At 59.9% G+C, this 57671-nt stretch carries 44 protein-coding genes (2 of these 44 cut by a window edge); 22 read left to right on the forward strand and 22 right to left on the reverse strand.

What is annotated here, in order from left to right; all coding sequences use genetic code 11:
* Positions 1–946, forward strand: the 3' portion of a protein-coding gene (locus tag ACP3RB_RS08370; RefSeq protein WP_426699024.1) for an MFS transporter. It extends 347 nt beyond the left edge of the window; 946 of the gene's 1293 nt are visible here — the last part of the coding sequence; the start codon falls outside the window, past its left edge; its stop codon occupies positions 944–946.
* A 96-nt stretch (positions 947–1042) separates the two neighbouring features.
* On the opposite strand, the gene ACP3RB_RS08375 is transcribed toward ACP3RB_RS08370, so the two are convergent.
* On the reverse strand, positions 1043–1957 hold the full coding sequence (locus ACP3RB_RS08375; protein WP_426699025.1) for a shikimate dehydrogenase: 915 nt from the start codon (positions 1955–1957) through the stop codon (positions 1043–1045).
* Between the two features lie 240 nt (positions 1958–2197).
* Here ACP3RB_RS08375 and ACP3RB_RS08380 point away from each other — a divergent pair, with 240 nt between their 5' ends.
* The 4 genes from ACP3RB_RS08380 to ACP3RB_RS08395 all read left to right on the forward strand — a co-directional run bounded on the left by ACP3RB_RS08380 (position 2198) and on the right by ACP3RB_RS08395 (position 11772).
* The gene (locus ACP3RB_RS08380) at positions 2198–7087 is read left to right on the forward strand and encodes an NAD-glutamate dehydrogenase (protein ID WP_426699026.1); all 4890 of its coding nucleotides are present in this window, start codon (positions 2198–2200) and stop codon (positions 7085–7087) included.
* Between the two features lie 394 nt (positions 7088–7481).
* Positions 7482–8837: a hypothetical protein gene (locus tag ACP3RB_RS08385; protein ID WP_426699027.1), complete on the forward strand. Its 1356-nt coding sequence runs from the start codon at positions 7482–7484 to the stop codon at positions 8835–8837.
* A 33-nt stretch (positions 8838–8870) separates the two neighbouring features.
* The gene (gene pelF / locus ACP3RB_RS08390) at positions 8871–10586 is read left to right on the forward strand and encodes a GT4 family glycosyltransferase PelF (protein ID WP_426699028.1); all 1716 of its coding nucleotides are present in this window, start codon (positions 8871–8873) and stop codon (positions 10584–10586) included.
* Positions 10576–11772: a putative glycoside hydrolase family 15 protein gene (locus ACP3RB_RS08395; RefSeq protein WP_424826990.1), complete on the forward strand. Its 1197-nt coding sequence runs from the start codon at positions 10576–10578 to the stop codon at positions 11770–11772. The genes pelF and ACP3RB_RS08395 overlap by 11 nt, the downstream gene beginning before the upstream one ends.
* 147 nt (positions 11773–11919) lie before the next feature.
* Here ACP3RB_RS08395 and ACP3RB_RS08400 read toward each other — a convergent pair whose 3' ends face one another.
* Positions 11920–13356: a glyceraldehyde-3-phosphate dehydrogenase gene (locus tag ACP3RB_RS08400; protein WP_044149993.1), complete on the reverse strand. Its 1437-nt coding sequence runs from the start codon at positions 13354–13356 to the stop codon at positions 11920–11922.
* Between the two features lie 288 nt (positions 13357–13644).
* Between ACP3RB_RS08400 and ACP3RB_RS08405 the strand changes: the two genes are divergently transcribed.
* The 3 genes from ACP3RB_RS08405 to ACP3RB_RS08415 all read left to right on the forward strand — a co-directional run bounded on the left by ACP3RB_RS08405 (position 13645) and on the right by ACP3RB_RS08415 (position 16123).
* Positions 13645–14580 (forward strand): carbohydrate kinase family protein, encoded by a 936-nt coding sequence (locus tag ACP3RB_RS08405; protein ID WP_426699029.1) that lies wholly within the window; start codon positions 13645–13647, stop codon positions 14578–14580.
* An 83-nt stretch (positions 14581–14663) separates the two neighbouring features.
* Positions 14664–15209, forward strand: coding sequence for a YbhB/YbcL family Raf kinase inhibitor-like protein (locus tag ACP3RB_RS08410; protein WP_426699030.1), 546 nt, complete (start codon positions 14664–14666; stop codon positions 15207–15209).
* A 101-nt stretch (positions 15210–15310) separates the two neighbouring features.
* The gene (locus ACP3RB_RS08415; RefSeq protein WP_426699031.1) at positions 15311–16123 is read left to right on the forward strand and encodes an HAD-IIB family hydrolase; all 813 of its coding nucleotides are present in this window, start codon (positions 15311–15313) and stop codon (positions 16121–16123) included.
* A gap of 298 nt (positions 16124–16421) precedes the next feature.
* Here ACP3RB_RS08415 and ACP3RB_RS08420 read toward each other — a convergent pair whose 3' ends face one another.
* The 5 genes from ACP3RB_RS08420 to ACP3RB_RS08440 all read right to left on the reverse strand — a co-directional run bounded on the left by ACP3RB_RS08420 (position 16422) and on the right by ACP3RB_RS08440 (position 22928).
* Positions 16422–17756 (reverse strand): uracil-xanthine permease family protein, encoded by a 1335-nt coding sequence (locus ACP3RB_RS08420; protein WP_294629845.1) that lies wholly within the window; start codon positions 17754–17756, stop codon positions 16422–16424.
* Between the two features lie 257 nt (positions 17757–18013).
* A complete protein-coding gene (locus ACP3RB_RS08425) occupies positions 18014–19099 on the reverse strand; it encodes an acyl-CoA dehydrogenase family protein (protein WP_426699032.1) in 1086 nt (361 codons plus the stop codon).
* 30 nt (positions 19100–19129) lie between these two features.
* Positions 19130–19654 (reverse strand): DUF4242 domain-containing protein, encoded by a 525-nt coding sequence (locus tag ACP3RB_RS08430; RefSeq protein WP_311473699.1) that lies wholly within the window; start codon positions 19652–19654, stop codon positions 19130–19132.
* Between the two features lie 247 nt (positions 19655–19901).
* Positions 19902–21092, reverse strand: a complete 1191-nt coding sequence (locus ACP3RB_RS08435; RefSeq protein ID WP_426699033.1) for a Fic family protein — start codon at positions 21090–21092, stop codon at positions 19902–19904.
* 375 nt (positions 21093–21467) lie between these two features.
* On the reverse strand, positions 21468–22928 hold the full coding sequence (locus ACP3RB_RS08440; protein ID WP_314935307.1) for a peptide MFS transporter: 1461 nt from the start codon (positions 22926–22928) through the stop codon (positions 21468–21470).
* A gap of 307 nt (positions 22929–23235) precedes the next feature.
* Between ACP3RB_RS08440 and ACP3RB_RS08445 the strand changes: the two genes are divergently transcribed.
* The 6 genes from ACP3RB_RS08445 to ACP3RB_RS08470 all read left to right on the forward strand — a co-directional run bounded on the left by ACP3RB_RS08445 (position 23236) and on the right by ACP3RB_RS08470 (position 28679).
* The gene (locus ACP3RB_RS08445; protein ID WP_279754440.1) at positions 23236–23568 is read left to right on the forward strand and encodes a rhodanese-like domain-containing protein; all 333 of its coding nucleotides are present in this window, start codon (positions 23236–23238) and stop codon (positions 23566–23568) included.
* A 27-nt stretch (positions 23569–23595) separates the two neighbouring features.
* Positions 23596–25188, forward strand: coding sequence for an anthranilate synthase component I family protein (locus tag ACP3RB_RS08450; protein WP_426699034.1), 1593 nt, complete (start codon positions 23596–23598; stop codon positions 25186–25188).
* A gap of 65 nt (positions 25189–25253) precedes the next feature.
* Positions 25254–25835: an orotate phosphoribosyltransferase gene (pyrE, locus tag ACP3RB_RS08455; protein WP_314390475.1), complete on the forward strand. Its 582-nt coding sequence runs from the start codon at positions 25254–25256 to the stop codon at positions 25833–25835.
* 123 nt (positions 25836–25958) lie between these two features.
* Positions 25959–26705 (forward strand): TrmH family RNA methyltransferase, encoded by a 747-nt coding sequence (locus ACP3RB_RS08460; RefSeq protein ID WP_246827934.1) that lies wholly within the window; start codon positions 25959–25961, stop codon positions 26703–26705.
* 266 nt (positions 26706–26971) lie between these two features.
* A complete protein-coding gene (locus ACP3RB_RS08465) occupies positions 26972–27778 on the forward strand; it encodes a hypothetical protein (protein ID WP_314362094.1) in 807 nt (268 codons plus the stop codon).
* 88 nt (positions 27779–27866) lie between these two features.
* On the forward strand, positions 27867–28679 hold the full coding sequence (locus tag ACP3RB_RS08470) for a hypothetical protein (protein ID WP_314362095.1): 813 nt from the start codon (positions 27867–27869) through the stop codon (positions 28677–28679).
* 219 nt (positions 28680–28898) lie between these two features.
* Here the strand turns inward: ACP3RB_RS08470 and ACP3RB_RS08475 are convergent, their stop codons facing one another.
* The 3 genes from ACP3RB_RS08475 to ACP3RB_RS08485 all read right to left on the reverse strand — a co-directional run bounded on the left by ACP3RB_RS08475 (position 28899) and on the right by ACP3RB_RS08485 (position 32535).
* Positions 28899–29951: an ornithine cyclodeaminase gene (locus ACP3RB_RS08475; protein ID WP_049326800.1), complete on the reverse strand. Its 1053-nt coding sequence runs from the start codon at positions 29949–29951 to the stop codon at positions 28899–28901.
* A gap of 295 nt (positions 29952–30246) precedes the next feature.
* A complete protein-coding gene (locus ACP3RB_RS08480; RefSeq protein WP_426699035.1) occupies positions 30247–31842 on the reverse strand; it encodes an amino acid permease in 1596 nt (531 codons plus the stop codon).
* A 306-nt stretch (positions 31843–32148) separates the two neighbouring features.
* Entirely contained in the window at positions 32149–32535 is a 387-nt protein-coding gene (locus tag ACP3RB_RS08485; protein ID WP_049342000.1) for a hypothetical protein, read from the reverse strand.
* Between the two features lie 264 nt (positions 32536–32799).
* Here ACP3RB_RS08485 and fbaA point away from each other — a divergent pair, with 264 nt between their 5' ends.
* On the forward strand, positions 32800–33825 hold the full coding sequence (fbaA, locus tag ACP3RB_RS08490) for a class II fructose-bisphosphate aldolase (RefSeq protein WP_012902702.1): 1026 nt from the start codon (positions 32800–32802) through the stop codon (positions 33823–33825).
* A 174-nt stretch (positions 33826–33999) separates the two neighbouring features.
* Here fbaA and ACP3RB_RS08495 read toward each other — a convergent pair whose 3' ends face one another.
* Complete coding sequence (locus ACP3RB_RS08495; protein WP_294629870.1) at positions 34000–34587, reverse strand: arsenic metallochaperone ArsD family protein; 588 nt, start codon at positions 34585–34587, stop codon at positions 34000–34002.
* Between the two features lie 336 nt (positions 34588–34923).
* Between ACP3RB_RS08495 and ACP3RB_RS08500 the strand changes: the two genes are divergently transcribed.
* From ACP3RB_RS08500 to ACP3RB_RS08510, 3 genes are all read left to right on the forward strand, one after another.
* Positions 34924–35436, forward strand: coding sequence for a PTS sugar transporter subunit IIA (locus ACP3RB_RS08500; protein ID WP_060824171.1), 513 nt, complete (start codon positions 34924–34926; stop codon positions 35434–35436).
* A 388-nt stretch (positions 35437–35824) separates the two neighbouring features.
* Entirely contained in the window at positions 35825–37429 is a 1605-nt protein-coding gene (locus tag ACP3RB_RS08505; protein ID WP_426699036.1) for a glycerophosphodiester phosphodiesterase, read from the forward strand.
* Positions 37430–37758: 329 nt separating this feature from the next.
* Positions 37759–39432 (forward strand): NAD-dependent succinate-semialdehyde dehydrogenase, encoded by a 1674-nt coding sequence (locus ACP3RB_RS08510; RefSeq protein WP_426699037.1) that lies wholly within the window; start codon positions 37759–37761, stop codon positions 39430–39432.
* Positions 39433–39620: 188 nt separating this feature from the next.
* Here ACP3RB_RS08510 and ACP3RB_RS08515 read toward each other — a convergent pair whose 3' ends face one another.
* The 3 genes from ACP3RB_RS08515 to ACP3RB_RS08525 all read right to left on the reverse strand — a co-directional run bounded on the left by ACP3RB_RS08515 (position 39621) and on the right by ACP3RB_RS08525 (position 42592).
* Positions 39621–40730, reverse strand: a complete 1110-nt coding sequence (locus ACP3RB_RS08515) for a sucrase ferredoxin (protein ID WP_426699038.1) — start codon at positions 40728–40730, stop codon at positions 39621–39623.
* A 112-nt stretch (positions 40731–40842) separates the two neighbouring features.
* Entirely contained in the window at positions 40843–41466 is a 624-nt protein-coding gene (locus tag ACP3RB_RS08520) for a TetR/AcrR family transcriptional regulator (protein WP_426699039.1), read from the reverse strand.
* 211 nt (positions 41467–41677) lie between these two features.
* On the reverse strand, positions 41678–42592 hold the full coding sequence (locus tag ACP3RB_RS08525; RefSeq protein WP_311452000.1) for a UDP pyrophosphate synthase: 915 nt from the start codon (positions 42590–42592) through the stop codon (positions 41678–41680).
* A 325-nt stretch (positions 42593–42917) separates the two neighbouring features.
* On the opposite strand from ACP3RB_RS08525, the gene ACP3RB_RS08530 reads away from it, so the two are divergent.
* The 3 genes from ACP3RB_RS08530 to ACP3RB_RS08540 all read left to right on the forward strand — a co-directional run bounded on the left by ACP3RB_RS08530 (position 42918) and on the right by ACP3RB_RS08540 (position 45601).
* Positions 42918–43310: an RNA-binding S4 domain-containing protein gene (locus ACP3RB_RS08530; protein WP_060824177.1), complete on the forward strand. Its 393-nt coding sequence runs from the start codon at positions 42918–42920 to the stop codon at positions 43308–43310.
* Positions 43311–43382: 72 nt separating this feature from the next.
* Positions 43383–44819, forward strand: a complete 1437-nt coding sequence (locus tag ACP3RB_RS08535; protein WP_426699040.1) for an MATE family efflux transporter — start codon at positions 43383–43385, stop codon at positions 44817–44819.
* Positions 44820–44944: 125 nt separating this feature from the next.
* Positions 44945–45601 (forward strand): NAD(P)H-dependent oxidoreductase, encoded by a 657-nt coding sequence (locus ACP3RB_RS08540; protein ID WP_426699041.1) that lies wholly within the window; start codon positions 44945–44947, stop codon positions 45599–45601.
* Positions 45602–45847: 246 nt separating this feature from the next.
* Here the strand turns inward: ACP3RB_RS08540 and ACP3RB_RS08545 are convergent, their stop codons facing one another.
* The 7 genes from ACP3RB_RS08545 to ACP3RB_RS08575 form a co-directional block, all read right to left on the reverse strand.
* Positions 45848–48238 carry a heavy metal translocating P-type ATPase gene (locus tag ACP3RB_RS08545; RefSeq protein ID WP_426699042.1) on the reverse strand — a complete coding sequence of 797 codons (2391 nt, stop codon included), beginning with the start codon at positions 48236–48238 and terminating at the stop codon, positions 45848–45850.
* Positions 48239–48562: 324 nt separating this feature from the next.
* The gene (locus ACP3RB_RS08550; RefSeq protein WP_314608681.1) at positions 48563–48949 is read right to left on the reverse strand and encodes a chorismate mutase; all 387 of its coding nucleotides are present in this window, start codon (positions 48947–48949) and stop codon (positions 48563–48565) included.
* A 29-nt stretch (positions 48950–48978) separates the two neighbouring features.
* Positions 48979–49194 carry a heavy-metal-associated domain-containing protein gene (locus ACP3RB_RS08555; protein WP_044150011.1) on the reverse strand — a complete coding sequence of 72 codons (216 nt, stop codon included), beginning with the start codon at positions 49192–49194 and terminating at the stop codon, positions 48979–48981.
* A 63-nt stretch (positions 49195–49257) separates the two neighbouring features.
* On the reverse strand, positions 49258–49695 hold the full coding sequence (locus ACP3RB_RS08560) for a metal-sensitive transcriptional regulator (RefSeq protein WP_426699043.1): 438 nt from the start codon (positions 49693–49695) through the stop codon (positions 49258–49260).
* Between the two features lie 448 nt (positions 49696–50143).
* Complete coding sequence (locus ACP3RB_RS08565) at positions 50144–50806, reverse strand: hypothetical protein (RefSeq protein WP_426699044.1); 663 nt, start codon at positions 50804–50806, stop codon at positions 50144–50146.
* Positions 50807–51342: 536 nt separating this feature from the next.
* Positions 51343–52074, reverse strand: coding sequence for a DUF6318 family protein (locus ACP3RB_RS08570; protein WP_304191699.1), 732 nt, complete (start codon positions 52072–52074; stop codon positions 51343–51345).
* A gap of 425 nt (positions 52075–52499) precedes the next feature.
* Positions 52500–55730, reverse strand: a complete 3231-nt coding sequence (locus ACP3RB_RS08575) for a DUF3427 domain-containing protein (protein WP_426699045.1) — start codon at positions 55728–55730, stop codon at positions 52500–52502.
* A 322-nt stretch (positions 55731–56052) separates the two neighbouring features.
* Here ACP3RB_RS08575 and ACP3RB_RS08580 point away from each other — a divergent pair, with 322 nt between their 5' ends.
* On the forward strand, positions 56053–56490 hold the full coding sequence (locus ACP3RB_RS08580) for a hypothetical protein (protein ID WP_426699046.1): 438 nt from the start codon (positions 56053–56055) through the stop codon (positions 56488–56490).
* 146 nt (positions 56491–56636) lie between these two features.
* On the opposite strand, the gene pta is transcribed toward ACP3RB_RS08580, so the two are convergent.
* A protein-coding gene (gene pta, locus ACP3RB_RS08585; protein WP_426699047.1) for a phosphate acetyltransferase crosses the window boundary here: on the reverse strand, positions 56637–57671 show its 3' end. It continues 1056 nt past the right edge of the window; 1035 of the gene's 2091 nt are visible here — the last part of the coding sequence; the start codon falls outside the window, past its right edge; the stop codon is at positions 56637–56639.

The following is a 57671-nucleotide window of genomic DNA, read 5'->3' on the forward strand; positions in this document are numbered from 1 at the left end:
CCCGATTCTGCTGGTTGCCTGCCGTATGCTTCAGGGCCTCTCCGCCGCCGGTGAGCAGGCAAGCTCCATCTCCATCTCCCTGGAGCACGCCAACGAGCATCAGCGCGCCTTCACCACCAGCTGGACCCTGCAAGGCACCCAGTTCGGCTCGCTGCTGGCAACCGCCGTGTTCATTCCCTTCGCCGCCCTGCCGGACGAGCACCTGCTCACCTGGGGCTGGCGCGTACCCTTCTGGCTCTCCGCCTTCGTGGTCGTGACCGCCTGGCTGATTCGCCGCACCCTCTCCGAGCCGCCCGCCTACCTGCAGCGCGAAAAGCTCACCGAATCCCCGCTCATGCTGGTCTTCAAGCACCACAAGCGCGCCGTGCTCACCATCGCCGTGTGCGCCATGGTCAACACCGTGAACATGGTCTTCACGACCTTTGCACTGTCCTTCGCCACCAAGGGTTACGGCCTTGACCGCAGCACCATGCTGCTGGTGCCGGTCGCCTCCAACACTCTCGGTCTGATTGCGATTCCGCTCGCCGCCATGCTCGCCGACCGGATTGGTCGTAAGCCCGTGTTCATTACCGGTGCGGTTGCTTCTTCCCTGGTGATGTTCCCGTACCTCGGCGCGATTGCCGAGGGTAACTGGGTGGGTATCTTCGCCTACGGTGTGCTCATGCACGGTGCGCTCTACTCCATGGCGAACGGCGTGTGGCCCGCCTTCTATGCGGAGATGTTCCCGACCCGCGTGCGCGTGACCGGTCTGGCGCTGGGTACCCAGATTGGCTTCGCAATTTCTGGAGGCGTTGCCCCCGCCGTAGCGACCAGCCTCGCCGGTGCCGACCTGCACAATGCGGTGCTGCCCGCCGTGTTCACGGTCGCCATGTGCGTGCTCGTGGCGTTGGGTGCACTGACGGCTCGTGAGGGGTACAAGAAGCCTCTTGCGGAGCTGGACGCGTAGCCCGCACAATATATTCCGTATACAGAATAAATACAGGTGGGGCTGGATAGATAACTATCCAGCCCCACCTGTATTTAGTTCTCTGCGTTTAGTTCTCTAAACCCCCTGCTGTGCCGCAATCAGCGCCTCAAAATGCGCCGCCATGCGCTCGGCATTCGGCTCCAGCCCGGTGAAGAGGCGGAACGCATCCACCGCCTGACCCACCGCCATATAGCCACCCGTCAGCACCTCGCACCCGGCGGCACGCGCCGCGCGCACCAGCTGCGTCTCTTGCGGCAGATAGATGACATCCGCAACCCACAGACCCTCACGCAACACCCCGGCGCTCAGCACCGACTCACTCAACGGCATACCCGGATGCACGTGCATACCCGCCGGGGTTGCGTTCACCAAACCCCGAGCTTCCAGTAGAGCTTCAACGAGACGCTCATCGCCGCTTAGCACCTCGACCCGGGTCTGCGGGAAGAGCCCACCCAGCTGCTCCGCAAGCCCCTGCGCCTTCGCCGCGTCACGCTCGAAGAGGCTCAGACGGCGCACCCCCAGACGGCACAGCGCGTACGCCGTGGCGCTACCGGCACCGCCAGCACCCAACTGCACCACGTGCTCCAGGCGCGCCGGATCCTCCGCCACCTGCGGCAGGCCGCGCTTCAGACCCGCAATGAACCCCGAATAGTCCGTGTTGTCGCCGTAGAAGCTGCCGTCCTCGCCAATCACCACGCAATTGACCGCGCCCAGGGCGCGCGCCGCCTCCGAAAGCTCGTGCAGGTGCTCCATGACCGACTGCTTGCACGGGTGCGTGATGTTGAACGCGTTAAAGCCGAGCAGTGCCGCCGCATCCAGCAGCGCCGGGGCGGAGGCGCCGTCCAGGTTCAGGGCATCCAGATCGACGGGGCGGTACAGGTAGCGTACCCCGTGCGCGTCCGCCTCCGCCTCGTGCATGGGAGGGGTCAGTGAGGAGGTGATGCCGTCACCAATGAGGCCCACCAGGAAAGATTCAGTACGCAAACTCATAGTTTCACTGTACGTGTCCGCCCCCTAAGATGCACCTACTTTCTTGAACCCGTACCAAATGCGCACTGGATTTGGGAAGAAGATAAAAATAATTTCTACCTCCACAAGAGCGATATGTCTGACAGAAACATCTCAAAGGTATAAGCTTGGTATAAGTGCTCGCGCGCCACGGCGCGCACATGAGACCACACAGACACCGTCACAGTGAAGTGATACCGATATTCGGAGGATAGATTGTCAATGACTGACAAGGCTATGGCACACTTCGCTGGCGCCGATGCATGGGTCGAGCAGTATTTCCTGAACAGCCCCGAAGATGAGCGTGAAGAGTTCACCCCGGCAGAGTTAGAGGATTTGGCTCGCACCCACCGTGCGCTGGCTCGAATCCGCCTGCCCAAAACCCCTGTCGTTGCCGTACGCAACGACGAGTACAACACCACCCTGTACGTCGCGACTGACGACATGCCGCACATTGTCAGCTCCCTGACTGCATGCCTTGCCGCGCACTTTGGTGGGTTCGTCACCATTCTTCACCCCACTTTCCTCGCCGAACGCGGCCCGGACGGCACCCTTCTGAGCCTGCGCGGCACCGGCATGCGCGGCAACCTCGCCAGCGGTGATACCGCCACTCTTGGCGTGCCCTCCCTCAAGCTCAGCGAGAACGCCCCCGAGGGCACCACGGTCGCTATTGAGTCCTGGATTGCGATTCGCCTGACCCGCTACCTCACTGAGAAAGAGCAGCGCCACTGCGAGAAGGAAGTTGAGCGCGTCCTCGCTGACGTTCGCGCCTGCCACACCGACCTGGACGCCATGGTCACCCGCGTTTTCGACCTGGCGCAGTCCATGTACGATCTGCGCGGCGCCACCCTGGGTCACGGCGAGGAATCCTACGCCGCTAACCCGCGCGGTGTGGAGCCTGCCTCCCGTGTGGAGGTGGCACAGGACTTCCTGCGCTGGCTGACCCGCGGCAACTTCGTGTTCATGGGCGTTAAAGAGCGCGTGCTGGATGGCACCTCCGGCGCTATTTCCCTGGTGGACCGCCCCGGTTCGGCGCTCGGTATTCTGCGCACCACGGAGGGCAAGAGCCGCATCCCTCTTTCGGGTGAGACTCTGGAACGCGCCCTGTTCCCGCGCCCTCTGTACATCACGAAGGCGAACTCCCGCTCCACGGTCGCACGCAACGACTACCTGGACTACATTGGTGTGCGCCGCTTCGACCTGAACGGCCGCGTGATTGGTGAGTACGTCATTTTGGGTCTGTTTACCCGCCAGGCGTACGCGCTGCCCGCTATTGAGACTCCGCTGGTGCGTGAGCGTATCGCGATGGTGCGCCGCCGCCTCGGCTATCACCCCGGTTCTTACTCCGACAAGGCGCTTCTGGGTGCCCTGGAGGATTACCCCCGCCTGGAACTGCTGCACGCTTCCGCTAATGATCTGACCGAGACCTTCGGCGGCATCATGGGCCTGGAGGAGCGCCGCAAGACCCGCCTGTTCCTGCGCGCCGACCGGTTCAATCGGTTTATTTCCGCCGTGGTGTACCTGCCTCGGGATCGCTACAACACGAACGTGTGTGCGCGAATTCAGCGGGTGTTCCAACAGGAATTTGATCTTAGCGCCATCGACCATGAGGTGTACCTGTCCTCCTCATCGTTGGCGCGCCTATTTTTCCGCATTCGACTCACCAACCCCAACGATGTGCCGAAGACGGATCATCAAGCTCTCGAAAAGCGACTGCAAGAAGCCGCCCGCTCCTGGGTGGAAGCAACCGCAGCTGCTATTGAGGCATGGAAACCCGGAGCGGAAGGCCGCCGACTCGCATCAGCCTGGGCAGATGCGACGAGCGCAGCCTACCGAGCCGATTACACAGTAGAACAAGCAATCGAGGATATCGTGATTCTTGAATCTCTCTCGGGCCAGAAGCCCGCCGCAATCAAGGTTGAAGCCGGCGAAGCCAACACCACCCGACTGAAGACCTACCTGTCCGCACCTCACACCCTCACCGAGCTTCTGCCGGTTATGCAGAATATGGGCCTGGTCGTTGTTGATCAGAAGCCCTACGAGTTCAAGCCTGAGGACGGCGAAGACTACGGCTACCTCTACGACTTTGGGGTCCAGTTCCCCGAGGGCGTGGACGCAAACGCTGTGGCTTCCCTGTACGAGGATGCCCTGAACGCCTACCTGCTCGGTGAGCGCGAGTCCGATACCCTGGACCGCCTGATCCTGGCTGAGGGCCTGACCTGGCAGGAAGTACGTCTGTTCCGTGCTCTGAACCACTACCTGATTCAGCTGGGCCTGGGCTACACTCCGTCCTTCATGTCGAACACCCTGCTCGCTAACCCGACCATCACCAAGCACCTGGTCGAGTTCTTCGAGGTCAGCTTCGACCCGAACAACGGTCTCAACGATGAGCAGCGCAACGCACGCCGTGAGGAAATCGAAGCAGCCCTGGTTGAGGAACTGAACCAGATCCCCACCCTGGACGCTGACCGCTACCTGCGCTCCCTCGGCAAGGTAATTCGCGCTATCCTGCGCACCAACGCATACCTGGCTGACCGCCCCGCACTCGCATTCAAGGTGGCACCGCAGGAGATTGACTTCGCACCCCTGCCCCGCCCCAAGTTCGAGATTTTCGTCTACTCCCCGCGCGTTGAGGGCGTTCACCTGCGCTTCGGTAGCGTCGCACGTGGTGGCCTGCGCTGGTCGGACCGCCGTGACGACTTCCGCACCGAGGTTCTGGGCCTGGTCAAGGCACAGATGGTGAAGAACGCTGTCATTATCCCCACCGGCGCGAAGGGTGGCTTCTACCCCAAGCAGCTGCCCGACCCCGCAGTGGACCGCGACGCATGGATCACCGAGGGCCGCGAGTCCTACAAGGTCTTCATCGGCTCCCTGCTGGACGTCACCGACAACCTCTCCGTTGGTGCTGACGGCTCCGAGACCGTTGTCCGCCCCGAGGGTGTTGTGGCACGCGACGCTGACGACTACTACCTGGTGGTTGCAGCGGATAAGGGCACCGCAGCATTCTCTGATACCGCAAACGCAATCAGCCTGGAGCGCGGCTTCTGGCTGGGCGACGCCTTCGCATCCGGCGGCTCCGTCGGCTACGACCACAAGGCAATGGGCATCACCGCACGCGGTGCGTGGGAGTCCGTCAAGCGTCACTTCGCTGAGCTCGGCCACGACGCTCAGACCGAAGAGTTCACCGCAGTCGGCATCGGCGATATGTCCGGTGACGTGTTCGGTAACGGTCTGCTCCGCTCCAAGGCAACCCGCCTGGTCGCAGCATTCGACCACCGCGACATCTTCCTGGACCCGAACCCCAACGCGGCTGTCTCCTTCGACGAGCGTCAGCGCCTGTACGACCTGCCCCGTTCCTCCTGGCAGGACTACAACCGCGACCTGATTTCCGCAGGTGGTGGCGTGTACTCTCGCGGCCTGAAGTCCATCGAGATCACCCCCGAGGTGCGCGAGGTTCTGGGCCTGGACGAGTCCGTCACCGAGCTGGCACCGACCGAGCTGATTTCTGCCATCCTCAAGGCACCGGTCGACCTGATTTACAACGGTGGTATCGGTACCTACGTGAAGGCTTCCACCGAGACCAACGCACAGGTGGGCGACAAGGCTAACGATGCACTGCGTGTCAACGGCAAGGACCTGCGCGCCAAGATTGTTGGCGAGGGTGGTAACCTCGGCTTCACCCAGTTGGGTCGTATTGAGGCTGCGCGCAACGGCGTCATCCTCAACACTGACGCAATCGACAACTCCGCAGGTGTGGAAACCAGTGACCGCGAGGTCAACATCAAGATTCTGGTGGACCGCCTCGTGGCACACGGCGAACTGCCTGTTGAAGAGCGTGCTGCCTTCATCGAGTCCCTGCAGGACGAGGTGGGCGGCAAGGTGCTCGGCACCAACGTCGAGCAGAACGTTCTGCTGCAGGGTGAGTTCCACGGTTCCTTCCTGGGCACCAACCTGTACAAGCGCCTCATGCACGACCTGGAGGAGCACGCCGGCCTGAACCGCGCCGTCGAGTTCCTGCCCACCGACGAGGAGCTGGATATTCGCCTGGAGACCACCGGCGACCGTCTGACCCGCCCCGAGCTGTCCGTCCTGGCTGCGTACGTGAAGATTTACCTCACCCACGCACTGGAGCAGACCGACTTCGCGGACGACCCCTACCTGGAAGGCGTTCTGCGCAGCTACTTCCCGGCAGCACTGGTCGAGCGCTTCGGTCAGCACCTGGATTCGCACCCGCTGCGTAAGGAAATCATCTGCACCCGCGTCGCTAACGAGCTGGTCAACATCGGCGGTATCACCTTCGCATACCGCGTGATGGAGGAGTTCAACGTCGGTATCGATTCCGTCGCACGCGCCTTCATCGTCGCTCGCGAGCTCTTCGAGCTGGGCACCGCAGCTAAGCTGCACCGCGAACTGCCCCCGAAGACCCCGCTGGATGCATGGTTCACCGTCCTGCGTGACAACCAGCGCGTTCTGGATCGTGCAGTCCGCTGGTTCATCACCGAGCGTGGGGTAGTTGCAGGCACCAGCATCTCCGAGCTGCTGGAGACCTTCGGCCCCGTCGTCGAGATGCGCCACAACCTGCCCGAGTACCTCTCCGGTACTTCCCGCGAGCGTGTTCGTGCAAAGCGTGACGCAGGCGAGGCATGGGGTCTGCCCGAGGAACTCATCGTCATCTGGATTCGCGGCTTCGAGGGCTACGCCCTGCTGGACGTCATCCGTTCCGCACGCGACCACGACTTCGAGGCAACCTCGCTGGCACCGGTCTACTTCGCAACCTACGACCGCTTCAAGGTGGACGAACTGCTCGGCCTCATCTCTGAGCTGCCCCGTAGCGACCGTTGGGAGATTCTGGCACGTCAGGCACTGCGCGGTAGCCTCTACGAGACCGCAGCAGAGCTGGCACTGTCCGTGGCTGAGGGCGCGAAGGGCGACTTCTCCACTGTTGACGGCGCCCAGAAGGCACTGGCTGAGTGGATTGAGAGCCACCCGACCCGCGTGGGCAACATTGACCGCATCCTGAAGGAGATCCGCGAAGCTGCTCCGGACGTCACCGGTCACCCGCGCCTGGCTGTAGTGTCTGTGGCACTGCGTACTCTCTCGAGCGCATCCTAAAAAGCTAAGGCCCGTTAGGGTTGCTTAGAGCATCCCGGTTCTCTCCAATCGGAGGGGCCGGGATGCTTTTGCACAGGGGGAGTTTGTACAGGGGGAGGGATACCGCAAAATCTATGCAGAAAAACCCTTCTGACAAGGAACGATACGTTTTTACACTAAATGTAGTGTGGAAATGTGTCCTAAATCCCTTCAAATATCAAGTAGAGGGTTAAGGAAACCAAAGGTTTTAGTTGATATATGCCGTATATTGATTCACGGCGGCATCAGCGCAAGCCATGGGGACCCGGCACTTCTCGGCATGACGAATCCCCACTCTGCGGCACGTGAGGCGGTGCTACCAACCAAAAACACACTGCCCCTAATCTTTACGATTATCGACTGAAAGTCTGCAAGATTGTCCACCAACCACGGTACTGAGGAAAAAAGCAACAGCGTATGGCGCCTCCTCATTAACTTTCTGCTTTACGTCTCTCCGGTCGCACTGCTGACCACCGTCTTCCCCATCGTCACCCCGACCATTAACCGGTACAACCTCGATGGTGTCCCCCTGATCCAGGTGATCCTGGCAGCGTCCATTACCGTTCCTTGGCTCAGCCAGGCGGCCTGCCTGCCCCTGTACCGTGCTATCCAGATGGAGCACAAGAAGATTGCGGACGCCCGCGAAGGCCTGCGCATTCACGCTGAAACCCTTGAGCACCAGCTCAAGCGCGCCGAAGCGCGAGCCGTACGCGCACGCATGTCCGAACCGCAGTTCCAGGACATTACCGACCTGACCGCGTTCACCCGCAACTGGCTTTACCTCTTCTTTATGACCATGCCGCTGGTACTGATCTTCGCCGTACCGGTCGCCCTCGTACTGCACTGGACCCCGACTGCATTCGGCGCGTTCTTCGTCCTGGGCGTTCTCAACATCGCGTTCGCGCAGCTGCTGGTCATCCCGAACCTCGCGAAGAACCGCATCATCTGGTTCATCGCGTGGCTTGGCTACACTCTTGCCCTGCTCTTCTTCCCGAAAGAATGGTTCCTGCCGCCGCTGGTTGGTTCGCTCATCCTGCTGGTGAGCCTCGGCAAGGACCTGGTGCACCTGCTGCACTTCGCGCGCATCCCGCTCAAGGACATTGCGCTCGACGCCCTGCGCGGCTTCTTCACCGGCTCCATCATCTGGGCTGATAAGTACATGCTCTTCCTGGTCACCGGCGGCGAAATCAACGTCGTGGCGATCTACCTGAGCCTAATCCCCTGCGTTATCGCCTACAACTACTTCTTCGTGGTGGAGGCAGACCGCGTCAACGCAAGCATTCAGCACCTGTGGACCATCTTCGACCGCCTGACCTACAAGGGTGTTCAGGAGGAGTCCTCCAAGGCTCTGGGTGCTTCTAACCGCGCGATCCGCAACTCCCTGCTGATTTACATCGCCAGCGCCATTGTTACCGGCATCCTGATGTACATCTTCCTGCCGCAGTCCTACCCGCTGGCGCTCTCCGGTCTGGTCGTCGCGTTCCTCTTCGTTGCAGTGGCACTGCTGATCTACCAGATTGAGTACATGACCATGTACGTCACCGTGCAGCTGCTCTCCGCAGCGCACCTGGTGCTGCTCTTCATCTCCTTCATGATTCTGCCCAACGAGACCGGCTACCTGCCCATCATCGTGGGCGAGGCAGTGCTCACCTTCGCGTGCTACCGCGTCTACCGTCAGGCGTGGGCAGCACCCGAGTACTCCCTCTTCTGGCGTCGAGCCCTCGCCTGGTAAGAACCGCACGGTCCGCGAAAGATACATACGACAATGACTGAACAGATGTACCGAAACCACTACGCGCCGCTGCAGCTTCCGGCTCCCAGCCCCCACTACAGCGACCCCGAATACCCGGATGTTGACGTCGCCATCATCATGGAATCCACCTACCCCTACCTCAAGGGTGGTGTGTCCGCGGTGGTGCACGATATCGTCTGCGAAAACCCGGATCTGACCTACGGTATTATTCACATCGCCTGGGATAAGAACTCCCCCCACGAAGACCTCTACGGCATGCCCGAGAACGTCAAGTGGGTCAAGGTGCTGTACCTGAGCCTGGACGTCAACCGTGACGCCTTCGCGGAAGCCTGCGACCCCTCCGCACTGCGCATGAGCTTTGCGGAGCGTCAGGCGCTCACCCAGCGCCTCATGGACGGCTTCAGCGCCCTCATCGCTGGCGACGTGAACCCCCTCTGGAAGCTCTACGACGAGGGTATCAACCCCGCAACCCGCAGCTACAACCTCTTCGGCCTCTTCGGAACCCGCGAGTTCATGCAGGCGATTGCGGGCCTGGGCTTCTTGTCCGAGGTGCCCTTCGGTGAGCTCTTCTGGAAGGTGCGCGACTTCGTCTCCATCCTCTTTGCGCTCCTGCACGAGCGGATGCCGTACGCCCGCGTCTACCACGCCCACACCACCGGCTACGCGGCACTCATCGCCGCCGCAGCCGCACGTGACCACGGCACCAGCTTCCTGCTGACCGAGCACAACCTCTACATTCGCGACACCGTGAACACCAAGCTCGAACGCAACATGGCGAAGCCCGTCACCACCGACTACGCCTTCCTCAACGAGGAACGTGAGCACCCCGGCCTGGGCCCGGTCACCCTCGACGAGCGTGCCTGGTCCGTCTGGTTCGTCGAAATGGGACGCTTCTGCTACCCCAGCGCCGACATGGCAACCTACCTGTACCCCAAGGCTCTGGAAGAGGCACGCGGTATTGGTGCGCCCATCGACCAGATGAACGAGGGCGAGAAAGACCGCGCGATCATTCTGCCCAACGGTATGCTCATCGAGTCCGTGGCGGAAGCCTACTACGCCCGCCAGGCGGCGCGTGCCCGCATCCTCGCTGAGGGTCGCGGCCACGTGTGGCGCTTCGTGTTCATCGCTCGCGTGGTGCCCATTAAGGGCCTGACCGACCTGATTCGCTCCCTCGCGGTGCTGCGCGATCAGGGCCTGGTGAACTTCCACCTGGACGTGCTCGGCCCCAAGGACCACCTGCCCGAGTACTACGAGCTGTGCCTGCGCACCATCGAAGAGCTCAATATGGGCGAGTACATCACCTTCCACGGCACCGTGAACGTGCGTGCGATGCTCGACCGCTTCGACCTGCTGCTCATGCCCAGCTACAATGAGGGTCAGCCGATTGTGGCGCTCGAGGCGATGGCTGCGTCCATCCCGCTGGTCAGCACCGACGTGGGCGGTATGTCCCAGCTCATCGACGATGTGCTGGTCGCCCCCGACGGCCACGAAATCGGTAACTGCGGTATCTTGACCATCCCCGGCGATATTCACGGCTTCGCGGCGGCGCTGCGCACCCTCATGGAGGAGCCCAGCATCTACGAACGCTACTGTGTGAACGCCTATGACCGTATCGTCAGCTTCTTCCAGCTGCGACTGGTCATGGACCGCTACAACACGATCTACCGCGAGCTGGGCAAGCTGCCCCCTCGCGCCCCCGAATTCGACCCGGAGTACGATGGCGAATAAACTCACCCGTTTAGGCGGACCCGGCAAGTTTGGTGCCTGGGTCCGCTACGGCGGTAAGCCCATTACCCAGAAGCAGCTCGATTTTGCGGTCAAGAACTACTCTGTCGCAATCCTGCAGCCCTGGGAACTGGACGCGGCACGCTACCTGAAGAAGCGTGCACCTCAAATGGTGGTGCTGGCGTATAAGTGTCTGTCTTCCACCCGCTCCTACGAGCCCGGCCCGATTTATTCCTCGGGTGTGTCTTATCCGCTGGCGCAGTCGATGGCGAACTCCGGTAAGGATTTCTTCGCCCACCGCCTCAACGGTGACCGTATCGAGTGGAAGGGGTACCCCAAGCACTTCCAGATGCAGGTGTGGAACGCTGACTACCGTTGGCACTGGGTGGACGCTGTGGTGCGCGAAATGCGCAACTCACCCTTCGACGGGGTCATGGCGGATAACGACGTGGAGAACGACTACTACGGTCTGGACCTGCCCATTCAGGGCGTGGAGTCCATGACGAAGATCCGTGAGCACCTGGATTTTCTGGTTGCCTACGCCGGTATTGAGCTGAATAAAATCGGCAAGATTCTGGTGCCCAATATCGCTGAGTCGCGTCTGCGTTACGGCAAGTGGGAGCGTCACAGCGCCTACGGTGGCGGCTTTGAGGAGGTGTGGCTCGGCTGGGGTCCGAACGACTACCTGTCTTCGCCGTACGCCGTGATGCAGGGCCGTGAGATTGCGAACGGCTCGGCGGGCGAGGTGAACCTGGGTGCTACTTTTGCGGGCCTGGGTGGCCGTAGTGCCGCCTCGCAGAAGAAGGTGACGATTCTGCGTACCCCGCTGAGCGACCGCAAGGCTGCGATTACCGGCACGGATGAAAATTTCCTCTACGGATTGGCGGGCTTCTGGGTGTTCGGTGGAGGCGCCTTCACCGGCATCAGCGCAACCCACCACGACGCTTACGACGAGATCCCGCACGCACCTGAGCTCTCCTATGACCTGGGGGATCCGGTCGGCGGTATTATCGCTCAGCAGACCGCTCAGACTCGTGCCTTTACGGGCGGTTGGGCTGCTCTGAACACCGGCTCGAAGGATGTGACCGTGAAGGCTCCCTCCGGTCTGGTGGATGCGGCAGACCGCCCGGTGCCCTCGAGCTTCACGCTGCGGGCGCATCAGGGTGTGGTGTACCGCCGTAAGGCGTAATTGGCCGCTTGCGCAGCTTTTCTGAGCTTCTGTGCGGCACTGCGTGCCAGCGTTTATAACCTCATCAACAAACCCACCGGCAATATAGCCAAATGGCTATATGCACCGGTGGGTTCGTTATATGTGTGCTAGATGAGCTGGGGTAGCCTACTTAGCGGGGTAGGAGGGGACGTCGTAGCCGCCCATACGCTCCAGAACGCGAATCACCTGGCAGGAGTAACCGAACTCGTTGTCGTACCAGACGTAGACAATTGCGGAGTCATCGGTCACCACGGTAGCCAGCGAGTCCACAACACCCGCGGTGCGGGAACCCACGAAGTCGGTGGAAACAGCCTCGGGGGAATCCGAGTAGCCCACCTGGCGGCGCAGCTCGCCGTCGATGGACTCGCGGCGGAACAGCTCGTTCAGCTCCTCAGCGGAACCTGCGGGCTTGGTCAGCTTCACGTTCAGGATTGCCATGGAGACGTCCGGGGTGGGAACGCGGATAGCGTTACCGGTCAGCTTGCCTTCCAGCTGCGGCAGAGCCTTCGAAACAGCCTTCGCAGCACCGGTCTCGGTGATGACCATGTTCAGCACAGCGGAGCGGCCGCGGCGGTCACCCTTGTGGAAGTTGTCAATCAGGTTCTGATCGTTGGTGAACGCGTGGACGGTCTCAACGTGGCCGCGCTCAACACCGTATGCGTCATCCAGAACCTTCAGTGCCGGAGTGATCGCGTTGGTGGTGCAGGATGCTGCGGAGAGGATCTTGTCCTCATCGGTGATGACGTTGTCGTTCACGCCGAACACGATGTTCTTCATGTCGCCCTTACCGGGAGCGGTCAGCAGAACACGAGAAATGCCGGGGCGGTTCAGGTGCTGCTCAAGGCCCGGAACGTCGCGCCAGCGGCCGGTGTTGTCCACCAGCAGAGCGTCGTTGATGCCGTACTCGGTGTAGTCAACGGTGTTCGGGTCAGAGGAGTAAATGAAGCGAACCGGCACGCCGTTAGCGATGATGGTGCTGTTCTCTTCGTCTACCTCAATAACGCCCTTGAAGGGGCCGTGAACCGAGTCGCGCTCCAGCAGGGATGCACGCTTGACCAGGTCCTGATCGCCGTTCTTACGAACCACAACAGCGCGCAGGTTCAGGCCAGAACCCAGCGGCGAGGAGGAGCGCTCCAGCAGAATACGAGCCAGCAGGCGACCAATACGACCGAAGCCGTACAGCACAACGTCCTGCTCCTTGGGCTGGTCGCCCTGGTGGTTCACGGAGGAACCCAGCTGCTCGGGCAGCCACATGGACAGCTCAGGGGAGCCAGCCTCACGGTGTGCCTTGTGCAGAGCAGCAATGTTAATCGAGCACGCGCCCAGGTTCAGCTCAGCCAGGGCACGAACCAGCTCGAGGGAGTGCGCGGGGTTCAGGGGCGCACCATCGATGTGGGATACGAAATCGTGCAGCTTCAGCAGCTCAATGACAGACTTGTTGACCAGGCTGCGGCCGTGAATGCTCAGCACCACGCCGTTCTCGCGGTGCAGCTTACCGATGAGGGGGATCAGCTCCTCTGCGGTAGCCTCACGGTTAACCCAGGTAGCGGTTGCAGTCGTCACGTATGACCTTCTTCCTAACTTCGTCGTTGGAGGGTGGCGCGACGATGCTGTCGCGTCAATACCGTGCCGGGCGTTCAAAGACCCGGCGTCGGTTTAAGTCTAACCCGTGTGAACCCTTCCAGACCCTCAAAAATAGCGATATTGAAGCTAAAAGTCAGAAGAGACAGAAGGTAGTTTGGGAACCCACACGGTAAGCCAACACAAGCCCTCAAAAGGGAAAGTAAAACCACTTTAAATACCCACAAAAACGCACGTCATGACCCGGAAAACATGAGTAGAATTGAAACCATGTTGACTGTAATCGGTGAAGCACTCGTAGACGTCGTCCACCAGCACGACGGAGAAACCCGCGCCTACCCCGGCGGATCGCCCATGAACGTAGCCGTCGGCGCACGCCGCCTCGGCCACCCCACCAACTTCGTCGGCCACTACGGCCCCGACGCCTACGGCAAGAGCATTGACGAGCACCTGGAAGCATCCCAGGTGACCCTGCCCTTCGAGCACAGTGCTGAGCGCACCTCCGTCGCCCAGGCAACCATCGGTGCCGACGGCGCAGCAGAGTACGAATTCGACATCACCTGGTCCCTCGACTCCGTCGCCGAGAAGCTCACCGAACTGGCACGCACCTCCGATGCAGTACACACCGGCTCCATCGCCGCCATGCTCGAACCCGGCGCGCACGTGGTCGCCGCAGCCTTCGAAGCAGCCCGTGACAGTGCCCTGCTCAGCTACGACCCGAACTGCCGCCCCACCCTCATCCACAATGTTGATGAGGCCCGTGCCTGGGCTGAAAAGTTCGTGTCCCTCTCCACCGTCGTGAAGGCATCCGACGAGGACCTGCAGTGGCTCTACCCCGACCGCTCCCTCGACGACACCGCACGCGCATGGCTTGACCTCGGCGCCGAGCTGATGGTCATCACCCGCGGCGAGGACGGCCCCATCGCCTTCACCAAGAAGTACCCCGAGGGCATCAGCCAGCCCGCACACCGCGTTGAGGTTGCGGACACCGTCGGTGCCGGCGACTCCCTCATGGCGGCACTCATTGCGGGTCTGCTCGATCGCGGTATCGCCGGCGCTGAGGCGCGCACCAAGGTCGCCGCACTGACCGCCGAAGACATCGCCGACCTGCTGCGTTTCTCTGCAACCGCAGCCGGCATCACTGTCTCCCGCGCGGGCGCTAACCCGCCCACCCGCGAAGAACTCGACGCCGTACTCAACGGCTAAATAATCTACGCCTCGCCGGCGGATAGCTCACTCTGTCCGCCGGCGTCGCCATATCCACCCGCACCCCAACGCTGAGGAGCATCATGACCAACATCGGCACCGCACCCCTGCCCCGCGAACCCTACGCGGGCCTGCCCGAACTTCCCGAATTCACCCTGACCTCCACCGACGTTCAGGACGGCGGCACCGCCCCCGAATGGATGCGCTCCGCCCTCTTCGGCGTGGCAGGCGGCCAGGACCGCTCCCCGCAGCTGTCCTGGAGCGGCTTCCCCGAGGGCACCAAGTCCTTCGTGCTGACCTGCTTCGACCCGGATGCGCCGGTCCCCAGCGGCTTCTGGCACTGGACCGTCTCCAATATTCCCGCCAGCGTGACCAGCATTGACACTGGTGCGGATGCACCCGCCGGCGCCCTGACGCACCGCAACGACGCCGGTGTGGCGGGCTTCCTGGGTGCTGCCCCTCCGGCTGGTCACGGCCCGCACCGCTACATTTTCTGCGTCACCGCTGTGGATGTGGAGAAGCTCGATATTGACGAGAACGCCAGCCCCGCCGTTGTGAACTTTAACCTGCTCGGCCACGGTCTGGGTCGCGCGTTCCTGACCGTCACCTACGCGGAACCGGCGGCATAGCGGCGCACCGACATAGAGGCACACCGACATAGCGGCGCAGTCTCGCCAGTCCCGCGCTTTATCCAGCACCGATACACCCCACCACTGAAGGCAAACACTGCATGATTAAACTCATCGCCAGCGACCTGGACGGCACCCTCATCGGGCATGACTTCCGGTTCCGTCCGCGGACCCTGCGCGCCCTTGAGGCCGCCCGCGCCGCCGGAATCGATATCGTCTTCGTCACCGGACGCCCGAGCCGCTGGCTCACGCCCCTGCGTGAGCAGACCGACTTCGACTCCTACGCCATCTGCTCCAACGGTGCCGTGGTGTACCACCTGGGCGCGAACGAGGTGGAAGAAGTCAACGGCGCTGACCCGGCGGTGATTGCCCGTACTCACGAGCTGCTGGAACCCATGTTCCCCGACGCCACCTACACCCTCGAAACCGTGGACACCGTCTATATTCAGGGCCCGCACGAGGGCGGTGAGGTGCTTGAGGGTGCCCGCGTGGTGGAGGCGAAAATCACCGAGGCGCTCGAGCATATCGGCTCAACCCCGGTCATTAAGTACCTGATTCGGGTGCCCGGCATGGACCCGGATATTCTGCAGGCGCGCGTGCATCAGGCGGTGGGTTCGCTGGTGTCGGTGACCCGCGGTGTGGTTGGTGAGCCGCTCGTGGAGATGGGCTCGAAGACCGTGAATAAGGGGCGGATCTTGGAGAAGTTCGCGGCACGCCACGGCATTGAGGCGCACGAGGTGATGGCCTTTGGTGACATGCCGAATGACGCGGAGATGCTCTGCTGGGCGGGGGAGGGCTTCGCCATGGCCTCGGGCCAGCCGGCGCTTATTGCGAAGGTGGGTCGTACCTGCCCGTCCTTCCACGAGGACGGTGTGGCGCAGACGATTGAGGCGATGCTCGCCGAACGGTCCTAGCCGCCCAGCACTAGCTATTCAGCATGAGCGGTTGGGTGAGCCTCCGCAGACATAACAGACATAACTCAGACATAAACTTTTATGTCTACACATAAAAAATTTGAGTCTAGACATAAAAATTTATGTCTAGACTCAAATTTTTGTGTCTGATTTACATCTGATTTGTGTCTAAGCAGGGTGGCAGTTGTGTGTAATACCCAGAAGATGTAAAAGCGGCCCGGATGGAAACCAATCCATCCGGGCCGCTTTTCTTACAGCCTACGCCTCAGGAGAATCACTCCAGCGGGCGGTCGGGCGCCTAGTGCACCTCAGTGCTCTTCTCAGGGTCGAAGGGCTCCAGCGGGTCGCCAGCAGCCTTCGTGTACTTCGCGATGAAGGTCATCAGGTGGAAGATAATCAGGGTCGCAGCGGTACCCAGAGCAATACCGGCGAAGGACAGCTCACCGAAGGTCCAGGTGTAGTCCGCAATACCCACAATCAGCGCCACAGCGGCGGTGGTCAGGTTAATCTGGTTCGAGAAGTTCACGCGGTTCTCGCTCCAAATACGGGCACCGAGCATACCGATCATGCCGTACAGCACGGTTGCGGCACCGCCCAGAACACCCGCGGGAACGGTCGCAATTGCAGCACCGAATGCGGGGAACATGGACAGCGCAATCGCGAAGATAGCAGCCACCCAGTACGCCGCGGTGGAGTACACCTTGGTCGCAGCCATCACGCCGATGTTCTCAGCGTAGGTGGTGGTACCGGAACCGCCACCCATACCGGCAATCGTGGTTGCCAGGCCGTCCGCCATGAGGGCGCGGCCGGAGTAGTCGTCCAGGTTCTTGCCGCTCATCAGAGCAACAGACTTCACGTGGCCGATGTTCTCAGCCACGAGCACCAGAATCACGGGGATGAACAGGCCGGCGAGCTCCCAGTGGAACTCGGGGGTCTGGAAGTGCGGCAGACCGATGATGCCCTGAGTCTGCACAGCCGTATCAATCTTAGAGAAGTCGACCTCGCCGCGAATCACAGCGGTAATGTAGCCGATGCCCACACCCAGCAGGATGGACAGGCGGCCAATAATGCCCTTGAAAAGCACCGAAATCAGGATGATGGAGCACAGGGTCACCAATGCGGTCACCGGTGCCACCATGAAGTTGTCCTTAGCGCTCTTTGCCAGGTTGAAACCAATCAGCGCCACAATCGAACCGGTGACGACCGGGGGCATGAGCTTGGTGAGCCAGCCGGTGCCAGCGAACTGAACAATCAGACCGACCAGGAACAGCGCGATACCCGCCATGACGATACCGCCGAGGGCACCAGCGGGGCCGTGCGAGTTCATGGCAGCCGCCAGGGGCGCAATGAACGCAAACGAAGAACCCAGGTAGGAGGGGACGCGGCCGCGGGTAATCAGCAGGAACAGGACCGTGCCGATACCCGAGAAGAACAGGGTAGTTGCCGGAGGGAAGCCGGTAATAATCGGCACGAGGAAGGTTGCACCGAACATTGCGACCACGTGCTGCGCGCCGATGCCGATGGTAATCGGCCAGGCGAGGCGCTCGTTCGGGGCGACGAAGGAACCAGGCTTAATGCTTCGGCCATCGCCGTGAACCGACCAGTCAAAGCCGAGAAGTTTAGAGATGCTCAAAGGGGAGCTCCTGAGGTGAATGTGGTGGTGTATAAAATTCCACATAATTCTACGCGTATACAGGCGTAGGCCACAGCTAAACGGCTATAAATATGAGCAGGGATACGTTAATTTAGGGCGTATATTCCTTTATTGTGGGCACGGTATCCCGTATATAGCCCAGAATGCATCAATACCCCGTATATGCGGTTTAAGGCATATACGGGGTATTGATGCAAAGAGCGAATAAAAACACTCGCTACACACAGCTCATGAGCTTAGAGAGCGTCACGCAGGTTATCCAGGTGATCGTAACGTGCCAGCTCGTAACGCAGATGACCCTCGGTCGGCGACTGAACCGGCAGGAACGACGCCTCACGCAGGCGACGAGCAGTCGGGGACTCAGCCACGTAACCGGCGCCTCCAACAACCTGCAGCTCAAAGTGAGTAGCAATGGTCGCAAAGTGCGAAACACCCAGACGCAGGCTCAGCAGGTCACGACGCTCAGCACGCTCCGGCTCAGACGCCAGGCGAACCAGTTCCTCACGCAGGCTCTGGTACTCCGTCAGAATCAGCGGGAACTCCGGACGGAACACACCCTGGGAGACGTCCAGGTGCTTAGCAGCCTCCTGCAGGGCACCAGCGGCAAGACCCAGGCAGAACGAGGACTGAACCAGCAGGAACGGCGCGGTCACATCGCGCAGGAACGCCTCAATGTTGTCGCTGAGAATGTCCTCGCTCGGAACGAAAACGTCCTCGAACTTCAGGGTGCCGGACTCGGTACCGTTCAACGCCAGCAGGTTGCGGTGGTAGGCAATGCTCAGGCCCTCAACGTCCTGGCGGACCGTCACGATGTAGCGGTCCGGGTGACCCTCGGGGGCGTTCTGAACAGCCACCGGAAGAACGATCACGCCGCCCGGGTACAGGTTCGACGCCCACGACACGGAGCCGTTCAGCTTCAGGCCGCCCTCAACGAGGGTGCCCTCCACCTTGATTGGTGCCAGGCCCGAAGCTTCCTTGTACGCTGCCGCCATGGCGGTAGTGCCGCTGACGGTCGCATCCGCCAGGCCGGCGGGTAGCTCGCGACCCGTCGCGTCAAAGAACGCGATGGTCGAGCGGTGAGCCCACAGGGAGAACGCCGTGGAGGCGTCCTCGGTAGCAAGGTCGAAAGCCACCGAAACCTGGGGGACCAGGGAACCGCCGTCGCGACCCAGGGTAATCAGGCCGTCCTTAGCGATTTCGCGCAGGTTTTCGAAGGGGGAACGCTCGCCGCGGTCGACAGCATCTGCGTGGGTTCGGGCGAGGGCGAGCACCTGCTCGCGCTGGGGGTAGTCGTAGAGGGGTTCGAGGGTGAACTCGGACATGGGGTTTCTCCTAAGCGGGGAGCATCGCGTCTATGCGTGCAGCTTGAACAGTCGGTCGATGGGGGTGCTGACGGCCTTACGGGCGCGAACAACAGCTTCTTCGTCGGGTGCGTCGTAGAAGCAGAGGCACTTTGCGGTGTCTTCGCGAACGTAGGTGCGCAGGAAGGAAACCTCGGGTACTTCAGCGTACTTGGGGGCGTTTGCCTTCTTGCGGGTCAGGTACTGTTCCATGGTGATTTCTGCGGGGATGTCCCACTCAACCAGGTAGTCTGCGTCCTTCTTGAGCTTCTTGATGTCTTCGAGCTCTGCACCGACCAGGCGGACTGCGTCGGGGCCTGCGACGGTTGCGCGTTCACCGATTGCTGCGGTGAGGTCGGGACCGAATGCGGTGTTCTCAGCTTCGACGATGACGAAGACGATCTTGTGGTCTGCGGAGACCTGGGTTTCGATGAGCTCGGCGCCGTTGGTCAGGGACGAGTTGACGGTCTCGATGAGTGCGGTTGCTTCGTCCTTGGACGGCTGTGCGGGGGTCAGTTCTACCAGATAAAGTGCCATGATTTTCTCCTCGGCTAAGGGTTGGTGGGTCGTGTCGGAAGGGGTTTTCCGGCTCGTTCTGAATTCACCTTAGACCTGTGGTTGAAGACTGTCTAATAGATTTCTGTTCGTGGCTTAATGCGTCCTTTTTGACCCCGTGTTTCGTCATGTGTGTTCACGCGGAGACATAAATCGTCACAGTTCCGTGCAATGGAACCCGCCTGCGGCCGCGGAATTTTCGTGCGGGTTATCGAGCCCGCAGGTGCTTCTATCCGCGTCGTCCTGCTCGTGCCGCAAAGTCGTCGAGGGCACGGTTGAGGGCGGGGACAGTCCACACTTTTTGCCCCTGAATTTTGACGCGTTCTTCACGCAAGATCTGCAACTCCACCATGCGGTTGAGGAGGCGATACACACTAGCTCGGGATCCCTGCGTGTGCTCCTCCACCATGTGTGCGGTGAAGGCGGGCTCGGTGCAGCACAGATCGGTGAGGGAACGCAGGAGAGGGGTTTTACGCTGGGCAATGGACAGCACCTCATCGCGCAGGATTTCAATGTCTTGCGCCAGGATTTCTGCGTTGGTGATTGCCTTCTGCGTGGCGTCAATGAAGAGCTCGATGATGGGCTCGGCATCGCCTGCACGGTAGTCGGTGAGCGCCTGAATGTACCCTTCGGTATCGTGCAACAGCCCGGAGGAGACGGGCAGAATCACGTGGCGGGTGACGCCGCGGGCGAGCAGGAGCGCGGAGATGAGGGCGCGCCCGGTTCGGCCGTTGCCGTCGGTGAAGGGGTGGATCGTTTCAAATTGGGCGTGCGCGATAGCCGCCTGCGCGAGGGGGTCAATATCGCGGCGGTTCATGAAGGCTACAAGGTCTTCGAGGGCGGCAGGAACCCTCTCGTGATGCGGCGCTACGTAGTCGGCAGTTACCGGCGAATCACCCTTAATCCACACCCACTGGGTGCGGAGCATACCGGAGTCTTGCTGCAGGCCGCGGGTCAGCTCGCGGTGCATCGCGAGGATGTTATCGACGCTAATGTTTTCAGCAGTGTTCAGGGCTGCACGCATGGCGTGAACGTTGCGTGCCACCAGCTCAGCGTTAACGCCGACCTTCGACCCGCTTGCACCCAGGACAGCCAGTGAGAGCCTGCGTGCACTAACGGTGAGGTTTTCAATCTGCGAGCTGGAGGCGGATTCGCCGCGCAGAAGAACAGCGGAGAAGGGGATGCTGCCGATGTGGTGGAGCCGCTCATCGAAGCGGGTCATTGCGGTGGCGTTCTCCTGGAGGCGCGCTCGCAGTGCGGGGCTGAGTTCGACGTTGAGTTCGGCAATGGAGGCGGGTACGGCGCTGGAGAAGGTGCCGGAGTTGCGGCGCGTTGCGCGTCGGGAGGCGAGGGCGTCTCGGTGAACCCAGGGGTCTTGCGGCTCCCAATCAAGGGCGGGCCAGGTGATGGCTGAGGGCATGCTTCCTCCTCCTGAGTGTCGTCTTGCTGGTCGTGCGGGGGGGGGGGGGGTCTTAAGCAGGGTCTTAATAAGACAATACACTTCAATTTTCTTATTAAGGCGCTTAATAAGAAAATCCGCGCGGATTGTCTCATTAAGGAACATGCCCCGAACGCCCCTCCTGAACCTTCCCTCAGCATTCCGGGCTCCAGCGCTCCAGCCGCCGGGGCATACACCAGAGCATGCGCCGGGAACTTACGCCAGGGCATACAGCAAGGGCCCCGAACCCTTGGTAATTCAAGGATTCGGGGCCCTATTTACGCTAAGCCTATATGCGCCCGCCTACACGCTCACGCTGCCCGAAGCAGCGAGTCAGCAGTGCAGGCAACTTTGCGGTTACTTCACGCCGCGCATGAGCTTCTGGACCGGCTTGTGCACCAGGAACAGCAGCACACCGGTCGCGATGGTGATAATACCCATCCAGGTGAAGTAGGGAACCTCAGTTTCCATGCTGTAGAACTGAGCCAGCCAACCCGACAACACAGTACCCATTGCCACGGAGGTGAAGTACAGCGCCATCATGTTCACGCGGTGCGCCTTCGGCGCGAGCTTGGTCGCCAGCGAAATACCCACCGGGGAAATAATCAGCTCAGCGATGGTGCAGACGAACAGAATCAGCACAATCCAGCCGACGTTCACGCTCTGAACGCCCGCCTGAGCGAGGAAGATCCAGAACGCCAGGCCAATAATGATCAGCGCTGCGGAGAACTTCACGGTGGTCACCGGCTGACGCTCACCCCACTTGGTCCACAGGGCGGAGAACATCATGCCGAAGATAATGATGAAAATCGGGTTGATGGAGTTGACCAGGTTCGGGCTCAGCTCCATGCCCAGGATGTTCCAGTTGAGGCGCTCATCCGAGTACACCGCCATGACGGTGAATTGCTGCTGGTACAGTGCCCAGAACACGGCGTTTGCAATCCATAGAGGAATGAATGCGGTGACGCGGGAACGCTCATCAGCGGTGACGTCCTTAGCGCTCAGCAGCTGAGCGAACAGGGCGATAGCACCGATGAAGATGAAGCCCATGACCCAGTTCTTGAGGTTGTCTGCGGTCATCAGGCCGGTCGCCAGCAGAATACCGAGAATAACCACGATACCGACCAATGCCAGGAAGAAGTTACGCTTCTGAGCGGCGGTGAAGGGGGTGCCCACGTGGTGTACGGAGGCGGGCAGGTTCTTGCGGGTCAGCGAGTACTGGATCAGGCCAGCAGCCATACCGATAGCAGCCAGACCGAAGCCGAGGTGGAAACCGCCGGTGCTCCAGCCCCAACCGGTCAGGATCGGGCCAAGCAGTGCACCGGTGTTCACACCGATGTAGAAGATGGTGAAGCCTGCGTCGCGGCGGTGGTCGTTATCTGCGTAGAGGGAGCCGACGAGCACGGAGGCGTTACTCTTCAGACCGCCGGAGCCGATAGCGACCAGCAGCAGACCAATCACCACGCCGGGGATGCCGGGGATGAGGGAGAGGGAGATGTGACCCGCCATGATGCCGATGGCGGAGTAGAAGAGGGTACGCTCGGGGCCGAGGATGCGGTCACCGAGGATACCGCCAAGGATTGCCATGAGGTACACGACTGCACCGTACGCACCGATAACGCCGGTGGCGAGGGTCTGGTCGAGACCCAGGCCGCCCTTGTCGGCGGTGTAGTACAGGTAGTAGATCATGATGCCCTGCATGCCGTAGAAGGAGAAACGCTCCCACATTTCTACGGTGAACAGGTTCGCGAGCATGCGCGGGTGGCCGAAGAAGGTCTTGGTTTCCTTGGGTTCGGCACCTGTGATGGTGTGAGACATGGTGGAAATCTTTTCTGTCGAGCCCGGAATTCTATGTGACCCGGGCAATATGTATTTAAGTCTATACCCTTATGGGTGCATATGTATACATGAATGTGCTTGTATTACGGATGGTTACTTTATATGTAGTGCATGAAAAACCATTTCGATTTTTTCGTATGCATCATTTCCGAATCTCACAAACCCCCAAATACCGGGCTAGATGCGCCGCACACCCCCAACGCGATAGAGTGGAACCACAACTATGCCCACCCGGCACCCCGTCGTGCCGATCGGCTCATTTTTAATCATTTCAAAGGAGAACCCCATGACCGCTGTACCCCAGGTCGACCCCCGCGACGTTCCCGCAGGCGCAACCATCATCGACGTGCGTGAAGACTACGAGTGGGAGGGTGGCCACGCGACCGGCGCTAAGCACATCACCCTCGGCACCCTCACCGAGCGTCTGGCTGAGCTGCCCGCACCCGGTGAAGACTTCTACGTCATCTGCCACGGTGGCGGCCGTTCGAACCGCGCGGCAACCTTCCTGCGCGAGCACGGCTACGCCGCACACAACATTGCTGGCGGCACCAGCGCATGGTTCGCTGCCGGTTTGCCGATGACCAGCGAAAACGGCGAAGCACCCGCTGTCGTTCACTAAACCGCCAGTTCGTCTGCACGCCATACAATGGAGTCCGTGACTGAAACTTCCGCGGACCGTATTTTTTCTACCCCGAACGCTCCCGCTTCTGCGTCCCTTCATGCCCTGCCGAGTATTCTGCAGGGCATCCCGTGGGATGCGCAGACGCGGGAGCTTATCGTGCGCCCGCTTCCTTTCGCGGTGAACTGCGAGGACGCGTACCCGCTGCTGACCGGTGGCGCCAAGTATTCCTTCTGGCTGGATTCGGCGCGTGAAGAGTCGCCCATGTCGGTTGCCTCGTATGTGGGTGTGGTTCCGGCGCAGCTGTCGCCTCTGCGCGTGGATTCGGCGCGTGCGGCGGCTGAATCTGGCGCGGAAGACCCCTTCGCCCAGCTGGAGGCGGCGCTCGCCTGCGCACCGCGCGTGCACCCGGATGTCGCGGCGGCGACCGGTCTGCCCGCGGGTTTGCGTGGTGGTTACGTGGGCTATTTCGGCTATGAGGCGCGTGCCGCCATGGGCTTGGAGCACGGCCACCCGGTGCCGGGCTACCTGCCGGCGCATGAGGCGCCGACCCCGGATTCCCTGTGGTTGCCGGCGGTCCGCTACCTGGTGCATGAGCATGCCCGCCCGGGTGGTGCGGCGCGTAGCTGGCTGGTGGGCGACGAGCCGTGGTGTGAGGCGGCGGAGCGGCTGCTGAGCGCGGCGCTGACTGCGGCGGGGGAGTGCGCCTCCGAAAATACCCCGGTAAATACCCCCGTCAATAATCCCGTCAACGCCCCCGAGCTTACTGAGCCTCTGCTCTTCCCGGCGCCCGCCGCGGAAGCCTACATGGACGCCGTTCGCGCTAGCCAGCACGAAATCTACGAGGGTAACAGCTATGAGGTGTGCCTGACCGCGCAAACGAACGCGCGCATCCAGAATCCGAGCCCGGAGCTTTTCTTTGAGCTGTACCGCCGCCAGCGCGCCCACAATGCGGCGCCGTATGCGGCGTATCTGCGGTGCGGTGATTTTTCGGTGCTTTCTTCCTCGCCGGAGCGTTTTTTGAGTGTGGATGAGCAGCGCAACGCCCAGACGAAGCCGATTAAGGGCACGGTGCCGCGCGGCGCCACCCCGGAAGAAGATGCCGCGGCGGCGGCATGGTTGCGTACCGATGAGAAGACCCGCGCCGAGAACCTCATGATTGTGGATCTGCTGCGTAACGACCTGTCCACGGTGTCTGACCCGGCGTCCGTGCGCGTGCCCGTGCTTATGGGTGTGGAGAGCTATTCGACGGTGCATCAGCTGGTGTCTACGGTCAGTTCGCGTCTGCGTGAGGGAATTTCTGCGGTGACCGCCGCGCGGGCGTGCTTCCCGGGCGGTTCGATGACGGGTGCTCCGAAGCCTTCGACCATGCAGATTATTGAGGGTCTGGAGGGGCGCGCTCGCGGCGTGTATTCGGGTGCTCTGGGTTTTGTGTCGGCGGATGGTTCGGCGAACCTGTCGATTGTGATTCGCACGCTCGTGGCGCACGATGAGGGCACGGTGACTCTTGCCGCGGGTGGTGCTATCGTGGCTGATTCCGACCCGACCGCCGAGTATGAGGAGATGCTGACGAAGCTGCGCGCTGCGTTGCCGCCGTCGGTGGGTCGCGTGGTGGAATAACCTGGCGCTGGAATAGCACAGGGAATAGCCTGCGCCGCCTGCACGTGAGCCGCTACACTTGAACTATGACTAAGCTTTCTGAAAACCTCCCCATTGAAGAAGCCCGTGAACGCCTGCGCCAGCTGATTATGGAGCTGGCTGTGGTGCGCGGGCACGTGGTCCTCGCCTCCGGCAAGGAAGCCGACTACTACGTTGACCTGCGCCGCATCACCCTGCACCATGAGGCTTCTCGCCTGGTTGGTCAGGTCATGCTGGATCTGCTGGATAAGAACGGTATCGAGTTTGAGGCTGCTGGCGGCCTGACCATGGGTGCTGACCCGGTGGGTACCGCGATTATGCGTGCCGCTGGTGATCAGGACCGTCCGATTGACGCGTTTGTGGTGCGTAAGGCTCAGAAGTCTTACGGCATGGGCCGTCAGGTGGAGGGCCCGAGCGTTGAGGGTCGCCGCGTGGTTGCTGTTGAGGACACCTCCACGACCGGTGGTTCGGCGCTGACTGCTGTTGAGGCGCTGCGTAAGGCTGGCGCTGAGGTTGTGGCGGTTGCTGTGATTGTTGACCGTGCGACCGGCGCTAAGGAGCATGTGGAAGAGGTTGCGGGCGTCCCGTGCCTGTACGCGTACTCGAAGGACGAGCTGGGCCTGGACTAGTCTCTACTGGCTTGGACTAGGATCTCGTGAATTTTTAAGACGTTCCCGTTGCGGCGGGTGAACCCGTGCCGCTGGCTACTGTGTGTGGCTGGTGGTGCGGGTTTTTGTCTGTAAGATGGCTCTGTGGGCGCCGGTGTGGCGCTGGTTGTTGGCGTGAAGGTGGTTGTGATGGTTGAGAATCGTGAGGCGGCTGAGGCTGTGCCTGCGGAGGCGACTGTAGCTGAGGCTGTTGAGGGTACTGAGCAGGGTACTGCCCGTTTTGAGGTGGGTGTGGGCCCGTGGGAGGGCCCGTGGCCTGAGGGTGACCATTGGGATGAGGAGCTGCTGCGTGAGGGTGACCGCCGTAACGTGGTGGATAAGTACCGTTACTGGTCGATGGACGCGATTATTGCTGACCTGGATACGCGCCGCCATGATTTTCATGTGGCGATTGAGAATTGGCAGCATGATTTGAATATTGGCACGGTGGTGCGTACTGCGAATGCGATGTTGGCGAAGGAGGTCCATATTATTGGGCGTCGCCGCTGGAATCGTCGTGGTGCGATGGTGACGGATCGTTATCAGCATGTGCGTCATCATCCGACGATTGAGGATTTTGTGGCGTGGGCGCAGGCTGAGGGTCTGGAGATTATTGGTATTGATATTTTTCCGGATTCGGTGCCCCTGGAGACGTATGATCTGCCGAAGAAGTGTGTGCTGGTTTTTGGTCAGGAGGGCCCGGGCTTGTCGGAGGAGTTGCATGCGGCGGCTAGGGATACTCTGTCGATTGAGCAGTTTGGGTCGACGCGTTCGATGAATGCGGCGACGGCTGCGGGTATTGCGATGCATGCGTGGGTTCGCCGCCATGTGTTTGGCCAGATTCCGTCGTAGTTTGGTGGCTGTTTATGAGGTGTTTAAAGGTTCCGATGCGTTGTGTGCGCGTCGGAACCTTTTTTGTTGGGGGTTGGGGTGGCTTAAACCACGCATGGAATTACCTAGGCGTGTTAGTGTTAACGCAAATCACAGGAGATGTGAGAACCGCACTCTCAATTTCAGTTTGGGACATGCGATGGATTTCCTGACTTCGGCTCGCCAATGGTTGCGGGTTGTGCATATGAATGACCGCGGCGTCATTCCCCTGAAAGGAGTCGGTAACAATGAAGAAATCTGCTGCTCTGTTCGCCTGCTTTGCTTTAACTTTAAGTTCCTGCGCCGCTGCGCCTAAAGATACTAGCTTCAAAGCCCAGCTGGATTTTGAAAATAACTATATTACTCTTCCGCTCGACGAATACGATAGGAGTGACCAGGCCGAAGATATAACGGTTAGGGCGTCATTGTTGATTCTTAAAGAGTGCTATGCGAAAAAAGGCTACGATTTTGAAATTCTAGAAAACGGCTGGGTTTCTGGCGACGCCTCCCAGTACGGCTCCTGGAATGTGAAGCATGCGGCGAATCATTTTACGTCCAGCAAAGTCAGAGAAGAGCAGTCTAGGATTTATGACAGCATCCCTGAAGACGTCAAGGCCAGCTGCCGCGAAGAGCATCGGGAAGAACTGAATGCGCTCAAGTTTGATGAGGAAAAGTACCGCCCCGTCGGTCGTATCAGTGGCGAAGCGTACCAACGCGCGCAGGGTGACCCTGAATGGAAGAAAGCCCGCTCAGATTGGTGGGACTGCCAGCGTGAGAAAGGGTTGACTCCTCGCACCGGGGACGGTGAATGGACGAGCAAAGAAACGGCCAATCTGAATGCTGATGATCCCAAAGTGTTGGAGGAGGTTATCCGCCTGGCAACCATTGAAGCTCAATGTAGCGAGAAGGTGAGGCTGGCTCAGCGTTTGGGTGATGTTGAGGCGTCCTATCAGGGGCCTTTGATTGAGAAGAATCAGGCGCTGCTGAATGAATTGAAGGCCGATCGTGATGCGAAGATAGCGAAGGCGCGTGAAATTATCGCCACCCACCAGTAGATATCAGCGACAAGCAGATAGCAGGCCTTGGGATAATTGGGGTAACTCCGTTTGAACGTTACAACGAGGTATGGAGGAGGAAAAGCCTATGCGTAAGGCTCTCTCTGCGGTAGCAGTATTCTGCCTGCTGGGGGCGTGCGTGTCCTGCTCCAGCAGTGCCGAGCGGGACACCTCACGAAAAGCTGTTCTCGATTATTCAAAGAACTACGTACACCTTCCACTGGATGAGTACGCCTTCGACGAACTCACACTCCGTACGGTGAGCACGGCGTGGCACACGCTCATGTCCGAATGCTACGCGCACCACGGTCAGTCCTACGCCGTGCCCTCAGTAGACACCCCTCAACCGGGAGGCCTATACGGTAGCTGGAACGTTGAGTACGCCAAAAAGTACGGGTACTCCCAGAAGGAATCCCGAGGCCCAGAAGATTCAGCATCAGACGACATCAACACCCGGTGCCAAGAAGAGGTGAAAGCCGCATTCTCTGACGTCGAACTGGACGAAAAAGAATACCGGTTTGTAGGAGAGCTCAACTCACAGGCATACACCTACGCCTCCCAAACCGATGAGTGGAAAAATATTCGCTCAGAATGGTGGACCTGCCTGCGTGAACGCGGACTAACCCCCAGGGAAGGAGAGAGCGACTGGATGTCCGAAGAAAGCGCACATCTCATGACCTCCTCCCAAGGCAACGAAGAAGCTAAGCCGGAGGAAATCCGCCTCGCAACCATCGAAGCGGAATGTAACCAGAAGGTGGGTATGGCCCAGCGTCTGGGTGATATTGAGGCGTCCTACCAGGGGCCTCTCATCGAAAAGAACCAGGCGAAGCTTAACCAGTTGAAAGAAGAGAAAGAAAAGCATGTGGCGAAGGCGCGCGAAATTATCGCCACCCACCAGTAGCCACACCCGCTGAAGGGCAGAACGGGTGAACCGCCCGCGGGCTGCCCACATGAAATCTGCGCACAAGAGAATCTGCCCACACGAAAATTTCACAAGAAGGGCCGGGGAGTGTCACCACTCCCCGGCCCTCACTTTATTCACTCTCAACCTCGCAGCCCATGCCAGCGCACCTACAGGCTCGCCAGCTCAAGGCCACTCAGCGTCAGGCTGCTTAGCCCTTTAGCCCACCGGAACGTTAACGTTCACCAGCGAGTACAGATCCTTCGGATCATCCGGGCTAGCAACCAGGTCAATGAACTGCTGCAGGTCGGTGTCCTGCGTAGCCGCACGGGCATAGCGCAGACCCGAGAAGTCAGCAATCGCGAAGCCCACCGAATCAAACAGGGTAATCTGCTCATCCGACACGCGGCCCGGCTCCTCACCGGTCAGAACCTTCCAGAACTCCACCACCGGGAAGTCCGGGTCCTTCTGCTGAATCTCGCCCTCAATGCGGGTCTGCGGCGGGAACTCAACAAACACGGTGGAGCGGTCCAGAATTTCGCTTTCCAGCTCAGTCTTGCCGGGGCAGTCGCCACCAATAGCGTTCAGGTGCACGCCGGGCTTCACCTGGCGGTCCAGCAGAACCTTCGCCTGCTGCTTATCGGCGGTGCAGGTGGTGATAATGTCGGCACCCTCAACAGCCTCGTCCACGTCCTTAGCCAGGTGGATGCGGAAGCCCAGCGGCTCCAGGTTGCGGCGGAACTTCTCCATCGCGTGCGGATCAATGTCGTAGACGGACAGGTCCTCAATGCCGAGCACAGCGCGCATACCCAGCGCCTGGAACTCAGACTGCGAGCCGGTACCAATCATCGCCATCTTCTTCGAGTCCTTGCGTGCCAGGTGCTTAGCAACCATGGCGGACACGCCGGCGGTACGCAGCGCGGTCAGCAGGGTCATTTCAGCCAGGAACACGGGGTAGCCGTTGTCAACGTCAGCGAGCAGACCGAACGCGGTCACAGTCTGGAAGCCGCGTGCCGGGTTCGACGGGTGGCCGTTCACGTACTTGAAGGAGTAGGTGATGTTGTCGGAGGTGGGCATCAGCTCAATCACACCGAAGGGGGTGTGGGAGGCGACGCGCGGGATCTTGTCGAAGCTCTGCCACTTCTTGAAGTCTTCTTCGAGGAAGTCGACCATGCCGGCAATGATGTTGCCTACGCCGTCCTTCTGAATCCACTTCGCCATCGAGGCGACGTCAACAAATTCTACCGCGTGTGCGCTAGGACGTTCAGTCATGATTTTCTCCTTTGAATATCTGCACAAAACTTCTTTGTGCATCTGGTGGTCACTGCGGATATCTATTATCTCAAAATATATTGCAGGACACACCGTATTAGAAATGCTGTAAATATGTACTTTGCTTGATGTATTACACGAATGTAATACGGAAGCGAACACGGAAAGACGGGCAGGGAGGGGGTTCCAGACTCTATTGGCTAGGGTCTATTGGCTAGGGTCTAGCGGCTGGGGTCTAGAACCCCCTCATTCGCCTTCGCCGGGATATTACCGGGATTACAGGCAACCGGTCGGGTTAGCTACCCTTCGGGTTGTCCTCGTCCTCAAGGTCACCCAGGTCAATGTGGGTACGAGGCTCCGAAACGAGCTTCTTCACCACGGGGCGGGCAGCAATCACAGGCACGGAACCGGTGTAGCCTTCACGGACGCGAGCAATCTCGTTGACGCGGTCACGAACCGTGTACCAGCCGATAATCAGCAACGGGATAACCAGAAGCAGCGATGCCAGGGTGTAGGTGCCGACCGGGTAATCCAGAGCCATCAGCACCAGCACAACAGCCAGGAAGACCATCACAGCCCAGTCGCTGAAACGACCGCCGGGTGCACGGTAGTTGGGGCGCTTGTACTTGCCCTCGCCGACCAGCTTCAGGTACTTCTGGTGCGACATAGCGATAGCCGCCCAGCTAGCCATGGTGCCCACGGATGCGATGTTCAGCACGACCTCGAACGCCTGCTCGGGAACGAAGAAGTTCAGCACAACACCGAAGAGGCCAATCACACCGGTGAGCAGAATACCTGCCACGGGAACGCCGGAGCGGGACACCTTGGTGGTGAACTTCGGTGCCGAACCGGCAACACCCATCGAGTGGAGGATACGGCCGGTGGAGTACAGGCCAGCGTTCAGCGAGGAAGCAGCCGCGGTAATAACGACCAGCTGCATAATCGGTGCGGTACCGTCAATGCCGATAGCGTCGAAGAAGGTCACGAACGGCGACTCTGCGTCCTTGTATGCGGTGTAGGGCATGAGCAGGCAGAGCAGAACCACGGAACCAACGTAGAAGATCGCAATACGCCAGATCACGGTGTTGATAGCGCGGGGGATAACCTTCTCAACGTTCTTGGTTTCACCACTGGTGGTGCCGACCAGCTCAATACCGGCGTAGGCGAACACAACGCCCTGAACCACAATCAGAGCGGGAAGAATGCCGTTGGGGAAGAAGCCGTCATGGGCAGCGATGAGTTCAAGGCCGGGGCGGACGCCGTTGATGGGCTCACCGAAGACCAGGTACCAGATACCAACTGCCATAAAGGACAGCAGAGCAAGAATCTTAATGAGTGCGAACCAGAATTCCAGCTCACCGAAGAGCTTCACGGAGATGAGGTTCAGAGCCACGGTGACGATAACGACGATGAATGCGCTAAGCCACTGGGGAATATCTGCGAAGAACTGGTTGTATCGACCGAACCAGCTGATGTAGATAGCGATAGCGGTGGCGTCAGCAACGGCGGTCATTGCCCAGTTCAGCCAGTACAGCCATCCGGATACGAATGCGGCCTTTTCGCCGTAGAATTCGCGGGTGTAGGAGACGAAGGAGCCCGAGGAGGGGCGGTGAAGGATCAGCTCGCCGAGGGCTCGAAGAATCAGGTAGCCGAAGAAGCCGATGACGGCGTAGATGACGGCGAGCATGGGGCCCGCGTCCTGCAGGCGGCTACCGGTGCCCAGGAACAAGCCGGTACCGATAGCGGAACCGATGGCAATCATCTGGAGCTGACGTGCGCCAAGCCCCTTGTGGAAGCCTTCCTGTTCGTGTGCGAACGGGTCGTCTGTGGGGGGCTTGGTGTACTGATCCGCTGCAGAAGTCTGCGGGTTCTTGTTCGGTGAGGTGCTCATGCTATACCTCCTTGGATAGTTACGTCTGAAGCACGTGTTACATGAAATGTGGTTGGGAACACGTCTGTGGGTTATAACGACTATAGCACGGCAATTTAGCTATATATAACCCACATCACGTAATAATTTATATACATACAATGCATATCTTATAAATATATTTGGTTCATGTTGTATTGTGTGGTTTTAATTGTTTTGTGAAATAGATTATTTGAACCTTGAGTCCAAAAAATCAATTCCCCCACCACCGCACAGCACAAGAGCACCCACAACGGGGTGCTCCAGCAACATATTCAAAACGGAGGCTTAGCCCTCCATCAGGCGATCAATCTTCGCCCGCAACGCACGCTCACGACGATTCAACCACCACCAGCTCGGCCAACGCATCAACGACTTACGCCCCACCTGCACGACCGAGGGGAGCTTCGCCTCCGCAAGCGCCACATCAATCTCGTGGTCACTCGCGCCCTCATCACGCATTTTCTCCATCAACTCAAGGGATTTCGCCATATCGCCATGCCCCAAAACATGACGACTCTTACGCTCCAGAACCTCATCCAACTGGGCGCGCACCGGGGCAATAGCCGCCGCATTCGGATGCTCACGCTCAGCACGACGCTGCGCCTGGCGGGCACGCTTCTCACGCTTCGCATCGAGCTGTTTCGGATTATTTTTAGCGCTCGCCTTGCTCATGGGAGGATCCTTTCGCCGCATTCAGGGTGACGTGTACGCTGACCTGCACGCACAGAAGACATTTAGTCATTAACACCTCTACTTTACCGCGGTATTTGGCAGAACTTTTATTGCAGTAAACCCAAAAAAACCCACAAAAAATTAACGATAAATAAGTCGTATCTTGGTAAAATAGTGCGAGTAGGAGGCGTCTCGCGCGCCAACAAAATATGGTGAACCGGCCCTGCCTCGGTAACCGGTCGCATCTATCCAAGGAGTCAGCATATGGCTATTGCAACCCCCGAAGTTTACGCAGAAATGCTGCAGACCGCGAAGGAAAAGGGCTTCGCGTACCCCGCAGTGAACGTGACCTCCTCCCAGACCCTGAACGCTGCAATCCGCGGCTTCGCAGAGGCTGGCTCGGACGGCATCATCCAGGCATCCACCGGCGGTGCAGCATACTGGTCTGGCGCTTCCAAGAAGGACATGGTCGTTGGCTCCCTCGCCTTCGCAGCATACGCACGCGAAGTTGCTAAGCAGTACGACGTGAACATTGCACTGCACACCGACCACTGCCCCAAGGACAAGCTGGAAGGCTTCGTCCTGCCCCTGCTGGCAGAGTCCGAGAAGGCTGTTGCTCGCGGTGAAGACCCCATCTTCAACTCCCACATGTGGGACGGCTCCGCAATCGACCTGGACGAGAACCTGAAGATTGCTGCTGAGCTGATCGAGCGTACCTCCAAGGCAAAGCTCGTTCTCGAGGTTGAGATTGGTGCCGTTGGTGGCGAGGAAGACGGCGTTGAAGGAGCTATCGACGACTCCCTGTACACCACCGTTGCAGACGCAATCAAGACCGTTGAGGCAATCGGCCTGGGCGAGAAGGGCACCTACATGGCTGCTCTGACCTTCGGTAACGTTCACGGCGTGTACAAGCCCGGTAACGTTCACCTGCGCCCCGAGCTGCTCAAGGAAATCCAGACCGAGGTCGGCGCTAAGTACGGCAAGGGTGACAAGCCCTTCTACCTGGTCTTCCACGGTGGCTCCGGCTCCACCGAGCAGGAGATTGCAGACGCAGTGTCCTACGGCGTTATCAAGATGAACATCGACACCGACACCCAGTACGCATTCACCCGCCCCGTTGCTGGCCACATGTTCAGCAACTACGACGGTGTGCTGAAGGTTGACGGCGAGGTCGGCAACAAGAAGACCTACGACCCCCGCGTTTGGGGTGCAGCTGCAGAGGCAGGCATGGCCGCACGCGTGGTCGAGGCTTGCCAGCAGCTCGGTTCCGTCGGTACCTCCATCAAGTAAGGTGCTGTTCGCCCGCCGCGGCTCCTGTAGCCGCTGCCGGGTGTGAACCTAAGCTTCGTTAAGCGAAAGCGGTGCCCGCCTCCTCATGACGAGGAGGCGGGCACCGCTCTTTTATGTATCTAGAACCGGGCAAACCTAGCGTTTGCAGCGGATCTTAGCGGGGGATGGGCTGGTTTACTTGCCGCCGCAGCCGCAACCACCGCATCCGCAGCCGCCGGACTTCACAGCCACCGAACCGGAGGTGGGAATACCGTCGCCGGTGTCGCCACCCATGAGGTTCACACGGTTGCCGATCTCGGGGCCGCCAACCGGCTGGGGCGCCTTACCCGCCAAGGTCGCCGCGAAACCGGCGGGCTCCGCCAGGGGGCTCAGGTTCGGCACCATAGACGCCGCCGGGGAGCCGGAGGGTCCGCACGCCGCCGCTGCCGCGTTAGCCTTCGGCTGGGCGACCAGGTGGGCGCGGGAGAAGCGCTTAATCTGCTCGGCGGTCGGGTACGCGAAGGACACCTTCACCTCACCGTTGACGAGCATGAGCGGCAGAACCTCGCGGCCGTTCATCTCAATCTGCTCGGCAACCGGTGCGCACTCTTCAAATGCGGAAGGGTAGGAGTCGGTGGAGTACACCTCAATGTCCACGCCCGAATCCAGTGCCTCCTGCGCGGCACCCAGGAAGATGGAACGCTCCATATCCTGCGGATCCTCCGGGTTCTCGCCGGGGCCCGGAATAAATACTTCAAGAACGGTCTCAGCCGCTTCAGTCATCAGTTCAGCCTTTTCTCTTATCGGCACCGGCTCGGGGGAGGGGTGCCACTCCTTCACTAAGTGTACTCGCGACCTCAAGAGTGCAGAAGTGTGAGTTGAAGTTCCAGATTTGCGGAATATTTGCAGAATTCGAGTCGAATGACTCTCAGCACATGAGCTGAGGGGTCAGGTGTTGTATTCTGAGTGCATATGCACCGGAGTGTGCGAACCCTGCAATTCAGGCAGGCGCCGCCCCGGTGTGAAACCAAGAAGGCAACGACGCCCGCATCCGACGCGGACGCATCAGCGCTACAAATACACGCTATTCATAGCGCCACACGACCAGAAGGAGCATATATGTTCGGTTTCGGCAAGAAGAAGAAGGAAGCTGCCGCACAGGAGGCATCGTCCGCAGACGTTTACGTCGCACCTGTTACCGGCGAGTACCTGCCGCTGAGCGAAGTCTCCGACCCCGTTTTCTCTCAGGGCGTTATGGGCGACGGCTATGCAGTGAACCCCACCGCAGGCACCATCGTCGCACCCGTTGCAGGCACCATCGCACTGATTCAGGACACCCTGCACGCATTCATGCTCCGCACCGAAAACGGCGGCGAGGTGCTGGTTCACATCGGTATCGACACCGTTGAGCTCGGTGGCGACGGCTTCACCAAGATCGCTAACGTAGGCGACAAGGTTGAGGCAGGCGCCCCCATCATCGAGGTCGACTGGGCAGCTATCGAGGGTCGCATCCCCTCCAAGGAAACCATGGTGATGATCACCAACACCGCAAAGTTCAACATTTCCAAGGACTCTGAGTCCCGCCGTCCCGTCGCAGCCGGTGACCGCGTCGCTCAGGCAACCAAGAAGTAAGCTGAACCAGCGAAAATAGCTCAGCTTCAACCGCGGTGAAAACCCGCGAAAACACTTAACGCAAAAGGTCGCGTTCTGCAGGCTCAATCGGTCCACAGGCGCGGCCTTTTTCGTTACACGAGAAATTTTTAACGCCGCATGAAATGCCGCTATTAAAAGCGGCGGAAAAGGAGGAACACATTCACCCGCATAACACAGCGGGCAAGAATGAGGCGCACATAATACCCTATTTGCCTATGAACGTAGTGAATTACCGATAAAAAATCGTTATGCTACTTAGAGTTGTAGTTTGAGTTGGGAGAATCCGGACCCTCAGCTATAAACCAAAACTTCAATGACCAGCCACACACATTACGCTCAACTCATAAACGAAAAAAGGACCACTACGGTGACTGCATTCCCGAAGACCTCTAAGAACCTGAGCCGCCGCGGCTTCATCGGTGCCTCCGCACTGGCACCCGCCGCCCTCATGCTCCAGGCAGGCGAAGCCCACGCCGCAGCCAACACCCGCGCACAGCTCGCGGCAGTACACAGCGGCTCCCCCGCACATCAGCTGCTCTACAAGACCGATGAATTCTTCATCGCCCACCGCGGCGCCGGCAACATCAGCCCCGAGCACACCGCCTACGCCTACGCAGAATCTGTACGCCGAGGCGCCCTCGCCGTCGAAATTTCCGTACGCACCACCAGCGACGGCCAGTTCGTCTGCATGCACGATACCAACATCAAGCGCACCACCGGTGCGTCCTTGGACGTGCGCGGCCACACCCTCGCCGAACTGCGCCAGTACAAGGTCAACATGCGTAAGAACCTGGGTGAGAAGACCGACCTCTATGACATCCCCACCCTCGAAGAGGCCATCGCCGCAATTGACGCCGTACCCGCAGGTGGCGAATACGCCTCCGTCGGCGGCAAGAAGGTCGTGCTGTTCCTCGAAGCGAAGGACGGCCCCGCACAGGCAGGCCTCGTCAAGTTCATCACCGAACGCGGCCTGCAGCGCCGCACTGTCATCAAGATGTACCGCGACGGCAGTGGTGGCTTCAAGCCCACCTCCAAGTACCTCAAGCTTGCCAACTCCGCAGGCTGCGCCACCTGGTGCTACTTCGACGGCGGCGACCCCATCGACAAGATCTCCGCAATGGCACGCCACGAAAATGTGGACGCCATCGGCGTACCCTACTACGAGAAGCCGACCGGCGCATCCCACGGCTCCATGAGCGAAGAGAACGTACGCACCCTCACCGGCCTCGGCAAGGCAGTCATCGTCTGGGAAATCCACCGCCGCTCCGCCTACGAAAAGTACAAGGCACTGGGCGTGAAGGGCTTCATGTGCCCCGACCCCTACTGGGTAATCGGTGACCCCTTCGACGCCAGCGTCAAGATCAAGACCGGCAAGCGCCCCCACGGCATGCTGCCCGCCGACCCCTCCGTCGCAGCGGATATGCCCGACCTGACCGGCGCAGCCATCGTGCACAACCAGCGCTACGACGAATCCGTACTGCTCGGCCCGCTGGCGAACTACACGACCCGCGACAAGTACACCCTCGACTTCTCCATGAAGTGGACCGGTGCACTGCCGAAGCAGGACGGTCACTACGGCTACATTGCGTTCGGTCGCGAACACGACGGTGCCTTCGGCATCGGCAAGAAGTTCTCCGCAAACCAGGAAGACGGCACCTACGTGCTCGCCATCCGCCCCAACTACAACGGCGGCTCCGTAGCGCAGATTCTCTGCTTCGAACCCAAGCAGACCAGCCCGCGCGTACTGCACACCATGAAGCTGCGCCAGAAGGTCACCACCGGCCAGGCACTGAACTGCAAGATCGTGGTGAACAAGAACAGCTTCTACTACACGGTCAACGGCCAGTACTCCAGCCCCATCAACCACAGCGCCTACCGCGGCCCGTACGTACACTTCGGCCGCTTCCACGGCACCAACGATGGCGGTCCTCTGGAGCTGACTCGAATCGAGGCACGTCAGTCCTGGATTTGAGAGAACCGGTGGGCATAGTCCACCTAGGTGCCCGCCTCACCGCCCGCTAAGCGGTGAAGGCGCGGGTACCGGGCAGAGCGGATGCAACACCGAGCATCCCTTCCGGGCAACGCTTTCCATAATTCTCAGCCCCATGGTTATTCGCTAGGCGCTCGCGCGCCGAGCGAGAATCCACCCGAGGAATCTACCCGAGGAATCTACCCGAAGGGGGTCGTATCCAACGCGGATGCGGCCCCCTTCGGCGTGCCCGGGAATGAGAACCAACTCGGGACTAGAATTAAAAGCGTCAGAGTCGACCGCACCGGCCGCCCCAACCCGAAAGGCACGCCATGACCACCTCACCCGAAAGCTCCACCGAGAAGCCCGCTGCGAATCCCGCAGCAAAGCCCGCTGCGAAGTCCGCCCAGCTGCGAGGCCGCACCGAACCGCACATGCACAGCTTCAACATGCCGCAGCTCGAACCCATCGACCCCTACGAGCGGCCCTCCTACCCCTTCTTCTACGTACCCACCGACCTGCTCCTCGGCGGCAGCTGGGTCACCGGCGACAACGGCTCCTTCCCCGTGCACAACCCCTCCTGCGGCCAAATCCTCGCGCACGTCGCCGACGCCAGCGTCGAACAGGGCATCGAAGCACTCGACGCCGCCTGCGACGCCCGCACCTCCTGGGCGGCAACCAGCGTCCGCGAACGCGCCGACATCCTCAACCGCGCCTACACGCTCATGACGCAGCGCACCGAAGTCATCGCCCGGCTTATGACCCTCGAAATGGGCAAGCCCCTCGACCAGTCCCGCGGCGAGGTCGCCTACGCCGCGAACTACCTGCGCTGGTACGCCGAAGAAGCCGCCCGCAACTTCGGCCGCACCGCCACCGCCCCCGAATCCGGGCTACAAATCACCACCGTACGCCGCCCCGTCGGCCCCTGCCTGCTCATCACCCCCTGGAACTTCCCGCTCGCCATGGCGGCGCGCAAGGTCGCCCCGGCGCTCGCGGCGGGCTGCACCGCGGTACTCAAGCCCGCCTCCCTGACCCCGCTCAGCTCCCTGTACTTCGCCTCCCTGATGCGTGAGGCGGGCCTGCCGGACGGCGTGCTGAACGTGGTGACCACCTCCCGCACCGGCGAGGTTGTCTCCGCCCTGATGGCTGATGAGCGCCTGCGGAAGGTCTCGTTCACCGGCTCTACTGCCGTGGGCCGCACCCTGCTCGCGCAGGCCTCGCAGAACGTTCTGCGCACCTCCATGGAGCTGGGCGGCAACGCACCGTTCATCGTCTTTGAGGACGCGGACATCCCCGCCGCCGTGGAGGGCGCCTACGCCGCGAAGATGAGGAACATGGGCGAGGCGTGCACCGCCGCTAACCGAATCATCGTGCACGAGGATATTGCCGAAGAATTCACCCGCGCCTTCGTTGAGCGTATGGAGGCGACCGTCGTGGGTGACGGAGTCATCGATGGAACCGAATGTGGACCGCTAATTCAACCTTCAGCGGTTGAATCCATGCTTTTTATGGTGGAAGACGCCCTGGGTAAGGGCGCGCTCCTCGCCTGCGGCGGTTACATTCCCGAGCTGGACTCGAAGGTTTACGGCAACACCGGCGGCATGCCCAGGAACCTCAACAAGGGCAACTTCATTCGCCCCACCGTGCTGACCGGCGTGACCGATTCGATGCGCGTGTGGCGTGAAGAAATCTTCGGCCCCGTCGCCCCGATTGCCACGTTCAGCGGCTACGGCGAGGAAGGTGAACGTGCCGCCCTGAAGCTCGCCAACGACACCGAGTACGGCCTGGCGGCGTACGTGTACACGAGCAACCACCCGCGCTTTACGCGCATGGCGGCTGGCCTGGAGTTCGGCCTGATCGGTTACAACTCGGGTGTTATCTCGAACGCCGCAGCCCCCTTCGGCGGCGTGAAGCAGTCCGGCATGGGCCGCGAGGGCGGCCCCGAGGGCCTGGAAGAGTACACCGAGCTGCAGTACATCGGCGCGCCGAACCCGTTCGCCGGATAAGTCTGAGGTCCCGGCTACGCCGAACTCTGGATACGGCGAATTTTGGATGCTGTGAACCCTGGATACAGCGAAGCCCCGACGGGTACCCGAGAAGGTGCCCACCGGGGCTTCGTGCTGTCTAGATTATGCGCGGGTGCTAGAACTGACGCAGTGGTTAGAGCTGACGCTACCTAGAGTTGGTGCAGAGATTAGAGCTGATGCAGTGCCAGCAGCTCGCGACTGAAAGCATCTGCGGGACCCTTGCCGCAGGAGTTGGGGCGCGGCTCCAGGGTGACCCGCTCGAAGAAGGTGACCCAGGTGCGTCCGTCAGTGTGGGAGGTGAGTGCCGCCTCCAGATCGGGGTGTTCGGCGGTATCTGCCGGGGGCTCAATGCCCGCCTCGCGGAGTGCGCTCAGCGCCTCCGCTGCCGATGTTTCACGTGAAACCAAACCTCCAGAGGTTACTTCTTCACCCTTTTTCTCCAGTTCGAGGCGCACGGCAACCTCCGCCGCCTGCTCCACCGGGGTATCCGTGCTGCGGCCTCGCAGACCGTGCAGCGACGGAATATCGCGGCCCGCCAGCGACAGGTACGCCGCCAGCGCCGAAGGCTCCGAGAGGCGACCGTAGGTGTAGCCGGTGGGCAGCATAATGCCGACCGGGGCAAAGCGGTGACCACCCGTATGCGAGCACTCCCAGACCGCATTACCCGGCAGGATATCCGCCAGGTGCGCCGCAATGGGTCGGCCGCGCAGTGCGCAGCAACGGTCACGCTTAGAGTGGGTGCACACGAGAATGGCGGGGGAGTCCATGAGCTCCGCTCCGGTCGCCTGAATCAACTCCTGCGGGTTGTCCAGCGGCAGGTCGAGCAGCTGCTCGGGGGTACTCACGCTGAACGAGTAGAGCTTCTCCTCACCGGGGGTGCAGGGCGCGTAGAGTACCCGGTGGGTCGGGTTGCCGGATGCATCCGGCGCGCCGTGCAGTACGCGCCCCTCCCTGCCCGCCTGGCGGATGAGCAGGAACTTTAACCCCGCCTGCGAGACTGCCTCGCCCAGTGCGGCAGAGAGTTCCTCGCCCAGGGCGGAGCCGTCCAGCACGTCGCGGCCCCACTGGCCCACGTGTTCGAGCGCCAGCCAGGCGGTGGCGCGTCCGGCAGTGCCGCCGAGTGCCTCGTCGTCATAGAGGGAGCAGGAGTCCGCCGGAATGCTCGTGGCGCGGGTACGGGAGGAGAGTTCGTCTGCGTGTGCGGCGCGCAGATTCTTCAGCTCTGCGGGGTTGTCGGCGCGCGGCTCAGGGGTTGCGGGGGTGCAGGATTCAGTCATAGTTCCTCGATTCTACGCCTGCAGGATGTGAATGACTTATGTTGCCCCTGCGCGGTCTAAATTCTGAAAAACAACCGTATCAGGGTGATTTTAGGGACTATTGGGCGGTCAACTACTCAGGAAGAAGTGCCAAAGCGATGCGGTAGAGGCGGTCCTTTTCCTTGGTGTTACCGATGAAGGAGCGGAGCATGTACCCCTGGAAGACCATCATGAAGGCATCCGCGGTGTCGCGGGCGTAGTCGGTGATGAGTGCCTCCTGTTCGGGGGTGCGCTGCGCCGAGTCGGGGTTGATCTCGTGCAGAACGCTCAGCTGTTCAGCTGCCCAGGGGGTGAGGGTCTTGACGATGATGCCCTGCAATAGGGGCATGATGTCCGCGGTTGCCCTGGCGATTTCGGGTGCGTGGAGCGACTCAAGGCGGATGCGCAGCATGGCAGAGAAATTGTCGTTTACCAGCTGGTTCGTGTGGATGGTTTCGAGAATATCCTGGGGGCCTGCGCCTTCGGGGAGTGTTTCGTAGAGCTCCTTGACGTTGTTGAGGCGCTCGTTGATGGCGGTGATGAGGATGTCTTCTTTGCCGGAGAAGTGCGAGTAGATGGATCCGGAGGACAGCCCGGAGGCTTTGATGATGTCGCTCATGGAGGTGTTGGTGTAGCCCTTTTCGAGGAAGCAGCTAACGGCGGCTTCGATGATTTGGGCTCGGCGTGCGGCTTTGGTGGCGTCTGTTAGTCGGGGCATGGTTCCAGTTTAGGGAGTGGGCACAAAACTTACAAACACAATGGAAGTTCTTTTTGTGACTTTATAAACAAGGAGCGCCGCCCCGCAACGGTGGAGGCATAAGCGCCGCGGGCTAGGCTGCCGGTGCAATGTAAGAAGGGTGTGTGCCGTGTTCACTGAACACGGCACACACCCTTTCGGCATACCGACTATTACCGGCTGTTATGCGCTGTTACTGGTTGTCGAGGACGTACTGCTTGAACTGCTCGTCCCGGCGCTTGAATTCTTTAAGCTCATTCTCCAGGGCTGCCTGGTTCTTGGCGACGAGCGGCTTCTGGTACTGCGCCTCCAGGTCGTAGAGCTTCTGCGAGCGGCCTACATCCTGATTGCACTGTGCCTGGATGGTGGCGATTCGAATTTCTTCTTCGGAGGCGACGGTGCTCTGACGAATATTCTTTTCTTCCTTAACGGTCACCTCACTATCGGGGGTGAGGCCCTTATCCTTGACGCATCGCTTCCACTCGTCGTCGAGAGATTTTTTGAGTTGCCTATCGCCTGCGGCATTTCGGGCGTCGGTCTCCAAACGCGTAAACGTGCTGCTTCCGAAGGGTATCTCTCCAATTTGCTTCATCTCATCGCTGGCGCGCTGATAGCATTCGGTGCTGACATCCTTCCCAGGGTCGGATGAGGGCGCAGGGGAGGACAGATCCAGCGTATTCGAGTCTTCGCTCTTGTGGAGGCCGTACTTTTGGGCGTACTCAACGTTCCAGATTCCGTAGGTCCTGCCGAGGTTCCTGCCGGATCCCTCGGTGCGGACAAACATCTTGTAGTGCTGCCCGTGTTCGGCAAAGCACTTTTTACGGGCGAGCTCAAGGGCCTTGGTAAAGTATTCGTCCTTGCCGGTGGTGTCGTATGCGTCCAGGGGTAGGATCACCCGGTCATTTTCTACGTCGAAAATAGCGCGGGCGCTTTCATCCTTCTCCAACGTAGGACCGAAAGAGCACGAGGAGAGCGTGAGGCCCAGCAGGATTGCGGCGGCAGCTCGCGCAAAGTTACGCCTTGCGCCGGTAGACGCTGTGCGACCGGTAGGTGCTGTATGGCGGGTAGGCGCTGCACTGCCGATAGAGCTTAGGCGGTGGTTAGACATGGTGTGTCTCCAATCTGTTGCGGGGAGCCCGTGGCGTCGCGGCCACAACCCCCCCCGTAGGCCACGCGAACTAGGTGGCCTTGAGAACACTTCTTGAGAAGGTGACTTAACAATACCCCTAGTGGAGGCTAGTTGGCGCTCAATAGGCTGGTGCGTGCGCTAGAAAATTTTCTGCCGCATGGTGGGTTTGCGCGGGTCACGGTTCAGCCCCGGCAAAAATACGGCGGAATTACTGCAGAATCACCGCGAAAACAGCGCAAGCGCAGGACGGGTAGGCGGGCGCACCTGATTTGGTGCCCCGCCCTCCTCGCGCCACAATGAACACATGACCGCAGAAGACACCACCACCCTGACCAGCGCCAGGCTCGACCTCTGGCTCTGGTCGGTGCGCATCTTTAAGACCCGCTCCCTCGCCGCCGACGAATGCAAAGGCGGCCACGTGCGCGTCAACGACGCACCCGCCAAGCCCTCCCAAAAACTCAAAAAAGGCGACATCGTCAAGGTCCGCTACCCCGGCTGGGAACGCGTCTTCAAAGTTGAAAAGCTCCTCGTCAAACGCGTAGGTGCACCCATCGCCGTCACCTGCTACGAAGACCTCTCCGGCCCGCGCCCCGCCTACCTCTCCATGCCGCCGGTCGCCAAACGCGAACGAGGTAGCGGCCGCCCCACCAAGAAGGAACGCCGAGCCCTTGACGAACTCCGCGGCCGAGGCGCCTAAAGCGCATCTCACGGAGTGCAACCCACCCCGCGCGCAGGCACCCGCGGCGGCGGCGGGGAGTAGCCTAGAGGGATGAGCACACAGAAGCACCAGAATACTGAACCCGGTAGCACCGAACCCGGCGCGCCCGGTCAGAACGCAGTGAACGCCACCGCGAACACTGCCGAACCTTCGCTGAACCGGCGCATCCTTGCGCTCGCCGTACCCGCTTTCGGCGCGCTCATCGCCGAACCCATCTTCGTGCTCACCGACTCCGCCCTCATCGGCCAACTCGGCAAGGCAGAACTTGCCGGTATGAGCATCGCCGCCACGCTCGTCACCACGGTCGTGGGCCTCATGAACTTCCTCGCATACTCCGTCACGCCCGCCGTGGCGCGCGCCTTCGGTGAGAAGAACCTGCGCCGCGCCTGGCAGATCGGCGTGGACGGCGTGTGGGTCGCATTCGGCCTCGGCATGCTCCTCATGATCGCCGGATACGCCTTTGCAGACCCGCTGCTGCGCGGCCTCGGCGCAACCGACGAAACCATCAGCTACGCCCTCGACTACCTGCATCACTCGCTCTGGGGCATCCCGCCGATGATGATCATCCTCGCGCAGGTCGGCACGCTCCGCGGGCTGCAAGACACCGTTACCCCGCTCAAAGTCGCCACAGTCGGCACGCTCGTCAACATTGCGCTGAACTGGCTACTCATCTACCCGGTCGGCTGGGGTGTCGCCGGTTCGGCGACCGGCACCTCCCTCACCCAGTGGGGCATGGCTGCCGCACTCGGTACGGTCATGATGCGCGGCACCCGCGAGCACGCCGTCCGCTGGGCACCCGATACTGCCGGCATGCGTTCGGTGCTCTCGCTCGGCTCCTGGCTCATGCTGCGCACCCTGTCCATGCGCATCGCCTCCCTGCTGACCGTGTTCGTCGTGGCGCGATTCGGTACCGAACACACCGCCGCCTACCAGCTCGGCATGGGCGTCTTTAACCTCTTCCTCTACGCCCTGGACTCCCTCGCCATCGCCGCGCAGGCGCTACTCGGCAAGGAACTTGGCGAACGCGACCTGGCTGTGGAATCCGAGCGCGTGAAGGTGCGCCAGCTGAAAAACCGGCTGCTGCGCATGAGCCTCATCTACGGTGTCATCACCGGTCTAATCTGCCCGCTCATCGGCTTCTTCGGCTCCTGGATTTTCACCCAGGACGCGCAGGTGGCGTTCCTCTTCACCATCGCCACCGTCATCATTGCGCTCGGCCAGCCCATCGCCGCCTACGTGTTCACCCTGGACGGCATCCTCATGGGCGCGCAGGACGTGAAATACCTGGCAATCGGCTGCTTCATCATGCTCGTCATGTACGTGCCCGTCATGCTCGGACTGCACTGGGCGGTCGGTGCCGGTGCCATGGATGCGCTCGCCGGGTATTGCGGCTTGTGGGCGGCGTATATTCTGTACTTCCAGGGAATCCGCGCGGTCATTTTCGGTCGCCGCGCCTCCTCGGATGTGTGGATGAAAGCAGGCGCCTAAACCCTTCGAGCCTGACTGCTTCGCGCATACGTGCTCTGGGCGTAATGGCTCACATTTAGGCCGCCCACACCCGCCGTGGGTGTAGCATGACGGGGTATTGAAACCCTCATACAAAGGATGAAACCGTGACCGTAACCCGCGAAGAAGCCCTCGAAATTTTCGCCCGCCGCCGCGCAACCCGCGCCTACGATCCCGACCGCCGCATCAGTGACGAAGACTTCGCCGCAATCCTCGAATTTGCGCGCCTGTCGCCCAGCTCCGTCGGCACCGAACCGTGGAAGTTCCTGGTCATCCAGGACCCCGAACTGCGCGAAAAGCTCAAGCCGATCGCCTGGGGCATGGTCGGTCAGCTTGATGCCGCAAGCCACCTGGTCGTGTTGCTCGCGAAGAAGGGCCTGCGCTACGACACCCCGTGGATGCGTCGCACCCTCGAAGGCCGCAACCTCACCGAGGAGCAGATGGAGGCCGCACTCGAACGCTACAGCGACTTCCAGAAGAACTGCATTAAGGTTCTGGAAAGCGACCGCGCGCTCTTCGACTGGGCATCCAAGCAGACCTACATCGCCCTGGGTAACATGATGACCGGCGCCGCAATGCTCGGCATCGACTCCTGCCCCATTGAGGGTATGAACTACGAAGCAGTGAACGAGCTGCTCGCTTCTGCCGGTCTGTTCGACCCGGAAGAGTACGGCGTGTCCGTGGCTGTGACCTTCGGTTACCGTGCCCGCGAAATCACGCCGAAGAGCCGCCGCTCCATCGAGGACCTGGTGACCTGGGCGTAAGGTTCTGCCCGGTTTTTAGGCGCGGGGTGTTGAGCTCGGGCTTTCGGGCGGGGCGTTTGAGCTAGACGTTCAAGCTGCCGCCCGTGAAAACTGAATATAAAAAAATACACCGCCTTTACACGGGCGGTGCATTTCTTTATATCTTTTACCGCGCGAAAAGCACGGTGAGATATACTTTTGAATTTTTCGTTTTAAATCGCACAGGGTAATTCATTCTGGCAATTTATTCTGTATAACGGCAGGGCGTTACTTCCTAAACGCCGTCAGACGCATAGAATTCAGCACCACGAATACCGAACTAAACGCCATTGCCGCAGCCGCAATCATCGGGTTCAGCAGGCCCGCCACGGCAACCGGAATAGCCGCCGAATTGTAGGCGAACGCCCAGAACAGGTTCGACTTAATGGTGCGCAGCGTAGCGCGGGAGAGACGCAGCGCCGTCACCACTGAAACAACATCCGAACGGGTCAGCACAATATCGGCTGCCTCTGCGGCAACGTCCGTGCCCGAACCCATCGCAATGCCCAGCTCAGCAAGAGCCAGCGCCGGGGCGTCATTCACGCCGTCGCCGACCATTGCCACGCGGTGACCGGCAGCCTGCAACTTCTCAATCACCTGCGACTTACCCTCCGGGGTCACGCCGGCGTACACGTTCTCAGCCGAAATACCGACCTGCGAGGCGATTGCCTGCGCAACCTGCGGGGCGTCACCGGTGAGCAGAATCGGCTCCATGCCGAGCTCACGCAGCTGCGCCATGGTCTCTGCCGCCTCCGGCTTGGGGGTGTCGGCAACCGAAATCATGCCGACCGGCTGCAGAGCGGAGGTGCTGTTCGGGGCCTCGTCGTGCAGCACGTCGTCATTCGGGGCCTCGCCGCGGGCGACAACCACCGTCGTTAGACCCGCCCGGCGAGCCTGATCCAGCAGAGCCAACTGAGCCTCGCTCAGCTGCGCACCCGCCGCCTGCAGGTACTCGGGAGTACCCACAACAACCAGCTGGGAGGTGCCATACTCGGCGCCTTCACCCGCGCCACTCAGCACACCGCGCACGCCTCCGGGAACACCCTCAAAGCCGCTCACGCTCGGTGCCGAAGCACCCTCAGCCAGCAGGCCCTGCTCACGGGCAAAACCGGCAATCGCGCGGGCAATCGGGTGCTCGCTCAGCGCCTCCACGGCGGCGGCATCACGCAGAACAGACAGGGAACGCTCATTCTTGGAACCGACAGATTCCGGCGAAATACCGGCAAAATTACCCGCCGACTCATAGTCACCAAACGTGCCGTAGAACGCCACAGACATCTCACCAGTCGTCACCGTACCGGTCTTATCCAGCACCACGCGATCAACCGTGCTCGTCGCCTCCAACACCTGCGCATTACGAATCAAAATGCCCAACTGCCAGCCGCGACCCGTACCCGCCAACAGAGCCGTCGGAGTCGCCAAACCCAGCGCGCACGGGCACGCCACCACCAGTACCGTCACCGCCGCATTAAACGCCGCCGCACCGTCACCAGAAACCAGCCACCAACCGACCAGGGTCAGCGCCGAAATCACCAAAACCACCGGCACAAACACCGCAGAAACACGATCCGCCAAGCGAGCAATCGGAGCCTTCGTCTCCTGCGCGCTCGCCACCAGCTCACCCATCTTCGCCAGAGTCGTCTCAGCGCCCACACGGGTCGCACGCACCGTCAACGAACCAGACGTATTCACCGTCGCACCCGTGACCGTATCGCCCGGACGCACCTCCACCGGCACAGACTCGCCGGTCAGCAGGGACGCATCCACCGCGGAGGTACCCTCAACCACCACACCATCCGTGGCAATCTTCTCACCCGGGCGCACCAAGAACAGGTCATCCGGCATGAGGTCCTCCACCGGAACCTGCACCTGCTTCGTTACGCCCTGCTTATCGGTGCGCAGCAGAGTCGCCTCCTTCGCGCCCATGCTCAGCAGGGTGCGCAGCGCCTCCGAAGAACGATCGCGAGTACGGTGCTCAATCGCGCGGCCAATCAGCAAGAACAGCGTCACCATGGACGCTGAATCAAAATACAGCGGCGCATGGTTGCCGGTAAACATCGACCAGAAACTACCGCCCGCATGATGCGCATGCGCCGTCAACGCCGGGTTCATGAGCAGCTGCGCCAGCGAATAGAAATACGCCAACACCACGCCGAGAGACACCAGCGTATCCATCGTGGACGAGCCATGACGCGCATTAATAAGCGCCGCCCGGTGGAACGGCGCAGCACACCAAAACGCAACCGGCGCCGTCAGAACCGCCACAACCCAACCCCAATTCGGGAACTGGAACGACGGGAACATCGAAATCAAGAAAATCGGCACACCCAAAATCGCCGCATAAATAATGCGGTCAGTGAAGCCGCCATTCATGCTCGGAGTGCTGTGATGGTTGCCGCCGCCGGATGCGCTCGCGTTTGTTCCAGCGCCCGCGCGCGGCCCGTTCTTGAGGCGCGCCGTGTAGCCGGCGTTGTTGATGGTCTCAACGATCTGCTCGTCGCTCACAGCCTCGGGCACGATGACGCGCGCCGACTCCAGCGGCAGGTTCACCGCCGGGTCAACACCGGGGATTTTACGGAGCTTACGCTCCACGCGACCCACACAGGATGCACAGGTCATACCCTGAATATCCACGTGGATGATTCGGGTTGACTCCGTTGATTTTACGGTTGTTCCGGCGGAATTAAAAAGAGAGCGCTCACTCTGTGATGAGGGCTCACGGGTGGTTAGTGAAGGCTGTGTAGAAGACACAATACTTCCTCAAAACTCAAAAACGGGAGGGTAGAAAAAAGGTACACCAAGCCGGGGGAGGGGTCCCGAAGGACCCCGCCCCGGACGGTGTATGGTGCAGTATCAGGATGCGGCGTCGAGCGCGCGAGGGCGAAAGCCGCGGGTAAAACCGCGAGGCTGTGAAAGCGGCGGCGCGAGTAATGCTGCGGCGGCTTAGTGGTCGCCGGGCAGCCCATCCGGCCTGCTCGTGTGCGGGCGAATACCGGTCACCTTCGCGCCACGATCAGACACACCGTACGCACGCTTCACGGTAGCCCGCGGGAACGGCGAAGCGTTCGCCTTCTCGCGCGCCTTCACGCCCTGCTCGTGCTCGGCGGAACGCTTATTCGCGCTCGTGCCGCTGCGTCGCGCGGCACCGGTCGCGTCTTCACGCGCCGTATATTCGGGGCTCTGCTTCACCCACGAATCGACCAGCGCCGCATCCAGATTCATCTGCCTGGCAACGCGGGCAATCGCGTCGCGCAGGTGCATATTTTCGGTGCCGACAAGGGTGCGGACCGCGCCAACAATCATCGCAATGTACTGCGGAGGATAAGCCATGATGACTCCTAATCGAGCCGGCTGCCGCGCTAGACAGCGGGGGTGAAGCCAGCCTCCACGATAGCGTCTGCGACGGCCTGGGTGTTGAGGGTGCCCTCGTGCTCAATGGTTACGGTGGAGACGCCGTCCTTGACGACGTCCACGGTTACGCCGGTCACGCCGGGAACTTCGCTGACCTCTTCGCTGACGCTCATAGCGCAGTGGTTGCAGGTCAGGCCGGTTGCCTTAACGGTGGTGGTGCTCATGATGATTTCCTTTCGGTAATAGGTTGAAAACTTGGGTCCGCCCGGTGTTTAGGTGCGGGGCGTTTAGCTGCGCATGAGGCGGGAGATCGCGGCGGTTGCCTCTTTGACCTTGGCTTCTGCGATGGTCGGGTCGCCGGTGCGTTCGGATTCGACGGCGGCGCCGGTCACGCAGTGGCCGATGTGCTCTTCAAGCAGGTTCAGGGAGACGGCGTGGAGCGCCTTGGAGACTGCGGCAACCTGGGTGAGGATGTCGATGCAGTACTTGTCTTCGTCGACCATGCGGGCAATACCGCGGACCTGCCCCTCGATGCGGCGCAGTCGCTTGAGGTGCGCCTCTTTATTGGAGGCGTAACCGTACTGGGTTTCGGGTGCCTCGCCGCCGCAGCATGCGCCGGTGTGCGCCTCTGCGGGTTTTTCAGCGGGGTTCTCGGCGGGCATGCCGGATGCGGTGCTGACCTGGGCGGATGTGCTGTGGCAGCACTGGTTGCTGGTGGTTTTCATGACTCCAGTATATACCCTAGGGGGGTATACCGCAAGGGGGTGTTACGAGTTATTACGCGGTGTGGGTTTTCATGCCGAGGCTTTTTACGCCGAGAAGCCACATGTCTTTCGAAAAGCCACCATTATTGTGGCTTCTCGAAACACATGTGGCTTTTCGATATGAAGGAGCTGTACCTCCCCGCAGAAATTGGACCATAGGTTAGTGTCTTCTGCCATGGTTTTTAACTACGACCAAAGACGCTAACCTATGGCACAAATCCGTATCCCATTACCGAATTTCTGTCCGTGTGGAGGGGCGCCGATAGGTTAGTGACTTTAACGCGGGTTAAAGACCCACGGCGAAGACACTAACCTATCGAAAACCTCTGTCTAAAAAACAGGCGGCCCTGAACGTTCAAACATCCGGGGCCGCCTGCTGCGGTTATTTATATGTTGGGTTAGAAGTGGTTTACATGTCGGGCCAGTCGCGGTGCAACGAATACTCCGTATCCCCGTCACCGTTATCGTTCAGGTGCCAACGCTGACCGGTACGAATATCGGCCTTGCGCAGGCGCGGGTTCGGGTTGTCCGGCTTGCCCATGGTTGGATCGTTCTTGCAACCCCAGCGAGTATCATCGTAGCTGCAGTCACCGGCTACGCGTCCCACATCAACCCACCACACACGAATCAGCAAAGGTTCAGCAGTGTCCTTCTTAACGACAGTACGCATAGCCTGCCACGGACCACCATTAACACGGTACCGGCCAGCATAAGAAACCGTTGCGTAGGCGTGGAAGTTACCCGAACGCTTATACACATAACTGGTCGCAGTCGGTCGCGCTTTTGAACCTGACTTCGGGTAGATGGGCTCGCCAATGGTGTACGACGTCCCCTCGTCACCGTTGCCGTACTGGACGGTCATCTGGGTGGGGTAGGATTCCATCTCTACGTGGCCGATCATGAGGTCGCCTTCCCATCGTGCGGTGGGTGCGTCGACGTAGAAGTTGACCTGGTCGCCCTTGTAGACGTTGGGGTTGTCTTCGCTCAGACCGGTGCCGAGGTTGTAGGACTGCTTCAAAACAGGAGCCTGGATGTTGGTGTTAGCGAATTGGTCCTCAACTTCTTGGAGCATTTCCTCAATAGTGGGCCCCTTGGGCTGTGCTGGGTCATTCGAGGTGAGGGTTTTAGCATCATTAGGTTTACAGAACTTTGATAGTTCAAACCCACCCCCTCTTTTTAATGTCTGCACAGCCAATCCATCCTCCAAGTTATATTCTGAATAGGCACTTTCACCAGGGCGGTAATCATCAGTGAGGCAGTTGTTGCTTCCGTCTTTGGGGGCATAATATGTGTTACCTGCGTTATCTATAACCTGTGAATATTTTTGATTAAACTCCGCGATTCGTGCTTGCCTAACAGCCTCATCATCAAGCTGGTTTGCTGTTTCTTGAATAGGGAAATTCTGGTGTGAAGCGTTATCTTCTGTGTGGACACCTTCTTCGGTATTCCCTCCTTTATACCGTGTTGACTTATTCGGTTGAGAAGAATCTACAATACCGTGACCGTTTGGATTAGAGTTCTCAGTTAATGCATGCGCGGAGGCTAGAGGAAAGCACAATAATAAAATTACAGAAATGGTGGCTATATTTTTACGCATAATTGATTGCATTACTTGATAACTCCCTGTTCTCGGAGTTCTTGATTGGAAACATACCCAATAAGAGACCAGTAGCCATTTAGGTATTTATAACGAAACATAAAGGTTTCATCCTTGTGGTAGGTATTTTCCTTCTCCTCCCAGCTTCCGTCTGGATTGATGTACATCCCATAAGTCCATATGCGTTTAGTGAGAACTGAATACTCTTTAGTTTTTTCGTCGTAGATCAGATCGCTTTCAGCTTGGTAATCGGAAAGACCTTCGACGACCCAGCCCCCTTGTCGATATAAATCTTCAATGAAATCGAAGAAATCGATACCAATCTTAAAAGTATCTTCAACGTATGCGCGAGCATAGTGCATATCGCCAGTTTGAATTCCGTAGTTGCGAGCCTTGACCCAGTCACTCATCATATTTGCAAGACCTTCAAAAGTTTCAGGGTACTGCTTGCGCTCCGGAGGCTTGGGAACGTTCTGTGCTGGCCCCTTTGCATCGGCCTTGCGGTACTCCCCGTCAGGCGCCTTTGAGCCACCCGAGTAGCCGCGGACGGTAGAGGGGGTAGCGCTCGCCGAAGGCGAGCCAGACGCCGCTGCAGTAGCCGAAGGCGACTCGCTCGGCGCGGCGGAGGCGGTGGCTGCCGCCTCGTTATTTGCCTGCTGGCCACACGCCGCAAGCAGGGCACCAAGGCCCACAAGTGCGCCGCTGCCCAACAGGGTACGGCGATTAAAAATGGTCGAATCCATAGAAGATACGCTCCTATTGTCGGTGATGGTGTGTTATTCAGTTACTAGTCGGACCGTTATTCACAGGTCAAACTGACTGCCGGAAGAAAAACAGCCCCGTAGCGCGTCCAACAAGCGCATCAACGCGCTATTGAGTACTACAGTTACCACCCTACCGCATGTTTGCGGTCGTTTGCATTCTTTTGGGTGCAACAGCGGCTAAACATCACTATTCGGATATTTCATTGCTTTATGCATCAAATATCTCTGCGCCCGCGGAGGTGCCGTCTCAGCAGAATTTGTGCCATGGTTTAGCGTCTTCTGCCATGGTTTTTAACTACAACCAAAGACACTAACCTATGGCACAATTTTTCGGCACTGCACGGTAAAGCGGGCGGCCCCGAACACATCCGTATCCGGGGCCGCCTGCTGCGGTTATTTACGACCTACGAGGCGATCTTTGCGATCTGGAACATGGACGCCGGCATCGGCCGGTCCAACGACCAGCGAATATGCATCGGCTTAGAGCCCTCGTGAGAAATGTATTTCACGGTGCCCAAGCACATGTAGGGGCGGGTGCCTATAGCGTCTTTTTGATTGCGGCGAACGAAAAGAACGATGCGTCGGCTTTGCTCCTCATGATGCTGAAAGAGCTGACCCGTCGGACTTTCGGGGGTGGTTGCGTTCTGTGAATCCCATGCGAACTCGTCAGTGCTAATGGCGTAGTCTTTGTACATGGTGGTTGGGGAGAAATGCTTTTCAGACTTCTCCAAATTCACCACAAGCGCAGTAGTGTTTGACGAGTTGAAGGTTTTGACTCCCTCTCGGAAACCGGTTGGCACACCAAAACTTTCCTCTTGACCCGCCAACCCGGCAAACAACTCCTCACGAGAGTAGTAGGCGTGAGTGCGCAGGGGAATATCTTCGCCCTCAAAGAGCGGCAGGGTGGAGGCGGTATCCGTAGCGGCGTTAAAGTTCCAGACGCTTTCCAACTCCTGCAGAATACCGCGGTTCTTGCGCAGAGTCGCCAGGCCTTCGTTGAGGCTGAACCTTTCGGTTGAGCCTACCCACTTAGCATTCGGCCAGATAGAGAACAGAAGCATCCATGCGAAGCGGCGCTGTTCATCGGTCATATCCTGCTCCCGGATGTCCGTGTTCAGTAGCTCCAGGTAGGCATTGATACGGAAGCTGTCGTTCACGTGTCTGAGTGCCTTGACGCGCCTATTCACTTCGAGAGAAATATTGTCCTGGAAAGGAACTACCAGGTCGGGGTACAGCCCAGTTGCAGCCTGGAGGCTGGTCCAGGTCGTTGCGACGGGCTTAGCGACACCGGGCAGGGTCACCTTACTGCTACGGCCGTAAATCTGCGGTAGTCCCAATCCGTAGTGGTTGATGAAGTCAATGACGGTGGGACGAATATCGAGGTCCGTGGAGTTTCGGTGCATATCTTCCAGGTAGCTCTTTGCGGTGTCGATGAGGGCGCTCTGATTCATGCGCAGGGACTCGCGAATCTTCTGGATGACCTGCTTCTGAGTCAGCTCGTCCAGGTGGAAGTGACAGCCAGCCGGTAGTTCAGGGCTCTTAATATCATCCACAGTCAGGGCACCTTGTCGCGCAAAAGCGCGGTACTTGCTGTGAATCATGAAGTTCTTGTTCTGGTGTCCCACAAAGTCGAGGACCGTCAGAACAGACTTCAACGGTGCACGGCGCAGGCCGCGGCCCAGCTGCTGCAGGAAGAGGGTGAGCGACTGGGTGGGGCGCAACATCAGGAGCGTGTCGATGTTCGGAATATCGACGCCCTCGTTGAACAGGTCCACGGTGAAGATGGTCGTCAGCTCGTGGTTGTCATCCGCAAGATTCCCCATAACCTTGGCACGACGCTCGGCGGAATCCGCACCCACCAAGCAGTCTGCCGGGAGTCCTATTTCGTTGAATTTCTGGGCCATGTATTTGGCGTGCTTGACGCTCACGCAGAAGCCGAGCGCCTTCATACGCAGGGGGTTGTCGACCTTCTCGCGTAGCTCCTTCACGATGATGCGCAGGCGGCGTTCAGCATCCTTATGGTCGGTGTACCGCTTTTCCAGGTCGGTTTCGTCGTACTGGCCACCCCGAACGTTGACGCGACGCAGGTCGGTGCCGTCGGCAATACCGAAGTACTGGAAGGGCACGAGGAGGTTGTCTTCGAGTGCATCCCACAGACGGATGGAGGTCGCCACGTAGCCGCCAAAGTACTTGTCGGCGATGTTCACCCCGTCTTCTCGCTCCGGGGTCGCGGTCAGGCCAATGAATTCGCGGGGTTCAAAATAGTTAAAAACTTTATCCCAGCTGGCGGCCTCAATGTGGTGACATTCATCCATGATGATGACGTCGAAATAGTCCGGCGCATAATTCTCAAGGGCAGCACCTGACAAAGTTTGAATGGTCGCAAAAACAGCCTCGTTATATTCGGGCTTTTTGCCTCCGGTCAGAAGTTCACCGAAATTACCTTTAAGCATGACGTCGCCGAAAGTGCGGCGCGCCTGGTCGAGGATTTCTTTTCGGTGCGCAATGAAAAGTAGCTTCAGCTTTTTGCCGGACTGCTCGCAGAGGTGCCTGTAATCGAGGGCGGAGAACACGGTCTTGCCGGTGCCGGTTGCGGCAACGGCAAGGTTACGGTGACGACCCTTAGAACGAGCGTTCTGCATTTCTTCAAGCATGCGCACCTGATGCGGGAACGGGTGCACATCCAGCAGGGACGAGTCGATATCGTACTCCAGGCCCTTGCTTTTACGGCCGGTAATATCCGCCTTGGCCAGGGCAGTGTCGAGCTCCTGTTTCTCCTTGTCAGAGGCGGTGTAAGAGGTGAAATCACCGCTCTTCCAGTAGCTTTCAAACAGGCCTTCAAACTGGCGGATCAGGCCGGGCGTAATCGGGTTAGAGATGCGAACATTCCACTCCAGGCCGTCAGTGAGCGCGGCACTGGACAGGTTCGAGCTACCTACATAACCGGTGGACATGCCGGTATTGCGGTGGAACAGCCAAGCCTTCGCGTGCAGGCGGGTGCTGTCGCCCTGGTAGCTGATTTTTACCTCGGCGCCGTACTCTTCAACGAGGCGGTCGATAGCCTTGCGGTCGGTTGCGCCCATGTAGGTGGTGGTAATAATGCGGAAAGGAATACCGCGATTTTTAATAGCTTTAAGCTGCTCACTCAAACTATTAACGCCGGACATTTTAAGAAATGAGCAGAGCAAATCTACACGGTCTGCACTTTCTAATTCTTTCTGAATTTCAGTATTGAGATTCAGGTCTTTAGAAGTATTCGTCATCAGAGCAACGTCGCTCAGAGGAATATCGGGGCGCGTAGTTTTTGCGTCAGTGAGGGTGAGCTCGCGCATCTGAATTACGTTGCTGTCGTTATCGGTCAGCAACGAGTCGTTCTGCTCTTCGGCATCCTGCGGTAGGAGCTCCATCATGCGGTTGACGAGTTCTACCTGGTCTGCAGGGGTTTTGAGGCTTTCGAGGGCGGGAGCCAGCTGGGTGGCGAAGAACTGGGTGAGCAGTTCGGGGATGTTGTAGTCGTCCTTTTCGAGGATTTCTTCCTGCCATTGCGCGCCTTCGGGGATGGCGCGGCCCATGAGCGATGTGCTCTTGAGGTGTTCGTAGAGCCCCAGGGGGAGAGTTTCGTCAGTTACGGTCATAGCAGCAGCCTAGCAGCCCGGGCGGTTTGCCGCTGCCTGGGTGGTCACCGGCTCACGGGGTAGGGGTGGTTGGCGGCGGAATCCTGTAATTACAAAAATCCTGCCCCGCATTTTCCTCGAAAAGCCACATGTGTTTCGAGAAGCCACCAAACATGTTGCTTTTCGAAACACATGTGGCTTCTCGGCGCAATAAAAACAGCGCCCTGCATGAACAACATTCACCAGTCGCAATGCTATTGATTCGCATCACACGCCGGTGTTTTTAGGTATCCTTGGGGTAACACTCAGACAGAAGCCCGCCCTCCACCTCGAAAGGGGCCGCATGAAAACCTTCTGGACCAACCTACCCCTTACCATCCGCGCGGCAGCCATCTTCTGCTACGCCTACGCCGGGGTGCGCATCCTCAACCTCTTCACTGAGGCAGGCACCGCCCCGCTGACCCCGCGTACGCTCCTTGACGGTGCCCTCACCGCGGCTGTCGTCGTCGGTGCTCTCGCCCTGTATCTGGGTAACGCCCTGGGTGCCGCTCTACGCGCCCGGCGAGAAGGCTACGAGCCCCGCCCGGTCGGCATCATCGTCGCCTACGCCCTCTTCGTGGCGGCGTGTGCCTACCTTGTCTGCCGCCTCATCGCTTACACCGTGGAGGCGGGGCTCACCTGGCTCTTCCCGCCCGCCCTCGGCCCGGTGCTGACCGCCGTGGGTATGGCTGGTATTGGCGTGATTAACTATGTGCGCCTCCGCCGCACCCGCAAGGACTAACCGGGGAATGGCACTACAAGAAACCCTGTAATTACAAAAAATCTCCCGCACCGGGTAGAGCACACCTTCACGGCATGCCCCCCAGTGCGGGAGATTTCTATATCAACGGAACGCCGCAGCCTTCACGCTACAGCGCCGCGTGCACCTTACAGGCTCTGTGCCTGAATTGCGGTGATCGCAACGGTGTTGATGATGTCCTCAACGGTGGTACCGCGCGACAGGTCGTTCACGGGCTTACGCAGACCCTGCAGAACCGGGCCCACAGCGGCAGCACCCGAAGACTGCTGAACAGCCTTGTAGGTGTTGTTACCGGTGTTCAGGTCGGGGAAGATGAACACGGTAGCCTGACCAGCGACCTCGCTGCCGGGCAGCTTGGTCGACGCAATGGACATATTCGATGCGGCGTCGTACTGAATCGGGCCCTCGACCGCGAAGTCGGGGTTCGAAGCGCGCACGAGCTCGGTTGCCTCACGCACAACGTCCACGTCTGCGCCAGCGCCGGAGGTGCCGGTCGAGTAGGACAGCATAGCAACCTTGGGGGTGACGCCGAACTGGCGTGCAGTCTCCGCGGATGCCTTTGCGATGTCGGCGAGCTGCTCTGCGTTGGGGTTCGGGTTCACTGCGCAGTCGCCGTAGACCAGAACGCGGTCTTCCATCAGCATGAGGAAGACGGAGGAGACGATCTTGGTGCCGGGGCGGGTCTTGATGAACTCGAGCGAGGGGCGGATGGTGTTCGCGGTGGTGTTCACTGCACCGGAAACCATGCCGTCGGCGATGCCCTTGTAGACGAGCATGGTGCCGAAGTACGAGGGGTCGGTCATGCGCTCGCGGGCGGCCTCGATGGTGACGCCCTTGTGTGCACGCAGCTCAGCGTAGGTTGCTGCGAAGTCCTCGGTGTACTCGTTGTTTTCGATGTCGATGATGCGGATCGAGCTGGGCAGTTCGATACCTTCGGCCCGGCAGATCTCTGCAATCTTGGCGGGGTTGCCGAGCAGGATCAGGTCGCAGAAGTCGCGGCGTGCAATGATTTCGGATGCACGCAGGATTCGCACGTCGTAACCCTCGGGCAGGACCACGGAGCGGCGGTTTGCGCGTGCGGTCTCGATGAGGTTGTGCAGGAAGCGCAGCGGGGTCATGGATGCAGGGCGCTCAATTTCGAGGCGTGCGAGCAGTTCGTCCTT

Origin of the sequence: Rothia mucilaginosa (assembly GCF_049990865.1) — a bacterium.
In the GTDB taxonomy this organism is placed as follows: Bacteria; Actinomycetota; Actinomycetes; order Actinomycetales; family Micrococcaceae; genus Rothia; species Rothia mucilaginosa_I.

Bases quoted from the DNA above. Each gene is read 5' to 3' on its own strand.
- ACP3RB_RS08375 (WP_426699025.1), bottom strand. From the start codon at position 1,957: ATGAGTTTGCGTACTGAATCTTTCCTGGTGGGCCTCATTGGTGACGGC.
- ACP3RB_RS08380 (WP_426699026.1), top strand. From the start codon at position 2,198: ATGACTGACAAGGCTATGGCACACTTCGCTGGCGCCGATGCATGGGTC.
- pelF (WP_426699028.1), top strand. From the start codon at position 8,871: ATGACTGAACAGATGTACCGAAACCACTACGCGCCGCTGCAGCTTCCG.
- ACP3RB_RS08395 (WP_424826990.1), top strand. From the start codon at position 10,576: ATGGCGAATAAACTCACCCGTTTAGGCGGACCCGGCAAGTTTGGTGCC.
- ACP3RB_RS08405 (WP_426699029.1), top strand. From the start codon at position 13,645: ATGTTGACTGTAATCGGTGAAGCACTCGTAGACGTCGTCCACCAGCAC.
- ACP3RB_RS08410 (WP_426699030.1), top strand. From the start codon at position 14,664: ATGACCAACATCGGCACCGCACCCCTGCCCCGCGAACCCTACGCGGGC.
- ACP3RB_RS08415 (WP_426699031.1), top strand. From the start codon at position 15,311: ATGATTAAACTCATCGCCAGCGACCTGGACGGCACCCTCATCGGGCAT.
- ACP3RB_RS08425 (WP_426699032.1), bottom strand. From the start codon at position 19,099: ATGTCCGAGTTCACCCTCGAACCCCTCTACGACTACCCCCAGCGCGAG.
- ACP3RB_RS08430 (WP_311473699.1), bottom strand. From the start codon at position 19,654: ATGGCACTTTATCTGGTAGAACTGACCCCCGCACAGCCGTCCAAGGAC.
- ACP3RB_RS08435 (WP_426699033.1), bottom strand. From the start codon at position 21,092: ATGCCCTCAGCCATCACCTGGCCCGCCCTTGATTGGGAGCCGCAAGAC.
- ACP3RB_RS08440 (WP_314935307.1), bottom strand. From the start codon at position 22,928: ATGTCTCACACCATCACAGGTGCCGAACCCAAGGAAACCAAGACCTTC.
- ACP3RB_RS08445 (WP_279754440.1), top strand. From the start codon at position 23,236: ATGACCGCTGTACCCCAGGTCGACCCCCGCGACGTTCCCGCAGGCGCA.
- ACP3RB_RS08450 (WP_426699034.1), top strand. From the start codon at position 23,596: ATGGAGTCCGTGACTGAAACTTCCGCGGACCGTATTTTTTCTACCCCG.
- pyrE (WP_314390475.1), top strand. From the start codon at position 25,254: ATGACTAAGCTTTCTGAAAACCTCCCCATTGAAGAAGCCCGTGAACGC.
- ACP3RB_RS08465 (WP_314362094.1), top strand. From the start codon at position 26,972: ATGAAGAAATCTGCTGCTCTGTTCGCCTGCTTTGCTTTAACTTTAAGT.
- ACP3RB_RS08470 (WP_314362095.1), top strand. From the start codon at position 27,867: ATGCGTAAGGCTCTCTCTGCGGTAGCAGTATTCTGCCTGCTGGGGGCG.
- ACP3RB_RS08475 (WP_049326800.1), bottom strand. From the start codon at position 29,951: ATGACTGAACGTCCTAGCGCACACGCGGTAGAATTTGTTGACGTCGCC.
- ACP3RB_RS08480 (WP_426699035.1), bottom strand. From the start codon at position 31,842: ATGAGCACCTCACCGAACAAGAACCCGCAGACTTCTGCAGCGGATCAG.
- ACP3RB_RS08485 (WP_049342000.1), bottom strand. From the start codon at position 32,535: ATGAGCAAGGCGAGCGCTAAAAATAATCCGAAACAGCTCGATGCGAAG.
- fbaA (WP_012902702.1), top strand. From the start codon at position 32,800: ATGGCTATTGCAACCCCCGAAGTTTACGCAGAAATGCTGCAGACCGCG.
- ACP3RB_RS08495 (WP_294629870.1), bottom strand. From the start codon at position 34,587: ATGACTGAAGCGGCTGAGACCGTTCTTGAAGTATTTATTCCGGGCCCC.
- ACP3RB_RS08500 (WP_060824171.1), top strand. From the start codon at position 34,924: ATGTTCGGTTTCGGCAAGAAGAAGAAGGAAGCTGCCGCACAGGAGGCA.
- ACP3RB_RS08510 (WP_426699037.1), top strand. From the start codon at position 37,759: ATGACCACCTCACCCGAAAGCTCCACCGAGAAGCCCGCTGCGAATCCC.
- ACP3RB_RS08515 (WP_426699038.1), bottom strand. From the start codon at position 40,730: ATGACTGAATCCTGCACCCCCGCAACCCCTGAGCCGCGCGCCGACAAC.
- ACP3RB_RS08520 (WP_426699039.1), bottom strand. From the start codon at position 41,466: ATGCCCCGACTAACAGACGCCACCAAAGCCGCACGCCGAGCCCAAATC.
- ACP3RB_RS08525 (WP_311452000.1), bottom strand. From the start codon at position 42,592: ATGTCTAACCACCGCCTAAGCTCTATCGGCAGTGCAGCGCCTACCCGC.
- ACP3RB_RS08530 (WP_060824177.1), top strand. From the start codon at position 42,918: ATGACCGCAGAAGACACCACCACCCTGACCAGCGCCAGGCTCGACCTC.
- ACP3RB_RS08535 (WP_426699040.1), top strand. From the start codon at position 43,383: ATGAGCACACAGAAGCACCAGAATACTGAACCCGGTAGCACCGAACCC.
- ACP3RB_RS08545 (WP_426699042.1), bottom strand. From the start codon at position 48,238: ATGACCTGTGCATCCTGTGTGGGTCGCGTGGAGCGTAAGCTCCGTAAA.
- ACP3RB_RS08550 (WP_314608681.1), bottom strand. From the start codon at position 48,949: ATGGCTTATCCTCCGCAGTACATTGCGATGATTGTTGGCGCGGTCCGC.
- ACP3RB_RS08555 (WP_044150011.1), bottom strand. From the start codon at position 49,194: ATGAGCACCACCACCGTTAAGGCAACCGGCCTGACCTGCAACCACTGC.
- ACP3RB_RS08560 (WP_426699043.1), bottom strand. From the start codon at position 49,695: ATGAAAACCACCAGCAACCAGTGCTGCCACAGCACATCCGCCCAGGTC.
- ACP3RB_RS08565 (WP_426699044.1), bottom strand. From the start codon at position 50,806: ATGCTCCAAGAAGTTGAGGACCAATTCGCTAACACCAACATCCAGGCT.
- ACP3RB_RS08570 (WP_304191699.1), bottom strand. From the start codon at position 52,074: ATGGATTCGACCATTTTTAATCGCCGTACCCTGTTGGGCAGCGGCGCA.
- ACP3RB_RS08575 (WP_426699045.1), bottom strand. From the start codon at position 55,730: ATGACCGTAACTGACGAAACTCTCCCCCTGGGGCTCTACGAACACCTC.
- ACP3RB_RS08580 (WP_426699046.1), top strand. From the start codon at position 56,053: ATGAAAACCTTCTGGACCAACCTACCCCTTACCATCCGCGCGGCAGCC.